Origin of the sequence: Pseudomonas sp. Irchel 3H7, from assembly GCF_900187605.1 — a bacterium.
Taxonomy (GTDB): domain Bacteria; phylum Pseudomonadota; class Gammaproteobacteria; order Pseudomonadales; family Pseudomonadaceae; genus Aquipseudomonas.
In genome coordinates this window covers 173,014-230,684 of the sequence record NZ_FYEA01000009.1, presented here as the reverse complement: position 1 = coordinate 230,684, position 57,671 = coordinate 173,014, and the positions used below count along the sequence as shown (strand labels likewise).

The window sequence follows — 57,671 nt, the reverse complement described above, 5'->3', positions numbered from 1 at the left end:
TCAAACCATTGAGCCGTGTAATACAGCTTTTGAAACTTGGGATGAGAATGGTCTGGCTGATTTCGTTGGAGGTAAGCGACTCATAATCGATGAAAAACAAGCGATCACGCAGGTAATAAGCAACACCCAGATATTGATACCGTTCAAAATCTTCCCTAGCCCCGGCTATCTGTAAGCGCTCGTTTCTCTCGTAGACGACGTCATCCCCCTCCCCCCGTACATGCACGAGCGAACACAGAATGGAGCCGGGGTCAGTCATTGCGTGGTAATACTCGTAGTAATAACCGATGTGGGCTTTCAGTTCCGCTGAAGACTTCTGACGCAGATGCTCATGCATTATCTGTGGCGCAGTTACCTCGCCCAAGGCTGGGTTCTTATGAGCTTTCACGCCAATCAGGTTGATGAATTGCTCCGTTGGAAGTCCAATCTCAAACTCCTCCACACCAAAGAAGTCGCAGATTCGTTTGAGATTAAAAGGTGTCGGAACGCTTTTCCCACAAAGGTACTTATTGAATTGCCCACGATTAATGCGAACTTTCCTACAAACCTCCGCGACAGATCGGTAGTGACTGCACAGCAGTCTCAAGTTTGCCGGAAGAAACTCACACATACAGTAATCCAACAAAAATCAAGAAGAGGCAACCATAGCAGCAAATCGCATCACTTTTAAGCAACTTGCGAAATTGCGCCGGATGAAATATGGCTGGATATTACGACACCTGAAAGCCTTCAGGACTGACGACACCATTAATTCGCCAGCACTCTATATAGCAAGGAGCTTTGAATGCTAGACGTCATCAACGATTTTTTGTCGGGCAAGGTATTAATACCTTTAGTTCTTGGATTGGGAAGCTATTTCACTATCCGATCGGGATTTGTCCAGATTAGATATTTCCGCCACATGTTCGGTGTTTTACACGGAAGTTGGCGCGCAGGCAGTCATCAATTGAGTTCATTTCAGGCACTCACACTCAGTCTTGCCGGACGCGTGGGCACCGGCAATATCGTTGGGGTCGGGATTGCCGTCAGCATGGGTGGGCCCGGCGCCGTATTCTGGATGTGGATGACCGCACTTTTGGGTATGTCAAGCAGCCTCTTCGAATGCACGCTGGGCCAGCTCTATAAACGCAACGACGAAAACGGTCTCTATCGAGGGGGTCCGTGTTGGTACATCCAGCACGGTCTGGGTAAACGCTGGCTCGGGATAATAGCGGCTGTATTAATGCTGGTGACCTTCGGCTTTGCAATCAATGGACTCGAGTCCCATGCAGTATCTCACTCGCTAAAGGATGCGTTTGGTCTGCCCCCCATGTGGTCAGGACTCGCACTTTCCTTGATGCTGGGAGTCGTCCTCATCGGCGGCATAAAGCGCATAGCAGCAGTAGCCGACCTTTTGGTTCCTATCAAGGTCCTCGCCTATATCGGCGTGACGGGCTACGTGTTGATTCTGCAGTTCGATCAAGTTCCGACAATGCTAGTGACCATTATCAAAAGCGCACTCGGTCTGGATCAGGCGCTTGGCGGTTTGATTGGAAGTGCAATTATCATGGGTGTCAGACGCGGGGTATTTTCCAACGAAGCAGGACTGGGTAGCGCTCCCAACGTTGCGTCAGTAGCGAAGGTCAGTCATCCGGTTGCACAGGGCGTCGTACAAGCACTGAGTGTTTTCATCGATACATTCGTAATCTGCACATGCACTGCACTAATGATTTTGCTGTCCGGTTTCTACACTCAGGGCCTTGAAGGTGACGGGATCGCTCTGGCACAAAACTCGTTGGCAGCCGTTGTAGGAGAATGGGGGCGGATGTTTATCAGCGTGGTACTTGCGTTGTTTGTATTCACGGCGATGCTTTACAACTACTACTTGGGAGAAAACAGTTTGCGCTTCATGTTTGACGAACCGCGTAAAGTGCTGATTCTCTATCGTGCGCTAGTGTTGACTCTAGTATTCTGGGGATCGATAGAAGATCTTTCCACTGTTTTGGCTTTTGCAGATATCACCATGACGTTACTGGCACTCGTCAACCTGATAACGATGGCCCTGCTTTTCAAGATATGCCTGCGCATCTTGCGTGATTACGATGACCAACGCCGCGCCGGAGTCGAGACACCCATTTTCGATTCAAAATTATTTCTTGATCTGGATCTTGATCCTGTGGCGTGGCCACCGTTAGCTTGCCGCTCAAGCACAATGAAACTTGGCGAGCCCTCTGCCCCCCCGGGAATCAGCAAACAGATTGCTCAGGCTTAGATAGAACAGATGCAGAGCCATTAAACCAAGTAATGGCTCTGCAGAAGGCAAACCAATAAATCCAACCATCGAACTAAAATAATATTAGGTTCCTCGACCTGTCACGTCTAAAACAATCTGAAAGAGCTTATCCCATGAATCGATTTCATCCGCTCAAAGCAAACGCAACCAACATTCCCACCTTCTTTATAGACTCGCATGCCGCACCTGATCAGTTATTTGAAGACGCCTGCTTCAGAATCCGCGCGGCCGCCAGTCTCCTGGAGACGTTCACCTCAGTCACTATTAAAGGAACCAACGACTCTGACTTCTATCGACTAATACTGCCTGCCTATGTATTACTTCAGGATGGTGTTGATACGCTGGAACAGATCTCCTTCAAGGGAAGCTTCATCCATGTATAAAATTGCAACCAACGAAATGATAAGAGCGGCCATGATTAAAGCAGTTGAAACCAAGCTGATACCAAGACACTCTCTGCTCGCCGAGTATATAAAGAGCTGGGACTGTCTTGAACAAGTGCTTCACGCCGCACTTGAGGTACAACCGAAAATGAACAATTTTTGCGGGCTAAGGTGTATGGCCTCAGCGGATCTTTCACCTGAAATCAAAAAAGCACTGGCAATCCCCACCGCTGATATGCGCCACTAGCGCCATTGTTTGAGACCGCGCACAGGCGCGGCGCACCTGGAGACCCCGTTATGAGCGAGAGCGTGTTTGCCGATCGCATCGTGCAGAACCTGCTCGACACCGACTTCTACAAACTGACGATGATGCAGGCGGTGCTGCACAACTACCCCAACGTCGAAGTCGAATGGGAGTTTCGTTGCCGTAATAGCGAAGATCTGCGCCCGTATCTGGCCGAGATCCGTTTTCAGATCGAGCGTCTGGCCGAACTGAGCCTGAGCGCCGATCAACTGAGTTTCCTTGAGCGGATCAGCTTCCTCAAACCGGATTTCCTGCGTTTTCTCGGATTGTTCCGCTTCAACCTGCGCTATCTGCACACCGGTATCGAGAACGGCGAACTGTTCATCCGTCTGCGCGGGCCGTGGCTGCATGTGATTCTCTACGAAGTGCCGTTGCTGGCGATCGTCAGCGAAGTGCGCAATCGCTATCGCTACCGCGAAACCGTGCTTGAACAAGCGCGCGAACAGCTCTATCGCAAGTTCGACTGGCTGACCGCCAACGCCTCGGCCGACGAGTTATCGCAGCTGCAGGTCGCCGACTTCGGCACCCGCCGGCGCTTTTCGTTCGGCGTGCAGGCAGAAGTGGTGAACGTGCTCAAGCACGACTTCCCCGGCCGTTTTGTCGGCACCAGTAACGTGCATCTGTCGCGAGAACTGGACATGAAACCGCTGGGCACCATGGCCCACGAATGGATCATGGCGCACCAGCAACTCGGCCCACGGCTGATCGACAGCCAGATCGCCGCGCTCGATTGCTGGGTCCGCGAATACCGTGGCCTGCTGGGGATCGCGCTCACCGATTGCATCACCACCGATGCATTTCTCGGCGACTTCGACCTGTTCTTCGCCAAGCTGTTTGACGGCCTGCGCCATGACTCCGGCGATCCTGTGGTGTGGGGCGAAAAATGCATTGCGCACTATCACAAGCTCGGCATCGACCCGATGAGCAAGACCCTGGTGTTCTCCGACAGCCTGACCCTGCCCAAGTCGCTGGAGATCTTCCGCGCCCTGCACGGCCGGATCAATGTCAGCTTCGGCATCGGCACCAACCTCACCTGTGACATTCCGGGTGTCGAACCGATGAGCATCGTGCTTAAAATGACCGCCTGCAACGGCCAACCGGTGGCGAAGATCTCCGACGAGCCAGGCAAGTCCCACTGCAAAGACCCGAATTTCGTCGCTTATTTGCGACACGTTTTCCAGGTTCCTGCCGATTCCAGTCTATCTAGCAAGGAGTGAATTCATGCAAGCCGTACAGCGTGAGATTGCTGAACAGCTCAAGGTGCAACCGCCGTTCGCCGACTACCAGGCCCTGCAGGCCGAAGTCGCCCGGCGCATTACCTTTATTCAGGATTGTCTGGTCAATTCCGGGCTCAAGACACTGGTGCTGGGCATCAGCGGCGGCGTCGACTCGCTGACCGCCGGCCTGTTGGCCCAGCGGGCGATGCGTGAGCTGCGCGACCAGACCGGCGACAACAGCTACAAATTCATCGCCGTGCGCCTGCCGTACGAAACCCAGTTCGACGAGCACGACGCCCAAGCCTCGGTGGATTTCATCGCCCCGGACGAACGTCACACGGTCAACATCGGCCCAGCGGTGAAATCGCTGGCCAGTGAAGTGGCGGCGTTTGAAGGCAAGCACGCGGTGTCGGTGGACTTCGTATTGGGCAACACCAAGGCGCGCATGCGCATGGTCGCGCAGTACACCATCGCCGGCGCGGCGCACGGGTTGGTAATCGGCACCGATCACGCGGCGGAAGCGGTGATGGGTTTCTTCACCAAGTTTGGTGACGGCGCCTGCGATCTGGCACCGCTCAGCGGTCTGGTGAAGAATCAGGTTCGCGCGATTGCCCGCAGCTTTGGCGCGCCGGAGTCGCTGGTCGAGAAAGTGCCAACGGCGGATCTGGAAGATCTGTCGCCAGGCAAACCGGATGAAGCATCGCACGGCGTGACCTATGCCGAGATCGATGCGTTCCTGCACGGTGAGCCGGTGCGTCAAGAAGCGTTCGACATCATCGTCGCGACCTACAACAAGACTCATCACAAACGCATGATGCCGTTTGCGCCTTAAGCGCTGACGGAATGAAAAAGCCCGCTGAGGAGTGATCCTCAGCGGGCTTTTCTTTGGCCATTGCTTTCATTGATGCGAATGGCCCCTTCGCGAGCAGGCTCGCTCCCACATTGATGGCGCAAACCTGTGGGAGCGAGCCTGCTCGCGAAGAACGATGACGCGGTTGACCGGCTTACTTGACAGTAATGGTGCCTTTCATCATCGAGATGTGGCCTGGGAACGAGCAGAAGAAGCCGTATTTATCAGTGCCGGCCAGCTTCGACACGTCGAAGGTTACCGAGTCAGTTTCCTTGGCACCGATGATTTTGGTGTGCGCGATCACGCGAGCATCGCCATCTTTCAGGTAGTTTTTGTCGATGCCAGCAGCCAGGCCATCAGTGGCGATTGGCTGCATGTCCGCTTCTTTGCTGATTACCAGGTTATGGCCCATGACGTTCTTCGGCAGGCTGCCGGAGTGAGTCAGTTCAACGGTGAAAGTCTTGCAGCTCTTGTCGATCACGATTTCCTTGGTGTTGAAGGACATCTGATCGGTGGAGTCAACGGTGGTTTTGCACTCGGCAGCCATCAATTGGCTGCTGGCCAGCGCCAGCAGGGATACCGCAACAACTTTGGAAAACATGGTGAATCTCCAAGGCAGGGTTAACAAAAACACGAATGGTGGAAAGACTGCCTGAAATCTTCGCAAGTTCCTATGACTTGAGTCAAAAATTGTATACAACTTTCAGGCTATGACACTCATCGAGACAATCTAACGGCCAGAATTCCGGGCCCGGCCTATGATCGGCGCATCTACTGAGACGGAGTGCCTGTCATGTTCTTTAACGGTCTGTTGTGCAGTTTGCTGGCCGCATACGCCTGTGGCGCCAGCGGTACCTTTGAATCACCGGAACGCGAAGTTTAGCCCTTGGATCGAGGCGTGCCAGCCATTACCCTGTGACGGATTGACCCAGGAGGAAGGCATGTCTCTGAAATCCGTTTGTGTATTTTGCGGTGCCAATGCGGGCACTGATCCGGCTTACACCGAAGCCGCCATCGCCCTTGGCCGGGCCTTGGCTGAACGCAAGTTGACCCTGGTCTACGGCGGTGGTGCTGTGGGTCTGATGGGCATTGTTGCCGATGCGGCGCTGGCCGCTGGCGGCGAAGTGATCGGCATCATCCCGCAGAGCCTGATGGACAAGGAAATCGGCCACAAAAGCCTGACACGCCTGGAAGTGGTCAACGGCATGCATGCGCGCAAGGCGCGCATGGCTGAACTCAGCGATGCGTTTATCGCCCTGCCCGGCGGTCTCGGCACGCTGGAAGAGCTGTTCGAAGTCTGGACCTGGGGTCAGCTCGGCTACCACGGCAAGCCGCTGGGCCTGCTGGAAGTGAACGGCTTTTACAGCAAACTCACCGCTTTTCTTGACCATATCGTCGGCGAAGGCTTCGTTCGCGCGCCACACCGTGACATGCTGCAAGTGAGCGAATCGCCGCAAACACTGCTCGATGCCCTGGATAACTGGAAGCCGACCATCACGCCCAAGTGGGTCGACCAAAAACCCGGCTAACCACGAGGCACCGATACAGGGCAGAATATGCGCCGCTCAACCTCACCTTCGACCCAAGAGGATCGCCCATGGCCAAACCCAATTACTCCTTCGCCAAACGTCAACGAGACCTGGCAAAGGAACAGAAGAAAGAGGAAAAGCTTCAGCGCAAGAAACAAACCGCTGAAGAAGCAGCACTGAACCCTGACGGTGAAGTGGCGACGCAAGATGATGTTGATGCAACCGATGCGACTGAAACACCGAAAGATCAGGCGCCCGACGCCTGAACCCCACCGGGTTTGATGATCGAATCAGGCCCTGCGGATTTGTGACGGGGCTGGCAGTTTCACTGCTGGCCCTCACAGCCCTCCCCCTTCCCAAGCACACCCAAATTCCCATGTGGGAGCGAGCAGGCTCACTCCTACAGTTTGATCGGCGTTAATCCAGAGGCATTACGGTGACGCGCACTTCCGGGTCGTGATTGCCGCCACCGAGGATCACCCCACGCAACGGCGACACATCAGAGAAATCCCGCCCCCACGCCAATGTGATGTGTTCCAGCGCCGGCTGCACATTGTTGGTCGGATCAAAGTCCACCCAGCCCAGCACCGGACAAAACACTGAAACCCAGGCATGCGATGCATCGGCGCCGATCAAACGTGGCTGCCCCGGTGGCGGCTGCGTCAGCAAATAACCACTGATGTAGCGCGCCGCCAGCCCTCGCGAGCGCACGCACGCCAGCATCAAGTGCGCGAAGTCCTGACACACCCCGCGTCGCCGCTCCAGCACTTCCACCAGCGGGGTCGCCACTTGGGTTGCTTCGGCATCGAAGGTGAACTCGCTGAAGATCTTCTGCATCAAGTCCTGCACGCCCAACAGCAACGGTCGGCCCGGCGGGAAACAACTCTGAGAGAACTCGACGAAGCTGCGCTTCAAATGCACGTACGGTGACTGGAAGCGGTAGCGACAGGCTTCGAGCAACTCAGCGGACAACGGCTGGCTGCTGTAGGTCAGCGCATCGCGGGTCAGCTCCCAGGCGGGCGACTGATTGAAATCCAGCACAGGCCGCGCCAGCACTTCCACCGTGAGTTGTGCATTGACCTGCAATTCGTCGTGCGGGCGTTCGAAGGCCAGTCGGGTCAACGGATTGCCAAACACATCCAGCTCATCGCGCCGCGCTGTCGGATCCGGGCTGATCAGCAATTGCTGATCGGTACAACGCTGCCAATCGCATTTCCGCGGCCACAAGTGCGCCAGTTGCTGCGCCAGGGAAACCGGGCTGTCGTAGTGATAACAGGTGTCGTGGAAAATCTGGTATCGAGCATTCATCAGACGGACACCGTGCGTTGGCTAACGTCATCGACATGAGCGAAATGACGCAGAGCCAAGCGATCCGAGACCTGCCCACTGGCCTCGGCAATCTCTTGCAGCAGATCCGCCAGACCGCTCAAAGCCGCTCGTACGCTGGACTCACCGAACAATGGATTCTCCAGACACCCCAGATCGAACCGTGCCAGCCGCTCGACCAGTCGCGGCAATCCCGCTTCCCGTGGCGCGCCAAAATCATCGTTCAAACGTTTCAACGTGCGCGTGACCAGTTTCAACTGGAACAACACCGCGTGCGGGTTCTGCTCGTCCAGCAGCAACAGGTCGAGCACCGGAATCAATTGCGCCACGGCCAGATAACGTGAGCGATAGGTGATGCTGCTGTTGCCCAACTCCAGCAACCACTCCAGGCCCGCCTGATCGAAAGCACCGGCGCCACGCAGAAACGCCGCGAGGCTACTGCTGAGAAACTGCAGTCGCTCGATACGCCGGCCAATCATCAGAAAGCGCCAGCCTTCGTCGCGGGTCATGTCGTCGAGGGCAAACCCGGACAACGCCGCCAGCGACATCACCAGCCGGTTGAGGAAATCCAGCAGTTCGCCGAAGTCAGGCTCGTCGGTGTCCAGTTCCATCGCTTCGCGCTGCAACTCCACCAGCGCCTGCCAGTTCTCCCGCGAAAGCTTGCCGCGCACCTGTGACGCCGCCCACTGCAAGCGTTGCAGGTTGGAACGCAGGCTGAACGACCAGTCTTCACCGAGCAATGCAGCGAGCAAGCGCTCGGGCAGCTCTCCTTCATCCGGCAACAATGTCAACCGCTCACCGAGATCGACCGCCGCCTGCAACGCTTGCGGGTCATCACCATCGACATAACGCGCAAGCATGATGCGCAGCAGCCGCGCACTGTCGTCGCAGCGCTCGCAGTAACGGCCGAACCAGAACAGGTTCTCCACCACTCGCGAGGGTAGATACGGATCGCGCCGCACCAGATCGTGCACGCCGACATTACGCTGGCTCTTCCATTGCTCGCCGCTGGGTGGACGATCGCCAATTACCCAAGTGTCCTTGCTCGCCCCGCCGCGCTGCATCGATACCACTTCGGCATCAGCCTCGGCGGCCACCCGGGTCAGACCACCGGGGAGCACACGATAACCATCACCACCCGCCACGGCGTACATGCGCATGCCGATCGCCCGCGGTTGCAGTTGACCGTTTTCGGCCTGCCAGATCGGCGCCTGGGACAGTTGAGCCAATTCTTGCGCCACATAAGCATAAGGGCGCGCCTGCATGCGCTCGGCAAGCGTGTGACGCTGTTTTTCACTCAGATCACGGCCAAATACAGGCGTGAAGCTTTGCGAGGGAAACGCCGGTTTGATCAACAGCTCAGGTAGTTTTTCCAAGGCCTGCGCCAGTACCGGTGGCTCGCCGCACCACCACGTCGCGATTGACGGCAAGATCAGCTCTTCGCCGAACAGGTATTGGTTGATCTTCGGCAGAAAACCCAGCAAACCCGGCGATTCCAGAACGCCGCTGCCCAACGCGTTGGCCACCAACACGCGGCCCTGACGCACCGCTTCGAGCAGGCCGGGAACACCCAGCGCGGAGTCCGTGCGCAGCTCCAGCGGATCGCAGAAATCATCATCGAGCCGGCGCATTATGGCGTGCACCCGACGCAGTCCGCTGAGGGTTTTGAGGTAGACCGTGGCATCGCGCACCGTCAGGTCACCACCCTCGACCAGCGGGTAACCGAGCTGGCGAGCCAGATACAAATGTTCAAAATAACTTTCGTTGAAACGCCCCGGAGTGAGCAGCACCACCAGCGGCGCCTCATCGTCACTCGGTGCCTGCCGCGCAAGGGTTTCCTGCAATGTGCGGAAGAACCCGGCCAGATGCTGCACCTTCAGATCCCGGTACAACTCAGGAAAGGCACGGGACACGATGGTGCGGTTTTCCAAAGCATAACCGGCGCCCGACGGTGCTTGTGTGCGATCCGCCGTGACCCACCAGCGCCCATCCGGCGTGCGCGCCAGATCCACGGCATACAGATGCAGGTACGCGTCTTCCGGCGGTGCAATGCCCTGACAAGGCCATAGGAAATTGTTGTGTCCAAACACCAGTTCAGCCGGCAACAGGCCTTCGCTGATCAATCGTTGCGGCCCGTACAAATCAGCCAACACCGCATTGAGCAGGCGTGCACGTTGAGCGATGCCCGCCGACAAATGCTGCCATTCATCTGCGGCAATCACGTGGGGCAACAGATCCAGCTCCCACGGCCGATCCGCGCCTTTGGGATCGGCATAGACGTTATAGGTGACACCGTTTTCCTGAATCTGCCGCGCCAGCAAAGACTGTCGCTGCATCAGTTGCGCCGGGGTGCTGCGCTGCAACTGATCGAACAGCCGCCGCCAGTGCGGGCGCACCGCGCCACTGCCGTCGAGCAGTTCGTGATAAGTGCCCGCCGTCAGCGGGTAGCGGTCTAGCAGGTCAGGCATGGAAAGCTCGGCAGACAGCAAAGAACGGTCAGACTAACGCAGGCACATGACATGCGGATATACGAAAAATCCGCATGTCGCGTGCGATCTAGAAACGTCGCAAATCGATTGTCATCGGTAGCTCGTCACTGATTTCCACGTTGGGTATAGGAAGTTTCCCCGGCGTGTGTCCGACGCGGAAGAATCGCGCCATGCGCCGGCTCTCCGCTTCGTTGGCATTGACCGGCAACGTCTCGTAATTACGCCCGCCCGGATGGGCAACGTGGTACTGGCAACCGCCCAGCGAACGGCCCATCCAGGTGTCGAGCAAATCGAACACCAGCGGTGCGTGCACGGGAATCGTCGGTTGCAGACAGTTGGCCGGTTGCCACGCACGGTAACGCACACCCGCGACGAACTCGCCCACGCGCCCGGTCGGGTGCAACGGCACCGCGATGCCATTACAGGTCAGCAAATAACGCTGCGGCGGCAGCCCTTTGAGCTTGACCTGCAGACGCTCCAGAGATGAGTCGACGTAGCGCACCGTACCGCCTGCCGCGCCCTCCTCGCCCAGCACATGCCAAGGCTCCAGCGCCTGACGCAGCTCCAGTTCGATGCCGTTGACGGCGTAATCGCCGACCTTGGGAAAACGAAACTCCAGATGCGCGGCAAACCATTCCGCGCGCAGCGGATAACCGGCGTTGTTCAGCTCCACGATGACGTCGGCGAAGTCCTGCTCGATAAAGTGCGGCAGCAAGAAACGGTCGTGCAGCTCGGTGCCCCAACGCGCCAGTTTCGGCGGCGCATAAGGCTCGCGCCAGAAACGTGCGACCAGCGCCCGCAGCAACAGCTGCTGGGCCAGGCTCATGCGCGCATGGGGCGGCATTTCAAAGGCGCGCAGTTCCAACAAGCCAAGACGTCCGGTGGCGCCATCCGGCGAATACAGTTTGTCGATACAGAACTCGGCACGGTGCGTGTTGCCGGTGACGTCGATCAGCAGGTTGCGCAGCAGACGATCCACCAGCCACGGCGCGCACTCCTCACCCGGCTCGGGCATCTGCGCGAAAGCGATTTCCAGTTCGTACAGTGCATCATTGCGCGCCTCGTCGACACGCGGCGCCTGCGACGTCGGGCCGATGAACAATCCGGAAAACAGATACGACAGCGACGGATGGTTTTGCCAGTAGCTGATCAGGCTGCGCAGCAGATCCGGGCGACGCAGAAACGGTGAGTCCGCCGGCGTCGCACCACCGAGCACAAAATGGTTACCGCCGCCGGTGCCAGTGTGGCGACCATCGATCATGAATTTCTCGGTGGTCAGTCGGGTTTGCCGTGCCTCTTCATAGAGAAACTCAGTGCGTTCGACCAATTCGTCCCAGGTCGCTGACGGCTGCACATTGACCTCGATCACACCGGGATCCGGGGTGATGCGGAAGTTGCTCAGGCGCGGATCGCTTGGCGGCTCGTAGCCTTCCAGCAACACCGGGCAATGCAGTTCTTCAGCCGTCGCTTCGATGGCGGCCACCAGTTCCAGGTAATCCTCGACCCGTTCCAGCGGCGGCATGAACAGGTACAAACGTCCCTCGCGCGCTTCGGCGCAGAACGCGGTGCGGGTCAGCCAGTCGGCGGACTCGTCGATTTTCGGCGCGCGTTCGTCAGGCGCCGCCGCTTCTCCCGGACTGTTGAGCTGCGCGGTGTCTGGCAACGCGGCGAAGTCCTGATTCGGATCCTGTGGATGAATAAACGGATACTCGGCCGCCTTCACCCACGGCTGCGAACCCAGCGGCAAGCGATAACCCAGCGGCGAATCGCCCGGCACCAAACGGCAATGTTCGTCGCGCAGATACCAGCGCCCGCTCTGCCATTGATCGCCCTTGGCTGTACGCGCCAGCGGCAACACCTGGCCGATCACCTTGTTCAGGCCCTGACTGAAGACCTTGCGCAGTCGCGCGCGCTCCAGCGGTTCCTCAAGACGTGAATCTTCGGCGCTGACATTGCTCGGCAACGTGCCCTCGCGCCAGAGGTAATAGAAATTGTCCTCGTAGGCCGGGAAGACAAAGCGTGTAGGCAATTTCAGGCGTTCGGCAACGCTGGCGAGAAAGCGCCCAGCCAATTCGCCATTGGCGCCGTAATCCTGCTGTTCGTCGGCGATCAGCGCGCCGTTGCGCCAGATCGGCACGCCGTCGCGGCGCCAATAGCAATTGAGCGACCAGCGCGGCAGTTGCTCGCCCGGGTACCACTTGCCCTGACCGAAATGCACCAGACCATTCGGCGCGTAGTGTTTGCGCATGCGCTGGAACAGTTCGGCGGAGAGCTGACGCTTGGCCGGCCCCAGCGCAGCGGTGTTCCACTCGGCGCCATCCGGGTCATCGATGGAAACGAAGGTCGGTTCGCCGCCCATGGTCAGGCGCACGTCATCCGCCAGCAGGTCGGCATCGATCTGCCGGCCCAGCGCCTGAATTGCCAGCCACTGCTCATCGGTGTAGGGCTTGGTGACGCGCGGCGCCTCCCAGATCCGTTCCACCGACATTTCATGGCTGAACACACATTCGCACGGCTCGACCAAGCCACTGATCGGTGCCGCCGAGGACGGATCGGGACTGCAGGCCAACGGGATATGCCCTTCACCAGCAAACAGCCCGGACGTGGCATCCAGGCCGATCCAGCCGGCACCCGGCAAATACACCTCGCACCAGGCGTGCAAATCGGTGAAGTCGACGTCCGTACCGGACGGGCCGTCGAGGCTCTTCACATCGGCGGTCAGTTGAATCAGGTAGCCGGAGACAAAACGTGCCGCCAACCCGAGGTTGCGCAACAACTGCACCAGCAACCACGCCGAATCCCGGCAGGAACCAGAGGCGTGCTCGAGAGTGTGTTCCGGGGTTTGCACGCCCGGCTCCATGCGAATCAGATAGCCGATGTCTTCGCTCAGGCGCTGGTTGAGCGCCACCAGAAAATCCACCGCCGGCAACGGCGTGCGGTCGATTCCGTCCAGATAGGCCTTGAATTTCGGCGTCAGCGGCAAGGTTTCGAGGTACGGCGCCAGCTCCTTGCGCTCATCGGCGGCGTAGGCGAAGGGGATTTTCTCGGCGTAGGGTTCGAGGAAGAAGTCGAACGGATTGAACACGGCCATTTCGGCGAGCAGATCGACTTCAATACGCAACTCATTGGTCTTCTCGGGGAACACCAATCGGGCGAGGTAGTTGCCCTGCGGATCCTGCTGCCAGTTGATGAAATGCTGCTCGGGCGAAACTTTCAGCGCATACGACAGAATCCGCGTGCGGCTGTGGGCGGCCGGGCGCAGGCGAACGATCTGCGGGCCGAGTTCGACAGCGCGGTCGTAGCGGTAATGCGTGACGTGATGCAATGCGACATGAATCGACACGGCGTGCCTCCTGCGAGCCTAAGCGTATTCGAAAGCGCGCAAGACTTATGCCATGCAGAGGCTTGGGCGCTTTCCCGGAATGCTTAGGGCAGTACAGCACCAAAATCGGGCGATGCGGGGAAATGGTTTGGGCTGATTGCACGTAAATGTTGCGAAGAGCCCCTCACCCTGGCCCTCCCGAAACGTCGGACCGCCCATAGGGAGAGGGGACTGACCGAGGTGGCTGTTGGAGATACGCCGACCTGCAAGTCCTGAGCCGAACTTCGATTTTGAAAAGCACAGCGATCGGCTCCCTTCCCCCTCGCCCCCCATGGGGGAGAGGGCTGGGGTGAGGGGGATGGATCTCCCGGACAACGCAATATCCAGCCCCAGAAATGCACAACGCCAACCCGAAGGTTGGCGTTCTGTTCAGCTTAAGCGATGTTTAGCGCGGTACGACCGGCTTGCGGGTTGGTTTCGGCCCTTTGCCTTTCGCAGCGTCTTTACGTTCCTTGGCTGCCTGCTGGTTGCGGGCAAACGCCGCCGCCTTGGCCTGTTCCCGCTTGTCCCAAGGATTACCGCCATCACTGGCACGCGGCGGCAGGCCGGTGTGCTGAGTGAGGATCTTGGTGGTCTTCTCTTTGCCTTCCTTCGCCACTTTATGGCTGCCGGCCGGCGTCGAGTTCTTGCGACGGGCGCTCTGGTAGCTGTCAGTCGCCGGCTGATGAGTCGGGATCAACTGATCCTTGCCCGAACCGATCAAGTCGCCACGGCCCATGCGGATCAGCGCTTCACGCAGCATCGGCCAGCCTTTCGGGTCGTGATAACGCAAGAACGCCTTGTGCAGACGACGCTGCTCTTCGCTCTTGACGATGGTCACGCCGTCGCTCTTGTAAGTGACCTTGCGCAGCGGGTTCTTGCCCGAGTGGTACATCGCGGTGGCGGTGGCCATCGGCGACGGGTAGAACGCTTGCACCTGGTCAGCGCGGAAGCCATTGCCCTTGAGCCACAGGGCCAGGTTCATCATGTCTTCGTCGGTGGTGCCCGGGTGGGCGGCGATGAAGTACGGAATCAGGTACTGCTCTTTGCCCGCTTCCTTGGTGTACTTCTCGAACATGCGCTTGAACTTGTCATAGCTGCCAATGCCCGGTTTCATCATCTGGTTGAGCGGACCTTCCTCGGTGTGTTCCGGGGCGATCTTCAGGTAACCACCAACGTGGTGGGTCACCAGCTCTTTGACGTACTCCGGCGACTCGACCGCGAGGTCGTAGCGCAGGCCGGAAGCAATCAGAATCTTCTTCACACCCGGCAATGCACGGGCGCTGCGGTACAGCTGAATCAGCGAAGAGTGGTCGGTGTTGAGGTTCGGGCAAATGCCCGGGAACACGCAGGACGGCTTGCGGCACGCGGATTCGATTTCCGGCGTTTTGCAGGCGATGCGGTACATGTTCGCGGTCGGGCCGCCGAGGTCGGAAATGACGCCGGTGAAGCCTGGAACCTTGTCGCGGATCTCTTCGATTTCGCGAATGATCGACTCTTCGGAACGGTTCTGGATGATCCGGCCTTCGTGCTCGGTGATCGAGCAGAAGGTGCAGCCACCGAAGCAGCCACGCATGATATTCACCGAGAAACGGATCATGTCGTAGGCCGGGATCTTCTCCTTGCCATACGCCGGGTGCGGAACGCGCGCGTAGGGCATGCCGAACACGTAGTCCATTTCTTCAGTGGTCATCGGAATCGGCGGCGGGTTGAACCAGACGTCGACTTCGCCATGCTTCTGCACCAGCGCACGGGCGTTGCCCGGGTTGGTTTCGAGGTGCAGCACGCGGTTGGCGTGGGCATACAGAACGGCGTCGCCACGGACCTTTTCAACCGATGGCAGACGAATCACGGTCTTGTCACGGGTCATGCGCGGGCTGGCCAGAATCTGTACGACCTTGGCTTCCTGCGGATCTTCAACCGGACCTTTTTCCTGCTCGATGGCGCAGGCCTGGGTGTCCTGGGTATTCACGTACGGGTTGATGATCTTGTCGACCTTGCCCGGACGGTCGATACGCGTCGAGTCGACTTCATACCAGTCTTTCGGCGTATCGCGACGAATGAACGCGGTGCCGCGCACGTCGGTGATGTCTTCGATCTTGTGCCCGTAGGACAGACGCTGAGCGACTTCGACAATTGCGCGTTCGGCGTTGCCGTACAGCAGAATGTCGGCGCTGGCGTCGATCAGGATCGAGTTACGCACACGATCCTGCCAGTAGTCGTAGTGGGCGATGCGGCGCAGCGAGGCTTCGATGCCGCCGAGGACGATCGGCACATGCTTGTAGGCTTCCTTGCAGCGCTGGCTATAAACCAGGCTCGCGCGGTCCGGACGCTTGCCGGCCATGCCGCCAGGCGTGTAAGCGTCGTCGGAACGGATTTTCTTGTCCGCGGTGTAGCGGTTGATCATCGAGTCCATGTTGCCCGCCGCAACGCCGAAGAACAGGTTCGGCTCGCCGAGCTTCATGAAGTCGTCTTTGGACTGCCAGTTCGGCTGCGCAATGATCCCGACGCGAAAGCCCTGAGACTCCAGCAGCCGGCCAATGATCGCCATGCCGAACGACGGGTGATCGACGTAGGCATCACCGGTAACAATGATGATGTCGCACGAATCCCAGCCAAGCTGATCCATCTCCTCCCTGCTCATCGGCAGGAATGGCGCTGGCCCGAAACATTCGGCCCAATATTTTGGATAGTCAAATAACGGCTTGGCTGCTTGCATGTCGACGACCGGTGTTGAAGTGAAAATTCGCGGGCGCGGAATATAGCACAAAAAATAACCAATTCCGACGGCAATGGTCGGTTTCTCTTACAACCGGCGTCGAGCCTGCCCGATAACCCGTAACCGGCAAAAAATCATCGTTCAAACTTAACATTCATCAGTCCGGTGCCTGCGCCAACTGATATGGCAACCCTTCAAGGATGAAGCAATGTCACCCAAACAGCCCGCCAAGGGCAGCATTAAAGTCAACACACCAACCAGCCCGGATGCGCCGCAGCAAGGCAATACCGGGCGAGCGCCACGGACGGGGCCTGAACCGTCCCTGTCTGTCCACCCGGCAACGCGGCCGGGTGGCACTCACGGCGCTCACGGCACTGACAGCCCTGAGGTAACAAGACCACCGCCCGTCGTCATCACGCACACGACAACCGCCTCGGTGAAAACAGGCGCAACGGGACCAAAATCGCTGGAGAGTTACCGTATCCTCGCACCTGACCGTTTGCCCCGGGCCAATACCGAGGGCTTGAGGATGTACAAGGGCCGCGAATACGTCGATGTCGCGCACGACAGCATCGTGATGGTCGGGGTCGATCCGCAGACCGGCCTCTACCGCGCCCAACTCGCGGCCGAGCGCGTGGCCTCTGGTCCGCTACTGCTGCGCGACAGCGACAGCGGTCTGTGGCATTCGCTCGAGGACGGTGACGCCGTTACCTTGATCGACACTCACCTGCAGACGTTGCACACCAATCTCGATCTCACACGTGCCAAGGCCGACAGCGACGGGTTGTTGCGCCACGAGGGTAGGCTGTACCTGCCCCTGCACAATCAGGTTTATCAGGTCATGCACGATGTGAGTGCATCCACGGCGACACACAAAGCGTGGCGCATCGTCAATCCGAAAGACCCCGTGGCAATCGACAGCGCAAATATCTTCCGGGCCAGCCGCAGCGGCGAAACGCGGTCGGTCAGGCGTGATGAGGGCAATCGCTGGGTCTATCATTTGCCAGACCTGAAGGGAGGTATTCAGGACGCGGAGATTGTCCGCCTGAGTAAAGACACGTTGATGCAGATGTATGAGCCTTTTCACAAGGCCCACACGGAGTTGACGAACTCGTCGGACCGGCATAACACCCTCTGGGCGCAAACCCAGAAACTGGCGGAAGGCAGCGCAGAGCGAATCGCAAAACTGCTGAGTCTCGAAGTGCATTTGCTCAAGCATGTGCAGAAACAGGCGGATTTCGTGGAGTCGCTGGTGCTCAACAGGAAATGGCTGGTCCTTGCGAAAGCCAGCGGGCTGTTCAAGCAGGAACTGCACACCTTCCGCATAGAGCGCGCCGAGTTCCTGAACCGCCTCATGGCAGCCATGGATCTGCGGGTGAAGCCAACGATCTCCAGTCTCGATGCCGACAGTTGCAAGCGAATCATCCCTCACCTGAACAAGAAGCTGAGGTTTATCGAAGAACGTGAAGTGGTGCTGGCAGAAATCAGAAAAGCCGACCCCGGAGCGGCGCCGATACTCGAAGAAATCAGGCAGCAAGTTCCGTCGGCCGAGCGCATCAACTTCAACAAGCTGACCCTCTATATACACCTGTTTGCGGGCACACCCGAGCATTCGCCCAATACCACCATGCCCTCGCTTTCAGCCGTCGACCTGGTCACCGCAGACCTGAAAAACATTCCGCAACATGAGCATCCGATGGCGCTGCTTTTGAGCCTTGATCAGATCAGGGCGGACAAGTCCCGATTTGAAATGCAACTGGCCGCCAACGCTGACACCGATGCTTTGAGGGCCGGGTATCTGAGGGAAATCCTCGATCTGATTGATCCATTCGAGAAGCGAATCGAAAACCGGCTGAGCGACATTCTGGAGTCGATCGGGCGCGATCGCGAGCTGCCCAACATCGACCACGATATCGATTTCGATTTCCTTCCAGCACTGCCTGACCCTTCCGAAAGCCCCCGCCCGTCAGCCCCCAGAAAGATTTTCCGGGTCCGCCAGCACGGCACGTACCGGGTTCTGGTCGGCGAAACGGAAACGGCGCTGGACGGTAACGTCATCGTCAAGGTGCCGGACCCGTTGCGTCCCGGTTCGCCATCCGCCCGCTACGAAAAAAGACAGGGCGAATGGTTGCCAGTGCGGCCACCCATCGTCAGTACACCCAGACCACAACTGGTCGCCGAGGCAAAACGGTTACTGGTCGACGTTGAACAACACGTCGCCAAGGCCAAGGTGGACGAAGCGAAAAAAACCAATCCGACCGAGATTCTTGAAGGCTTGGGCAAAGAGGCGGAAAGCCTCAACGAGCAGGCAAGACGCCTGGAAAGCCATGATGACGCGACCAATGACGCCGAGATCCTCGCCCTGGCTGCGCGATTGCGCAGCGCTGCCGACTCACTGGATGCGCATGGCCAAAGTGTTCTGGTGCGCATGTACAAGAACAGGGACGTGCTCGACATCATGCGTTTGAACTACCTGATGGATGCCAAAGAAGTCAGCGTGAGCAAAACCGTTGAGCGCAAGCAATCGGGCAAAGGCAGGGACAAGTCGTTTCTCGATGTTTATTCGATCACTGATCGCACCGACGGCACACCGTTATGGGAGGCACATTTCCACTATGACCAGCACAACGCCGCGCCGCTGAGTTTCACTACACGAGGCGGTCACCTCAAAACCCTCGAACAGAGCCGACGCGGCATCGACGCTCAGCGCCGCGATGAACAGGCTGGCTTGCCGCACGTGGCCATCTGGCGCCAGACCTTCGATGGCAAGACCGCGCGCAAAATATTTGCACTGGCCAGCCCGGCTGGCGTGCCTTCCAAGCCTGAGTAAAGAACTCAGGGCCATACGATCAATCAGGCAATGACGCCGCCCCTGCCATCAGCTCCCGCTCAGGCGAGCTGATGCGCAAACCTGCAAGGATAGAAAGACATGCCCGTTAAATCGCCTCCCAGAGGCAACAATTCCGGCAATCCCCCGGTTCGCCAAAACGCTGGGGCAGACGTGGACACCCCGCGCCTCGACTTGCCAGCGCGCGCAGATTTAGAGATCTCGATACCCGGTGGGCAAACGCCACGACCGGGCCGCTTACCAACGCCAGCCGATATCGATGCGATCGAGCCGGCTCCGAGCATCACGATTCATCGACCCGCGTTGCCGTTTGAAAATCCGCGTGCGCCTAGCCAGTCCCTGGAACATTACTGGGTGCCTGCGGCCACAGGTTTGTCGGATCGCAACGCTGACGGCTTGAGAACGCACAAGGGCCGCCAGTATGCCGATGTACCTGGCGGCATCGTGATGGTCAGCAAAGATGCGCAAACAGGACTGTATCGCGCCAGGCTGCCCAGCGAGTCCAGCCCCTCGGGCCCCGTGCTGCTGCGAGACTCCAGCGCGGGACTCTGGCATGAACTGGAACACTTCGAGCCCATCGGGGTGCCATTATCGAGCACCCGCCTGGAAGCTTTCCGTACGCCACTGGATTTCAGTGACGTTCAAAGGGGCAGCGATGGCCTCCACCGGCTCAACGGCAAGCTCTATGCGGTGATCGACAAGCACAGTTATCAGGTTCTGCACGACACCGATGCCTCTACCCCGTCGACACCGGTGATGCGTATCGTCCGCGCGCAAGATCCGGTTGCCGGCGACAGCACCAACACTTACATCGCCACACGTCCCGGGCGCTCGGAGCCGATCATTTTCGATGCTCGCGACGGCTGGCTGGGGACGCCGGTCGGCGGTGTCGGCGGCATGTTCCGCAGCGAGCCAGGCAGCCCCGCGCAGCCCGGCTTGCTGCAACGGTTTGCCACCGCGATCAATCATTTGCGCACGCCAGAGTCCCGCGCTCGAAAACTCTTCCCGGCCCTCAACAACGAGGAGATCACCCGGCTTCTGCATTCGCACGGGGATGACGTCCGCGGCTATCTGTCCCAACGCGAGGCCAGTTATAGGGCGCTCAAGGCGGATCTCGCTTCCTGGATCAGGAAGACATCCTCGCAGACCTCCACCGAAGCTGCACATCCCGCGGTGGAGCGTGCTGTCGAAGAAATAAAACGTTGCTGGAAGCGGCAGACGGGGACGACGCTGAAACTTGATTTGGCAGAGGCAATCCTTGCGCCACTGACGGCTGATTTCAGCCATGTACGAACTCTGGAGCTGAAAGCGGTCGCCTGGTCGGACACCGCCGATACCTTCCTTGGCAGTTTTCCCAACCTCGAGAAACTGTCGGTGACTCACTCCACTCTGGATAAGCTGCCGACCGATATCGCGCCGATGACCGTTCTCAAGGCTCTGGAGCTGAACTCGAACCGAATCCAGCTCGATGAGCAGACAGCAGTAAAACTGGGCGCACTCGAACAGCTTGAACACCTCGACCTGTCGAGCAACCCGCTTGGCAGAATCCCGGACTTTCGCGGCATGTCGCAACTTCGGTCATTGAACCTGAGCAACACTGGACTGGATCACTGGCCCAGCGGTTTACGCGATCAGGTGGCACTGGACGTGGTCGACTTGCGCAATAACCAACTGCGCGAAATTCCACAGGCGAACCTTGCCCCGTCAAGCAATGAACTACTGGCGATCGCCCGTATCAACTCGGTTACCCTGATTGAAGGCAATCCCTTCCCGGCCGGCTACTGGCGAACGCTTGAGGTCTATTGGCGCCGCGTAGTGGCCGACTATCCGGCGATGCGCACCGGCCCCCGCGCCGACGCGTTCAGACTGGATGGCGACATTCCCGAAGTGGCGATGGTGCGGCATATGTATCCAGACAAGGATCCGCAAGCCGCCAGGGAATATCTGCTCGCCCTGGGTGATGGCGCCGAAGAGCAGATCGCGCGACGCCTTGCCGGTTTCGCGTTACTGGAAACGCAACTGCAGGCCTACATCGCCGACAGTCAACCCGGCCCGGCCTATGCCAGGGGCCCGGAAAGAGTCAACGCCACCCGCCTGGCAAGGATCATCAGAGGCTGCTGGCTAGGCGAATCGGACGGCGTACTGAAACTGCCACCGCTGTACGGTCCATTACCCCTGCTGACCGTGGATTTCAGCCACATCAAATCCCTCAGTCTCGACTCGGTCATCTGGTCGGACACCGCCAATACGCTTCTGTCCAATTGCCCCAATCTGGAAAGCCTGAGCATCGTTAACTCCGGCATCGATAAACTGCCGCAAAAAATCGCCGAGATGGACAAACTCAACTATCTGGACCTGAGTTCAAACCAGATAAAACTGGATGAGCAAAGCGCTTTGGCACTCGGTGCACTGCACCAGTTGAAACAGATCGATCTGTCCAACAATCAACTGCGGGCAGTGCCCGACTTCAGCACCATGTCCGGGTTGCAAGCCTTGAACCTGAAAAACACAGGCCTCAGTCAGTGGCCTGCCGGGCTGCTCGACAAAACCGCTTTGAACCACCTGGACCTGCGCGACAATCGCTTGAGCGAGGTTCCCCAGGCCAACCTCAACCCGACACCCGAGACGCTGGCTGTCGTCGCGCGGATCAACAACGTCACGCGGCTTGAAGGCAACGACTTCCCCTCTGCGTACTGGCGAAAATTCGACGGCTACTGGCGACGCCTTAAAGAGTCTCACCCCGAGCCGATGGAGCCGGCCCATCCCGCCGTATTCGATAGCGAAGACTCCAGGGCGCAGCGTTATCGAAACCTGTTCCCGAGCAAAACCATCAAGGAGTGCAGAGGGTTCATCTGGAATCATGACAAAGGCACCGTTGCACCACGCTTGCTCGGGCTGGAACAAGAATTCGATCTTTTGAAAACCCAGCTCGACGACTGGGTCTTTTCCGGGGGCGGCAACCGCCTGCGTTACGTGCGTGCCAATCAACTGCAGATCAACGCCACCACCCGCAATGACCGCACCGCAGCGCGGGATCGGATCATCAGTTGCTGGCGCCGCGAAACAGCGCAAAAACATGCATTCGACGGCACGCCGATCGGTCTGGAACTGGACTTGAGCGGCCTGACCTTGCCGACCCTGCCGGATCTGAGCATCGACTTCAGCCATGTTGGTTCACTCAGATTGAGCGGCATGAACCTGACGGAGTCACCGGAAGGCTTCCTCACCCGTTTTCGTCATGTGCGCTGGCTGGACATGTCGAACAATCGCCTCAGGGACTTGCCCCCGGCGGTAGGAGAAATGCACGGGATGACGCGCCTGTTTCTGCAGCACAACCAACTTGAGCTCAATGCAGAAACGGCGCGGATACTGGCCGGACGCACAACACTCAGAGCACTCTGGATCGACAACAATCCCCAGCTCGGTATGATCCCGGACTTCAGCCTGATCACCGATATGCGCGAGGTCAGCCTGGCGAACACCGGCATCACGCATTGGCCAACCGGACTGTTTGATCAACCCCTGCTGACCCGGATCGATCTGAGCAATAACCAGATCACCACGATTCCCGACTTTGTCACTGCTCCGCCCCCGGAGCGCCTGGCGCATTCGGTCCAAGTGAACAGTGGCACGTTACTGACGAATAATCCGATTACTGATGAGACGCGGATACAAATGGGCGTCTATCGCATGCAACTGGACGAAGCGCAAACCGGGCTTCACAACAGATTCAACCTGTTCACAACGTCATTTCCTTTGGCTCAACGCCCCATTGCAAGGACCGCCGCAGAGCCCACCCCGATCTGGACCACCGGACTACCCACTGATCAAGCGTTCGCCAGAAACACTCAATGGCGCACGTTGCGCGAGCAGCCAGGCTCAGACGGCTTCTTCAACATCCTCGCAAGCCGTGCGCACCATGCCGATTTCCGGCGTCAGGTCTGGGATGTGATCGATGTCATCAGCCAAGACGATCCACAGTCGCGAACCTTGCGTCGAGAACTGTTCGATCGCGCGTGCGAAGCAGGTTGCACTGACCTTGCCGCAGCCACCTTCACCGACCTGCAAGTCCTGGCCATGACTTACAAGGCGCGCGTTCAGGCCAGGCTCGATTTGAATGGCGCCCCCTTGGTGGCGTTGTCCAAAGGATTGTTCCGGCTCAAACAGGTCGACGACATCGCCGCGGCAGAGATCGCTTCAAGCAGGGCAATCATTGACGATCCGGCAACCTCCCGGGAGCTGCGAAACAGCCACCACCTGCGCATACGCGATCCCCATGAAATGACCATGGCCTACCGCTTTGGTCTCAAGGATCGGCTGCAATTGCCGTTTCAGCCACAGGCACTCACGTTTATCGGCATGGCTGGCGTTACCCCGGCAATGCTGGATGCGGCGTATCGCAAAGTCTCGACGCTGAATGGTTCGCCTGAAGAGTTTCAGGCGTTGGTGTCGATGGATTTCTGGCAGGACTTCATCATTCACAAATACCAGGCGCAATTCGATGCGAGTCGCCAGCCGTTTCAGAATCGCCAGGAAATTCTCGACAGCCAGTCATCACAAGGCCTGCTGAGCGAGGCTCAATACAACATGCAAACCGATGATGTGACGGCGCAGTTGGCGATTGTCGAAGCGACATTGATCCAGACGCTGACGCGGCAGGAATTGCAGCCTCGAACAATGATCGAGGCGCCTCCTGCCGACGTCACGCCTGCGCAGGAAACCCCGGGAACGAGTGGTGCAATGCTGTAATCGATACGTCGCAGCAGGCCGATGGACTTCGGCCTGCTGTCACTCGTCGTCGTCGAAGTTGTAACTGCCTGGGGCAAGGTTTTCGAAACGGGTGTACTTGCCGATAAACGCCAGGCGGATAAAACCGATCGGGCCGTTACGCTGCTTGCCGATGATGATTTCGGCGATGCCCTTGTGTTCGGTTTCCGGGTGATACACCTCGTCGCGGTACACGAACATGATCACGTCGGCGTCCTGCTCGATCGCTCCGGATTCGCGCAAGTCGGAGTTTACCGGGCGCTTGTTGGGACGCTGTTCGAGGGAACGGTTGAGCTGCGACAGCGCCACCACCGGGCAGTTGAATTCCTTGGCCAGCGCTTTCAGGGATCGCGAGATCTCGGAAATTTCGTTGGTACGGTTGTCACCGCTGGAACCGGGGATCTGCATCAGTTGCAGGTAGTCGATCATGATCAGGCCGACGTCGCCGTGTTCACGCACCAGACGCCGGGTCCGCGCACGCATTTCCGACGGGCTGATACCGGCAGTGTCATCGATGAACAGTTTGCGATCGTTGAGCAGGTTGACCGCCGAGGTCAGGCGCGGCCAGTCATCGTCTTCGAGTTGACCGGAACGCACTTTGGTCTGGTCGATGCGCCCCAGCGAGGAGAGCATACGCATGATCAGCGATTCGCCTGGCATCTCGAGGGAGTACACCAGAACCGCCTTCTCGCTGCGCAACACGGCGTTTTCCACCAGGTTCATCGCAAAGGTGGTTTTACCCATCGACGGACGGCCGGCGACGATGATCAAGTCGGACGGCTGCAGGCCGCTGGTCTTCTCGTCGAGGTCGGTGTAGCCGGTAGACAGGCCGGTAATGGCGTTGTCGGTGTTGAACAAGGTGTCGATCCGGTCGATGGCCTTGGTCAGCAAATCGTTCACACCCACCGGGCCGCCGGTTTTAGGCCGGGCCTCGGCAATCTGGAAGATCTGCCGTTCGGCTTCGTCAAGAATCTCGGCGGCAGTACGACCTTCAGGGTTGAAGGCGCTATCAGCGATCTCGGTACTGATGCCGATCAACTGGCGCAAGGTCGCTCGTTCGCGAACGATCTGCGCATAGGCCTTGATGTTGGCGACGGATGGCGTGTTTTTCGCCAGCTCGCCGAGGTAACCGAGGCCGCCGACTTGCGAGGTCTGACCTTCCTTGTCCAGTTGCTCGGACAGGGTCACGACGTCGATCGGCATGTTCTGATCGGCCAGTTTGGCGATCGCGCGGAAGATCAGACGGTGGTCATGTCGATAGAAATCGCCGTCGGAGACTTGATCGAGCACGCGTTCCCAGGCGTTGTTGTCCAGCATCAGACCACCGAGTACAGCCTGTTCGGCTTCGATGGAATGCGGCGGCACCTTCAGGGCAGCGGTTTGCAGATCGTATTGCTCGGGAGCGGAGATATCGTTCATGGCCACTTGTGTTGTTTGGAAAAACAGGGAATTCAGAAAGACAAAGGGCACGACCTGTATAACAGGATCGTGCCCGATGTTAACCGTCTGACGGACAAGCCGCCAGCCGATCAGTGTTGCTTAAGCTGCTACCACGACAACGCGTACGGTGGCTTCAACTTCGGCGTGCAGGTGCACAGCCACGTCGAATTCACCCACGTTGCGGATGGTGCCGTTCGGCAGACGAACTTCGCTTTTCGCAACTTCAACGCCGGAGGCGGTCAGTGCGTCAGCGATGTCGTGAGTACCGATCGAACCGAACAGCTTGCCTTCGTCGCCAGCGGTGGCAGTGATGGTCACTTCCAGCTCGGCCAGTTGGGCAGCACGGCTTTCAGCCGATGCTTTACGGTCTGCGGCAGCTTTTTCCAGCTCAGCACGACGCTCTTCGAACGCAGCCAGGTTGGCAGCGGTCGCAGCGGTAGCTTTGCCGAAAGGCAGCAGGTAGTTACGGCCGTAACCGGCCTTAACGTTTACTTTGTCGCCCAGGTTGCCCAGGTTGGCGATTTTTTCCAGAAGGATCAGTTGCATGTGAAAATCCTCTAACTTTTAACCTTCACCGTTCGCGCTGTCGGTGTCTTTCGACACGTGACGACCGCGAAAATCAATCAGGCTGTCGACAATGGCCAGGACCACGAGCAACGGATAGATCAGCTGCATGAACAACAGCAGCGTGACGTACAACCCCACCAGCCAGAAACCGGCCAGTCGCTTCTGCCCGACCAGCCCATGAATCAGGGCAAGTCCGGCGAACACCAGCGGTACACTGCACAACGGCGTCAACATGGCCATCTGTGCACCGAGATTCGGGCCCAGAAGCATCAACGCCAGCAGCAACATCGCCGGCCCCTGCGGGATCCGGATGGCGCGAAACTCGCGACCAAAACCACCCGGGTTGTACAACAACGCCTGCCAATGCCGCCCGACAATCAGGCTCAGCACGCTGACGATTTGCAACAGCGCCGCAATCAGTCCGGTCAGGACTGGTGCAATCAGGGACGCGAAACGCGCTTGCTCATCGACCGACAATTGCTTGTAGGTCTCACCGAGAAGCGCCGGCATGACCTTTATCAAGGCCTGCGCGAGCATCTCGATCTGGGCCGCAAACGCGGCCCCGAGCACCACCGAAAACACCACTCCAATCACTACGCTGACCAGCAGCGTGCGAACCCAGGACTCACTTGCGCGCAAAACCAACGCAAGTCCCGAAGACCCCAGCAGCACCAGAAGTGCGCGTGGATCATCGGCATACAGCCACCAGATCAATGCCGGCAGCAGCCCCAGAGACAGAACACCCAGGGCGTCCGTCAGTCCGCGCCGCAGCAGCACAAGGCTCCCGGCGGCAGCGCCCAACCAATACAACAACGGCAATGTTGCACATCCGGCCACCACGAGAGTGGCCTGCATACGGCCTCGCATGATGAACTCAGCTAAGGCACGCATGCATTCAATCCTTTGCTACTTGTCGACTGCCCGGTCTCAGCGGCCGTGGCTGTCGGTGTAGGCCAGCAGGGCCAGGAAGCGGGCGCGCTTGATAGCGGTGGCCAGCTGACGCTGATAACGAGCTTTGGTACCGGTGATGCGGCTTGGAACGATTTTGCCGGTCTCGGATACGTAGGCTTTCAGAGTGTTGAGATCTTTGTAATCGATCTCTTTCACGTCTTCAGCGGTGAAACGGCAGAATTTACGACGACGGAAGAAACGTGCCATTTGATAGGCTCCTTAATAAGGTCCGTGGATTACTCGTCAGCGTTATCGCTGTCGTTCTCTTCGCCTTCAGCGCTTTCAGCGCCTTCGTGCTCAGGACGATCGCGACGCTCACGGCGCTCACTGCGGTTTTCTTCAGCCTTGAGCATCTCGGACTGGCCGGTAACGGCTTCGTCGCGACGGATGACCAGGTTACGGATCACTGCATCGTTGTAGCGGAAGTTGTCTTCCAGCTCGGCCAGGGCCTTGCCAGTGCACTCAACGTTCAGCATCACGTAGTGAGCCTTGTGAACATTGTTGATTGCGTAGGCCAGTTGACGACGGCCCCAATCTTCCAGACGGTGGATTTTGCCGCCGTCTTCTTCGATCAGCTTGGTGTAACGCTCAACCATGCCGCCGACTTGCTCGCTTTGATCCGGGTGGACCAAAAAGATGATTTCGTAATGACGCATGAATGCTCCTTACGGGTTGTAGCCTGCCGCTCAAAAACGGTCAGACAAGGAGTGAATGACACTTATGGACTTGCTGGCGCGGGGCACATGCGTGCCTGCCGTCACAGCAAGGGGCGCAATTGTAGAGAAGGGACAGAAGAGGTGCAAGGCAATTGGTGATTATTTGAACAACCAACGATCTTCGCCTTCCCACAAAACAATGTAGGAGTGAGCCTGCTCGCGATGAGGGGGTAACATTCAACTTTGATGCTGAATGTTGCACCGCTATCGCGAGCAGGCTCACTCCTACAGGGGATTTGCAGCAGATCAGGATTTCTTGGTGGCAGCCTTGGCTTTGGCACCGCGCTGACGCTGCGCTTCGAACAGGCACACGCCAGTTGCCACGGACACGTTCAGACTGCTGACACTACCGGCCATCGGTAGCTTCACCAGATAGTCGCAGTGTTCGCGAGTCAAGCGACGCATGCCTTTGCCTTCGGCGCCCATGATCAGGATGGTCGGGCCGGTCAGGTCCTGGTCATAAATGCTGACCTCAGCCTCACCCGCCGTACCGACAATCCACAGACCGCGCTGCTGGAGCTTTTCCAGAGTGCGCGCGAGGTTGGTCACCGCAACCAGCGGAATCACTTCCGCCGCGCCGCAAGCGACTTTACGCACGACCGGCGTCAAAGTTGCCGATTTGTCTTTCGGCACGATCACCGCCAGCGCGCCGGCCGCATCGGCCGAGCGCAGGCAGGCGCCGAGGTTGTGCGGATCGGTCACGCCGTCGAGCACCAGCAACAGTGGCGCGCCTTCGGTGCGGTCGAGCAGCTCGTCGAGCATCGCTTCACCCCAGACCTGGCTCGGGCTGACTTCCGCGACTACGCCTTGGTGAACACCTTCAACCCAGGCGTCCATTTCGCGGCGCTCGGCCTGACCGACCTGGACGCGATTTTCATTGGCCAGTTCAACCAGGTTCTGCACGCGCGGATCGTTGCGGCTTTCCGCCAGCCAGATCTGCTTGACGCGTTTCGGGTGGTGACGCAGCAACGCTTCTACCGCGTGAACGCCGTAGATTTTTTCCAACTGACTCATGACTTCGCCTTCGGTTTACGTGCCCCGCCACTTTTGGCTGGAGCAGAACCCGCTTTTGGCGGGCCTTTACGGTGTTTGCTCGGTTTTGCTGGCTTGCCGCCGGAGGCCTTTTCAGGCGCCGACCGTCCGGTCTTTCCCCCGGACGCCGCTTTACCACCGTTTTTGGCATCGGAAAGCAGAGCTTTCTTCATTTCACGGCTTTTGCGCAGCTCGGCGTTCTTCGCTACGGCGTCGCTTGGGCGATAGGCTTCGGCAGCTTTCTCTTTGGCTGGACGACGACCAGCGCTTTTCGCAGGAGCTGCTTCGGCTTTTTCCTTGGCGGCTGGCGCGGCAGTTTCAGCACCACGCTTTTTGCGACCGATCGGCGCGCTGATGGTTTTCTCCGCCATCTCGAAGTCGATCTTGCGCTCGTCGAGGTCGACACGCATGACGCGCACCTCAACGGTATCGCCCAGACGGAAGCTACGACCGGTGCGCTCGCCCGCCAGGCGGTGATGCACAGGATCGAAGTGGTAGTAATCGCCCGGCAGCGCGGTGACGTGCACCAGGCCTTCGACGTAGATATCGGTCAGCTCGACGAACAGACCAAAACCGGTCACTGCGGTGATCACGCCCGGGAACGATTCGCCCACGCGATCCTTCATGAACTCGCACTTGAGCCAGTTCACGACGTCGCGGGTCGCTTCGTCGGCACGGCGTTCGCTCATCGAGCATTGCTCGCCGAGCTGCTCCAGCGCTGCTTCGTCGTACGGATAGATGCGCGCCTTCGGAATGGTCATCGCACCGGCACGGCGAACGTGCGGGGTGTCCTGTTTCGAATGGATCACGCTGCGGATCGCGCGGTGCGTGAGCAAATCCGGGTAACGACGGATCGGCGAAGTGAAGTGGGTATAGGCTTCGTAATTCAGGCCGAAGTGGCCCTGGTTGTCAGCGCTGTACACCGCCTGGCTCAGCGAACGCAACATCACGGTCTGGATCAGGTGGAAATCCGGACGATCCTTGATGCTTGCCAGCAATGCCTGATAGTCCTTCGGCGATGGACCGTCCTTGCCTTTGTGCAGGGACAAACCGAGTTCGCCAAGGAACGCGCGCAGTTTTTCCAGACGCTCCGGTGGCGGACCGTCGTGGACGCGGTACAGCGCAGGAATTTCGTGCTTCTTGAGGAATTCGGCGGTGGCCACGTTAGCCGCCAGCATGCATTCCTCGATCAGCTTGTGCGCATCGTTACGGGTGGTCGGACGAATTTCGGCAATCTTGCGCTCGGTACCGAAGATGATTCGGGTTTCCTGCGTTTCGAAATCGATCGCGCCACGGACGTGACGGGCAGCCAGCAGAACCTTGTACAGCGCATAAAGCTGCTTGAGGTGCGGCAGAACATCGTTGTACTCACCGCGAAGCTGACGCGCCTCGGTGATTTTCGGCGTTTCAAGCATCGCACTGACTTTGTTGTACGTCAGACGAGCATGGGAATGGATCACCGCTTCATAGAAGCAGTAGTCGGTCATTTCGCCGGACTTGGAGATGGTCATCTCGCAAACCATGGCCAGACGATCGACGTGCGGGTTCAGCGAGCACAGACCGTTGGACAGTTGCTCAGGCAGCATCGGCACTACACGCTCGGGGAAGTACACCGAGTTGCCGCGCACTTGTGCTTCGTTGTCCAGCGCCGAGCCGATCTTCACGTAGCTGGAAACGTCGGCAATCGCCACGTACAACTTCCAGCCGCCGGAGAACAGGCGCAGCTTGCCCGGTTTGGCTTCACAATAAACAGCATCGTCGAAGTCGCGGGCATCTTCACCGTCGATGGTGACGAACGGCAGATGGCGCAGGTCGACGCGCTTCTCTTTGTCTTTTTCTTCGACTTCCGGCTTGAGCTTGGCCGCTTCTTTCAGAACGGCTTCAGGCCAGACATGCGGAATGTCGTAGGTGCGCAGGGCGACATCGATCTCCATGCCCGGCGCCATGTAGTTGCCGACCACTTCGACCACGTCACCTTGCGGCTGGAAGCGCGGCGTTGGCCAGTGGGTGATTTTCACCTCAACGAACTGACCGATCTGCGCGTTGGCGTTACGGCCCGGCGTGACCAGCACTTCTTGCTGGATCTTCGGATTGTCTGCGACGACAAAACCGATGCCGCCTTCTTCGAAGTAGCGACCAACGATGGTTTCGTGAGCACGCGACACCACTTCGACGATCACGCCTTCGCGGCGACCGCGACGGTCAAGACCGGAAACACGCGCCAGTGCACGGTCGCCATCGAACACCAGACGCATCTGCGCCGGGCTCATGAACAGATCGTCGCTGCCATCGTCCGGCACCAGGAAGCCGAAACCGTCACGGTGACCGCTGATGCGACCAAGGATCAGGTCAAGCTTGTCGACCGGCGCGTACGTGCCACGACGGGTATAGATCAGTTGAGCGTCGCGCTCCATGGCGCGCAGGCGACGGCGCAGGGCTTCGATCTGGTCTTCTGTGGTCAGACCAAACTCTTCGACCAGTTGCTCGCGGGCAGCAGGCGAACCCCGATCGGCGAGGTGCGCCAGGATCAGTTCGCGGCTAGGAATAGGGTTTTCATATTTTTCCGCTTCACGAGCGGCCTCGGGATCGAGGGACTGCCAATCGGCCATTAGAGAGTTTTCACCTTGTCTATATGCGGGTTAGTTTGGCATAGGCGCCATGAAACGGGAAATTTCCGACTCTATAAGGCCCTTATCAAGGGCTGTAGCGTCACTTGAAAGCCGTTTTGCACACCGCCGGTAAAAAAAATCATATTTTTTGCTGAGAGGGGTTTACAGTTAAAAAGACGCTCCGTATAGTGCGCGCCATCGACGACGCACAAGCGTTGCCGATACTGCCCAGATGGTGAAATTGGTAGACACGCCAGCTTCAGGTGCTGGTGACCTTACGGTCGTGGAAGTTCGAGTCTTCTTCTGGGCACCAATTTCGAGCTTGAGACTAGATCAGTTTCAAGGCTCACACAAAACCCGCGAAAGCGGGTTTTTTGCATTCTAAGCCCATGTTTTCTTAAAACTGATTTATTAAAATTAAATCAGGGGTTTACAGATCAAAAGTCACTCCGTATAGTGCGCCACATCAACAGCGGCAACGCTAGCGATGATTGCCCAGATGGTGAAATTGGTAGACACGCCAGCTTCAGGTGCTGGTGACCTTACGGTCGTGGAAGTTCGAGTCTTCTTCTGGGCACCAATTCAAATTCAAGGTCACGACCTTGGATTTCACAGAAACCCGCGAAAGCGGGTTTTTGCGTTTCTGGCTTCCAGAAATCCAGAATCCCCCCTGCAGGAGTTGCCGAAGGCTGCGATCCTTTGATCCTGTTTTTAAAGCAAGATCAAAAGATCGCAGCCTTCGGCAGCTCCTACAGTTCAACGTGAGGCCGTACCAGAGCTGGCAGCCTCTCGCAAGGCGCACTTGAGAAACAATATCGTTTATCATTGTTGCAAGTTTTTGCAATGCGACAGTGAGGAACCCTGCGAATGATGTTTCGAAATACCCTGCGCCGAGGCCTGACCTTCACCCTCCTCGGCCTGGCGCTCGCCACTCCCCTCACCCAGGCTGCCGATGCGGTTTCCCTGACTCTCTATAACGGCCAGCATAAAGAAGTCGGCGACGCGATCGCCAAAGCCTTCGAAGCCAAGACCGGCATTCACGTCAACGTGCGCAAAGGCAGCAGCAATCAACTCGCCAGCCAGATCATCGAAGAAGGCGACCGCTCCCCCGCCGACGTGATCTACACCGAAGAATCGCCACCGCTGAACAATCTCGGCGAACTGGGCCTGCTGGCCAAGACCGATGACGCCACGCTGGCCGTGCTTCCGGAAAAATACGTGGCTGGCAACGGCACCTGGATCGGCGTGACGGCGCGCGTTCGTGTGGTCGCCTACAACCCGAAACTGGTCGACGAAAAAGATCTGCCGAAATCGGTAATGGAATTCTCCGACCCACAGTGGCAAGGCAAAGTCGGTTTCGTACCGACCAGCGGCGCCTTTCAGGAACAAGCCGTCGCCATCATCAAAATGCACGGTCGCGATGCCGCCGAGGAATGGCTGACCGGCCTGCGCGCGTTCGGCAAGACCTACAGCAACAACATGGTCGCCCTCAAAGCTGTGGAAAACGGCGAAGTCGCTACCGTACTGGTGAACAACTACTACTGGTTCGCACTGCAACGCGAGAAAGGCAAACTGGATTCGAAACTGCATTACTTCACCGGTGGCGACGCCGGTGGCTTGATTACCGTGTCCAGTGCTGCCGTACTGAAATCCAGCAAACATCCAAAAGAAGCCCAGCAATTCCTTGCCTATATGGCCAGCGAAGAAGGCCAGCGCGTGATCACCCAAACCACCGCCGAATACCCGCTGCACAAAGGCATGGAATCGGATCGCGGGCTCAAGCCGTTCAGCGAACTGGAAGCGCCGAACGTAACCCCGGCCGATCTGGGCAATGCCGAAGAAGCCTTGGAACTGGAACGTGAAGTTGGCTTGAACTGATGGCCGCATCGTTATCCGCCCCCGCCGCGCGCGGGGGTTACGTGCCAAAACGCAAGCGGCCTTCAATCTGGCTGGTATTGCCAGTTTTGTTGCTGGTGATACTGAGTCTGTTGCCGCTCGCCTATGTCGGGCTCAAAGCCTGGCAGGCCGGTTGGGCCGAAGCGCTGCACTTGTTGTGGCGCCCATATGTGTTCGGCCTGCTGCGCAACACCTTGGCGTTAATGGTTGGCGTAACCCTTACGTGCGGCGTGATCGGTCTGTCGCTGGCCTGGCTGCTGGAGCGCAGCAATCTGCCGGGACGACGCCTGTGGGGTGTGATTCTGTGCCTGCCGTTCGCAGTGCCGGCGTTTGTCAGCAGCTTCACCTGGGTGTCGTTGAGCGCGCAGTTCGAAGGCCTTGGCGGGGCGATTCTGGTCATGAGCCTGTCGAAGTATCCACTGATCTTCCTGCCCGTGGCGGCAACCCTGCGCAATCTTGATCCATCCCTTGAAGAATCGGCCCGCACCCTTGGGCAGAATCGCTGGGGCGTGTTTTTCCGTGTCACCCTACCGCTGCTCTGGCCTTCACTGCTAGCGGGTTCGTTGCTGATCGCCCTGCACATGCTGGTGGAATTCGGCGCGTTGTCGATCATCGGCCTGCAAACCTTCACCACAGCGATCTATCAGCAATTCGAACTGGAATTCAGCAACGCCAACGCGGCGATGCTGTCGGCCGTATTGCTGGCGCTGTGCTTGGTGTTGCTGTGGCTGGAACTGCGCGTACGCGGCAAAGGCCGGCATGTGCGCACCGGGCAAGGCGCGGCGCGTCAGGCTGAGCAGGTTCGGCTAGGACCATGGGCAGCGGTCGGTCAGTTGTATTGCCTGATGCTGGCGATTGTTGGCAGCGGAATTCCGCTGGGGATGTTGGCGTATTGGCTGGCGGTCGGTTCGTCGGCGGCTTTTCCGGTGGCCGCGATTACTGAAGCCCTGCTCTCGTCTTTGGCGCTTTCTCTTGGCGGGGCGGCATTGTGCCTGGTGCTGGCAGTGCCAGTCGGATTGCTGGTAGTGCGCTACAAAGGCCAACTGGCGATCTGGGCCGAACGCTTGCCGTATCTGCTGCATGCACTGCCAGGATTGGTGATTGCGTTGACGCTGGTGTATTTCGCTCTGCATTACGTGCCGGCGCTGTACCAGACGTCGGGGCTGCTGCTGATCGCTTATGCGCTGCTGTTTCTGCCACTGGCGCAGGCGCCGATCCGCACGGCCCTGAACAAGGCTGCGCCACAGCTGGAAGAAGCTGCGCGGACGCTGGGCGCTTCGTCGTTCACCGCGTTTTGCCGGGTGACGTTGCCGATTATCTTCCCGGCATTGGGCGCGGCGTTTGCGCTGGTGTTTCTGGATGCGATGAAGGAATTGACGGCGACGCTGCTGTTGAGTCCGACCGGGCTCAATACGCTGGCGACCGAAGTGTGGGCGCATACCGCGAATGTCGAATTTGCGGCGGCGGCGCCTTATGCGGCGTTGTTGATTTTGGTATCGGGGTTGCCGGTTTATTTACTGACGACTCGAATGTATCTGAGTCGCTGATACCGCTATCGCGAGCAGGCTCACTCCCACATGTTGACCGAGCTCCATCAGAGAAACGCGATCTAATGTGGGAGCGAGCCTGCTCGCGAAGAGGCCCGCCCAGACGACCTCAAGCCCTGAACTGCCCCAGACTCGCCTTCAACTGCGCAGCCAAGCTATCCAGCACCTTGCCACTCGCCGTGGTCTCCACCACCGCCTGCGCCGCTTTCTCGGCCTGCGCATGAATCGTCTCGACGCGCCCACGCACCGCCTGCGCACCTTGCGCCTGATGCGCCGCTGCCTGGGTTGCCAGACCAATCGCCGCGTGCACCTGCTCGACAGACGTTTGTACCGACTGCTGCAACCGCGCGCTGTCACGCAACACCAGCAAACCTTCGCTGGCCTGACGCCCGGCCTGGCCGATTGCCTCGACCGCCTCACGTGCGCCCTGTTGCAACGCGACGATATGCGCCTGAATGTCGCCGGTAGAACTTTGTGTCTTGCTGGCCAGCGCCCGAACTTCGTCCGCTACCACCGCAAAACCACGCCCGGTCTCGCCAGCGCGCGCAGCTTCAATGGCAGCGTTTAGCGCCAGCAGGTTGGTCTGCTCGGCGATCCCGTGAATTACCGTCAGCACCACTTCAATCTGCTCGCTCTGCTGCGCCAGTCGCTCGATCACTTTTGCACCGGTATCGACTTGTCCGGCCAGCGCCTCGATCAGGCTGCCGACCTTGGCGGAGGTGCGGGTGTTTTCATCAGTGGCCTGGCGAATATCCACAACCTGCTTCAACGCCGCTTGCATCGCATGGCTTTCCGATTGCGCTTCATCCGCCATTTGCGAGAGTGCGCGCAAACTCTCCGCCACTTCATCACGCTGCATGCCCGCCGCCGCATCTGCACCGGCATTGCGCAGGGTCATCGCACCAATCTCGACGCCGGTACGCTGCGCCACATCACCCGCCTCACGCACGATCGGTTGCAACTTATCCACAAAGCGATTGACCGCCGAGGCCATGTCGCCAATTTCATCGTTGCTGTTGATCTGCACACGCTTGGTCAGGTCGCCCTCACCCGCCGCCAGATCATCCATCGCGGCGTTGAGCATCTTCAGGCGATTGACGACGCGATGGCCGAGCACGACTGCCAGCAACAGCAACACGCCGCAACCGACCAACGCCAGGCCCATGCCGATCCGCCAGCGCAGGGTCGCAGCCGCCTCTTGAACAGTATTGGCGGTATTGGCTTTCATCTCGACGGCCGTTGACTGCGCCGATTGCAGACGCGCCTGCATGGCTTTGGCACTGTCGGCAGCGGCGCCTTTGAGGCTATCGCCGACCAGTTGATCACTGCTCGCGATCAGCGCGGAGAAGCGCTTGTCCAGTGCCGCCAGATCGGTTTCCACCGACGCAGTGGAAACGCCCATCAGCACCTTGCCGATTTCCACGCCATTGGGATTGATCGAGGCCTCGAGGTAATAAACCGACGGATCGTTTTTCGCCGCATCCAGCACTTTATCCAGTGCACGCTCGCCCTGGCCTTTTTCCAGCAAAGCCTTGTTGATCGGATTTTCGCGATTAAGATAACGGGTCAAATGCTGGCCGGTAGCGTCGTCGTAGACCACGAACAGCACGTTGGGATTGCGCTGGGCGCGACGGGCGAACTCGGACAGGGTCGGAACGTCGCTGTCCCACATGGCACGCGGCGCAACGGAGGCGAGCAATTGCGCCATGTCATTGGCCGAATCCTTTAGATCCTTTTCCAACGTCGCACGCAACTGCGCCTGCTCGTCTTTCAGTCGTAAAGACAGACCGGCAGTCAGCCGCTGGCGGGTGCTGGCAGACAAGGCATCGAGGCTCGACGTGACTTCACGCCCGGCCTGCTCCAGCTCAGCGGAGAGTTTCTGGCTGTCGGCGCCCAAGCGCACCGCCAAATCAGCTTCCAGCGCGGTGACGGTGCTCCGCGTCAGGGCAACCGCCACCAACACCTGCACCAAAAGGGCGATACCAAGGGTAACGAACACGGGCCGCAACAAACGGCTTTGTAACAGTGAGAGAACGGCCGACACTGTGAATCCCTCTACTTCTGACGCCATTAATTTGATGGCACTCTTGTAGACAGATTCACAGCAAAGGTCATGCCGTCCAACAGGCATAAACGACAAAGGCCCCGATGAAGGGGCCTTTGTGTTTTTACATCAACGACTTATCAAGCAAACGGATGACGCAGAACGATGGTTTCGTTGCGGTCCGGGCCCGTCGAAATAATGTCGATCGGCGCGCCGATCAGCTCTTCAACGCGTTTGATGTAGGCACGAGCGTTAGCTGGCAGCTCTTCCAGGGTCTTGGCGCCCACGGTCGATTCGGTCCAGCCCGGCACTTCTTCGTACACAGGCTGCAGGCCTACGTAGCTGTCAGCGTCGGTCGGCGCAACAGCATTGCCTTCGGCATCTTTGTAGCCAACGCAGATGTTGATGGTTTCCAGACCGTCGAGCACGTCCAGCTTGGTCAGGCAGATGCCCGAGATGCTGTTCACATCGATCGCGCGACGCAGGATAACCGCATCGAACCAGCCGCAACGACGGGCACGGCCGGTGGTCGCACCGAACTCGTGACCTTGTTTGGCCAGATGCGCGCCGACGTCGTCGAACAGCTCAGTCGGGAATGGACCCGAACCAACGCGAGTGGTGTAAGCCTTGGTGATGCCCAGAATGTAATCCAAGAACATCGGGCCAACGCCGGAACCGGTCGCCACGCCACCAGCGGTGGTGTTGGAGCTAGTCACGTACGGGTAGGTACCGTGGTCGATGTCGAGCAACGAACCCTGAGCACCTTCGAACATGATGTCTTTGCCGGCGCGACGCAGGTCGTGCAGCTCGGCGGTGACGTCGAGCATCAGCGGCTTCAGCAGCTCAGCGTATTCCTTGCACTCGGCCAGGGTCTTTTCGAACTCGATGGCCGGCTCTTTGTAGTAACCGACCAGCATGAAGTTGTGGTAATCCACCAGTTCACGCAGCTTGTCTTCGAAGCGCGGCATGTTCAGCAGGTCGCCAACACGCAGGCCACGACGAGCGACCTTGTCTTCGTACGCCGGGCCGATGCCGCGACCGGTGGTACCGATCTTCAACTCGCCACGGGCCTTTTCACGGGCCTGGTCCAGCGCCACGTGGAAAGACAGGATCAGCGGGCAGGACGGGCTGATACGCAGGCGCTCGCGCACCGGTACGCCTTTCTCTTCCAGCTTGGTGATCTCGCGCAGCAGGGCGTCAGGTGCAACCACCACGCCGTTGCCGATCAGGCACTGCACGCCTTCGCGCAGCACGCCCGACGGAATCAGGTGCAGGACGGTTTTTTCGCCGTCGATCACCAGTGTGTGGCCAGCGTTGTGGCCACCTTGGTAGCGCACTACGGCTGCAGCATGTTCGGTCAGCAGATCAACGATCTTGCCTTTGCCCTCATCACCCCATTGGGTGCCCAGGACTACGACATTCTTACCCATAACACTTGTCCTCATTCGCGCAAACTTGGTGCCGGCGATGGCCGGCAGGAAAACTCAAGAAGCCAGTGGCGATACTTGCCAAAGCCCGTTCTGCTGAATCAATTGCCGGTCGCAGTCCGCATCACGGGCGGCGGCCAAAGGTTGTCCAGGCAACGCCTGAACGACACGCTGACCCTCACTGCGCAACTGGCAAACCTGCTGCCAGAGTGCCGCATCCGTACTGTCAGGCATCCAGATACCGCCAGACGGTAGCTCGATCTCAGCACGCCCCAGGGTCACCAGGGTTTTCAAATCGGTGGAGAAGCCTGTCGCTGGACGGGCGCGGCCAAAATCTGCGCCGATGTCATCGTAACGACCGCCCTGAGCGATGGACTGGCCAACGCCCGGTACGAACACCGCGAACACCACACCAGTGTGGTAGTGGTAGCCACGCAGCTCGCCCAGATCGAAGTACAACGGCAGCTCCGGGAAGCGCGCCGACAGACGCTCAGCGATCGCCAGCAAATCTTCCAGTGCTGCCAGAACCGGCGCCGGCGCATTGGCCAGACGCTCACGGGCAGCGCTTAACACTTCACGGCCGCCGCACAGATCAACCAGCGCACGCAGCATGCCGGACAGGTCGGCCGGCAGGCCTTCGGTCAAGGTAATGACCTCGTCGATGGCTTTGCGTTGCAGCGCGTCGAACAACTGCTGCTCGACTTCACCGGACAGACCGGCGGCACGCGCCAGGCCACGGTAGATGCCGACATGACCAAGATCCATGTGCACATCCGGCACGTCGGCCAGTTGCAGCATGGCCAGCATCAGGCTGATCACTTCAACGTCGCTGCTCGGGCTGGCGTCGCCGTACAACTCGGCGCCCAACTGGATCGGGCTGCGCGAGGACGACAATGCCCGCGGCTGCGCATGCAGCACGCTACCGGCGTAGCACAGACGGCTCGGGCCTTCGCGACGCAGGGTGTGCGCATCGATGCGCGCCACTTGCGGCGTGATGTCGGCACGGAAACCCATCTGCCGGCCCGACTGCGGGTCGATGACCTTGAAGGTACGCAGATCCAGGTCCTGGCCCGCGCCGGTCAGCAGGGATTCCAGGTACTCGATATGGGGAGTCACGACAAACTCGTAACCCCAGCTCTGGAACAGATCCAACACCTGACGACGCGCGACTTCAATGCGCGCCGCTTCCGGTGGCAGTACTTCTTCGATGCCATCTGGCAGCAGCCAGCGGTCTACCGTTGCCATTACGCCATTCCCCTTTGATCCGGGCGGCCAGCCTGCGGGCGAGCCTTGAGTGAAGCAGAAAATGACCGGTCCGTTCAAAACGCACGCGCATGAACGACGCGGCGAAAGGCCTGTTACCGGCTTCGCCCATCACTTTCCTCGAAATACTCTCGGGCCATTCAACCCGATGCCTGCAACAAAAAACAGCAATCAAACGTGCAGACGCAAAAAAGCCGGGAATTTCCCGGCTGCCGCATCATACACACGTTTTCCCAAAGGATCACCCCGCCCGAGGTATTAGCCGCCGGGCGGAATGATTCAGGTCAACGGCGCATCAAGGCTTGGCCTTTTCCAGGTAGTGGAAAAAGTCGCTGCTTGGGTCGAGGACCAATACGTCGGATTTGTTCGCGAAGCTTTCACGGTAGGCGCGCAGGCTACGGTAGAAACTGTAGAACTCCTGATCCTGGCCGTAGGCCTTGGAGTAGATCGCAGCGGCCTGGGCATCACCGTCACCGCGAACCTCTTCGGATTCACGATAGGCTTCAGCCAGCAGCACGCGGCGTTGACGATCGGCGTCAGCACGGATGCCTTCAGCCAGTTCGTTACCCTTGGCGCGGTGCTCGCGAGCTTCACGCTCACGCTCGGTGCTCATACGTTCGAACACGCTGCGGTTCACTTCTTTAGGCAGATCGATGGTCTTGACCCGGACATCGACCACTTCGATACCCAGCTCTTTTTCCGCCATTTTGTTCAGCGATGCGGTGATGTCAGCCATCAGTGCATCACGCTCACCCGACACCACTTCGTGCAGGGTGCGCTTACCGAACTGGTCACGCAGACCGGACTCCAGACGACGGGACAGACGCTCGTCGGCGATTTGCTTCAGACCGGAAGTCGCGGTGTAGAAGCGCTCGGCATCTTTCACGCGCCACTTGGCATAAGCGTCGACCATCACGGCTTTCTTTTCCAGGGTCAGGAAACGCTGTGTCGGTGCATCCAGCGTCATCAGACGTGCGTCGAATTTACGCACCTGGTTAACGTAAGGCACTTTCACATGCAGGCCTGGCTGAACATCCGCCTGAACCACACGACCGAATTGCAGCAGCACCGCACGCTCGGTCTGAGCGACGATGTAGAAGCAGTTCCAGCCCACCAGCACGACAACGACGCCAACAATAAGGGCGATCAGCGATTTATTGCTCATCAGCGGGTCTCCCTTGTGCGCGATTGCGGCAGGTCAGTGACATGCGGCGTGACGTCCGTGTTGTTACTGGCGGCAGCCGAACCGGTGACCGGTGCATTGCTGCCCGAACTGTTCTGAATCATTTTGTCCAACGGCAGGTAAAGCAGGTTGCTCTGGCCGTTCTTGTTGCCGGTCACGAGTACCTTGCTGGTGTTGCTGAAGACTTCCTGCATGGTGTCCAGGTACAGACGCTGGCGGGTCACCTCAGGTGCCTTGCGATACTCGGCGACCAGTTTGGTAAAGCGGTCGGCTTCACCCTTGGCGCGCGAGACCGTCTCGTCACGGTAACCGTTGGCATCCTCAAGGATACGCTGGGCCTGACCACGGGCTTCCGGCACGACGCCGTTGGCGTAGGTTTCAGCCTGGTTGCGCGAACGCTGCTCGTCTTCACGGGCGCGGATCACGTCATCGAAGGCTTCCTGCACTTCACGCGGTGCCGCTGCGCTCTGTACGTTGACCTGAGTGACGGTGATACCGGTGCGATAGGTATCGAGGAAGCGTTGCAGACGCTCCTTGATTTCGCTGGCCATCAATTCACGACCTTCGGTCAGCACCTGGTCCATGGCGGTGGAACCCACCACGTGGCGCAGGGCACTGTCGGTCGCATGCTGCAGGCTGATTTCCGGCTGATCGACGTTCAGCACGAAGTCCTGCAGGTTGCTGATCTTGTACTGCACGGTCAGCGGCACTTCGACGATGTTCTCGTCTTCGGTCAGCATCTGGCCCTGCTTGGTGTAGGCACGCTCACGCGTGACGTTTTCCATGTACTTTTTATCGATCGGCGGGAAATAGATGTTCAGGCCCGGGCCGACAGTCTCGTAGTACTTGCCGAAGCGCAGCACCACGGCTTGCTCCTGCTCGTCGACCACGTAGACCGCGCTGTACAGCCAGACAGCCGCCAGCACAACGAGGCCGATGCCGAGCAGACCGCCGAAGCCGCCACTGCTCTTGCCCGAACCACCGCCGTCATCACCACGTTTCTTACCACCACCGAACAACCCGTTCAGGCTTTCCTGCAGCTTTCGGAAGGCCTCGTCGAGATCCGGTGGCCCCTTGCGGTCGCCATTATTGCGGCGTTTGCCACCCCAAGGATCCTGATTATTCGAGTTGCCACCCGGCTCATTCCAAGCCATAGCGCTCTCCATCTGATAAAGCAAAGACGCACCCACGGCGCGCCGACCAATGCTACAGAATGCCTGCCGTTGCGGCACAACCGCTTTGTCAGGCTTTTATTGCAAAGTGTGTTGCTCGATGAATTCCATCGGCTGCAATCCTTCGCGGCTTACCAGTCGATTCAACTCGACACGGGGCAAACGAACGGCCAGCAAACTGATGCCTTCTTCGTCGTGCTCTTCTTTCTGCACCGCACCGAGTTCGAAAAACTGCGCACGCAGTCGCGCGAATCGTTGCGGCAAGCGCAAGGTACCGATAAACAAATCACTGCCAAGTAATTCGGCAATGGCTTGTTCAAGCAACTCCAGACCACTGCCATCTCGCGCCGACAGCCAGACCCGCTGGGGCTTGCCGTTTTCGTCGCGCTGGATTTGTGGCTCAACGCCTTCAAGCAAATCGAGTTTGTTATAGACCTCGAGGATCGGCAAGTCCTGGGCACCAATCTCGCCCAGTACCACCATCACCTGCTCGATCTGCAACATGCGATCCGGTTCGGCCGCATCGATCACGTGCAACAACAGATCGGAATTGCTCGACTCTTCGAGGGTAGACCGAAATGCCTCGACCAGCTTGTGCGGCAAGTGACGAATGAAGCCCACCGTGTCTGCCAGAACAATCGGCCCCAGATCGTCCAGTTCCAGACGACGCAGGGTCGGGTCCAGCGTGGCGAACAATTGGTCGGCCGCGTAGACATCGGATTTCGTCACGTTGTTGAAGAGCGTGGACTTACCGGCGTTGGTATATCCCACCAGAGACACGGTCGGAATATCGGCACGGGAACGACCACGTCGCGATTGCTCGCGCTGGCTGCGCACCTTCTCCAGCCGCCCCTTGATCTGACGCAGGCGAACCCGCAGCAAACGGCGGTCGGTTTCCAGCTGGGTTTCACCTGGGCCGCGCATACCGATGCCGCCACCCTGACGCTCAAGGTGAGTCCAGCCGCGAACCAGGCGGGTGCTCATGTGGTCAAGCTGAGCCAGTTCGACCTGGAGCTTGCCTTCATGGGTACGGGCGCGCTGGGCGAAAATATCGAGAATCAGGCCGGTACGGTCGATCACGCGACACTCGAAAACACGTTCGAGGTTACGTTCCTGACTCGGCGTGAGGATGTGATTGAAAATCACCAGATCAGCTTCTTCAGCCTTGACCAGGTCGCGCAGTTCCTCGACCTTGCCGCTGCCGATCAGGTATTTGGCGGTTGGCCGATGACGCGGCACGTTAAAAAACGCAACGGTCTCGGCGCCGGCCGAATTAGCCAATTCCTGAAACTCCTGCGGATCTTCGCGCGCCTCAGGGTCCTGTCCATCCAAGTGAACGAGGATGACTCGTTCACCACCACCGTGGCGCTCAAAGAACAAAGGAGACTCCTATCAGGCGTTACCTGGCTCAGCGTCACCTGCTTCGGATTCGGTTGCGCTAGGCAGACGAATTGGACGAACCGGCACTACTGTCGAGATAGCGTGTTTGTAAACCATTTGGCTCACGGTGTTTTTCAGCAGGATCACGAACTGGTCGAACGACTCGATCGTGCCTTGCAGTTTGATACCGTTGACCAGATAGATGGAAACCCCAACTTTCTCTTTACGTAAAGTATTCAAGTAAGGGTCTTGTAGCGAATGCCCTTTTGACATGTGCCGCACTCCTTTAAGGATTCAATAATAAAAAATAGGTAATTCAGATGGCTTTGGCCGTCACACCCCCAAGGATAGACGGCAATTGCAAGGACTCAGCTCAATATGGAGATGGTCCCAAGGTATTTCAAGGCGCGTGGCAGATTGTCGCAATCAAGACTGTCCAGCCAGTGTATATCTTCCCAGCTGCGCAGCCAGGTGAACTGGCGTTTAGCCAATTGGCGCGTGGCGATGATGCCGCGCTCCTGCATTTCGGCCAACGTCAGCTTGCCATCCAGGTAGTCCCAGACTTGGCGGTAGCCTACCGCACGTATAGACGGCAACCCCGAATGCAGGTCACTTCTTTTACGCAGGGCTACGACCTCGTCGATGAACCCCTGTTCCAACATAATTGTGAATCTTTGTTTAATGCGCTCGTGCAGTACCTGACGATTCGCCGGGGCAATGGCCAAGTTCGCGACAGTATAGGGCAATTGTTGCAGTCCCGAAGCGGCTGCTTCAGTACTTTGCGCAGATTGTTGCTGGCGCAGCTCGGTCATGCTCTGACCGCTGACTCGATAAACTTCCAGCGCGCGACTCAGGCGCTGCGGATCGTTCGGGTGAATCCGCGCTGCGGATACCGGATCGATGGTCGCTAATTGGTCGTGCAGGGCTTGCCAGCCAAGGCGTGCAGCCTCTTCTTCGATCTGCGCACGGACCTCGGGATCGGCGGCCGGCATGTCTGCCAGGCCTTCGACCAAAGCCTTGTAATAGAGCATCGTGCCGCCGACCAGCAGCGGAATTTTTCCGCGCGCGGTGATCTCGGCCATGGCTTGCAGGGCATCACGACGGAAATCCGCAGCGGAATAGGCTTCGGCCGGATCGAGAATATCGATCAAACGGTGCGGATATTCGGCCAGCAGTTCTTTCGAAGGCTTGGCGGTGCCAATGTCCATGCCGCGGTAGACCAACGCCGAATCAACGCTGATCAGCTCGCACGGCAGCACCTTGGTCAGCTCGATGGCCAGATCGGTTTTGCCCGCAGCGGTCGGGCCCATCAGAAAAATCGCTGGAGGGAGTTGGCTCATCAACGACCGCGCAAGAACAGTTTGTCCAGATCGTCCAGGCCCAGTTGGGTCCAGGTCGGTCGGCCATGGTTGCATTGACCGCTGCGTTCGGTGTTTTCCATGTCACGCAGCAGGCCGTTCATTTCCGGCAGGGCCAGGCGCCGATTGGCGCGAATCGCGCCGTGGCAGGCCATGGTGCCGAGCAATTCGTTGAGGTGTGCCTGAATCCGGTCGCTGGTGCCGTATTCCATCAAATCCGACAGCACGTCGCCGACCAGACGGTTGGCTTCAGCCTGCTTCAACAACGCCGGAATCTGGCGGATCGCCAAGGTTTCCGGGCCCAGACGCTGCAATTCAAAGCCCAAACGCTGAAACCATGCCGCGTGCTCTTCAGCACAATCGGCCTCGCGCTGGCTCACGGCCAGGGATTCCGGCACCAGCAGCGGCTGGCCGCTGAGGCCTTCGCTGGCCATGGCGATTTTCAGACGCTCATACATGATCCGTTCGTGGGCGGCGTGCATATCCACCAACACCAGACCTTGGGCGTTCTCGGACAGAATATAAATGCCTTTGAGCTGCGCCAGCGCGTAACCGAGCGGCGGAATGTCTTCCCGACCGGCCGGCAATGCGTTGGCATTGGCTTCCGGCAGCGGTGCGAAAAACTCTCGATAAGCAGCTTGCGCCTCGGCAGCCGGCGGCACTGCCGATTGCGGACGTGGCGTGTATTGATACTGATAAGCCCCGCCAGCACTGGCACCGGACGAAGTATTGAACGCCGGTTGCGCCTGCGGTTGCTCCAGCAAGGCATTGGCCGCCAGACGCATTTCACCCTGTGGGCCGAACTCACCGGCATCGAGGCCCGTTGGCCGCACGACGGCTGTGGTCACGGAACCGGCAAGCTGATCTTCCGGACGCACATCGCCCAACGCTCGGTGCAAGGTGCCATAAAGGAAGTCATGCACCATGCGCCCGTCACGGAAGCGCACTTCGTGTTTGGTTGGGTGCACGTTGACGTCGACCGCCGCCGGATCGACTTCGAAAAACAGTGCAAAGGTCGGGTGCCGGCCGTTGAACAGCACGTCGCGATAGGCCTGACGCACAGCGTGGGCGACCAGTTTGTCGCGCACCGCTCGGCCATTCACGAAGAAATACTGCAAATCCGCCTGACTACGGTTGAAGGTCGGCAAACCGACCCAGCCCCACAGGTGCAAGCCGTTGCGCTCAATCTCGATCGGCAACGCCTGCTCAAGGAACCCCGAGCCACAGATCGCCGCCACACGCCGGGCGCGGGCCGCATCATCGTGGGCTTCATGCAGGCTGAGGATGGTCTTGCCGTTGTGGCGCAGATGAAACGCGACGTCGAAACGCGCCAGCGCGAGACGCTTTATCACTTCTTGCAGGTGATCGAATTCGGTTTTTTCGGTCTTGAGAAATTTGCGTCGCGCCGGGGTGTTGAAGAACAGGTCGCGGACTTCCACCGAGGTGCCGACCGGATGCGCAGCTGGCTGAACCCGAGGCGCCATGTCGCGGCCTTCGGTTTCCACCTGCCAGGCCTGATCGGCATCGCGGGTGCGCGAGGTCAGGGTCAAGCGTGCCACGGAGCTGATCGACGCCAGTGCCTCACCACGGAAACCGAGACTCATCACCTGCTCAAGGTCTTCCAGGTTACGGATTTTACTGGTGGCGTGACGAGCCAGGGCCAGCGGCAGATCATCGGCGGAAATACCGCTACCGTCGTCGCGCACGCGCAGCAGCTTGACGCCACCCTGCTCGACGTCGACATCAATGCGTCTGGCGCCGGAGTCGAGGCTGTTTTCCAACAGTTCCTTGATCACCGAAGCCGGGCGTTCAACCACTTCACCGGCGGCAATCTGGTTCGCCAGCCGTGGGCTGAGCAGTTCGATGCGGGCAGCAGCGTTCAACACTTCGTTCATTCTTTGGACGCCAGTTCGGTGCCTGGAATGGTCAAGTGTTGACCGACTTTCAGCTCATCACTTTTCAGGTCGTTGGCGGCGCGGAGCGTGGCCGGCGATACCTGATAGCGCACGCCGATCATCGCCAGCGTTTCGCCCGGACCGACGCGATGATCGCGCGGGCCTTGGACAATTTTGCCGGAATCACGCAACCAGGCGATGTAGGTGCCCGGTGGCGGGTTCTGCTGGAAGAACTGACGCACGCCGCTGCTGATCGAACGCGCCAGCGCTTGCTGGTGGCTCGACGCCGAGAGCTTGTTCGCTTCGTTGGCGTTGGAGATAAATCCGGTTTCGACCAGGATCGACGGAATATCTGGCGACTTCAACACCATGAACCCGGCCTGCTCCACCCGCTGTTTGTGCAGCGGCGTGACGCGACCGATATTGGTCAGGACTTTCTGGCCGACGTTTAGGCTGGAGGTCAGCGAGGCCGTCATCGACAGGTCGAGCAATACGCCGGCGAGCATGCGGTCCTTATCATCGAGGCTGACGTTACCGGCCCCCCCGATCAAGTCAGAACGGTTTTCGCTGTCGGCCAGCCAACGCGCGGTCTCCGACGTTGCACCACGATCAGACAGGGCAAACACCGACGCACCAAACGCTGCGGCAGATGGCGCGGCGTCGGCGTGGATCGAGACAAACAGGTCGGCGCCTTTCTTGCGGGCGATTTCGGTACGGCCGCGCAACGGGATGAAGTAGTCGCCGGTACGGGTCAGCTCGGCGCGGAAGCCTTTCATGCCGTTGACCTGACGCTGCAGTTCGCGGGCGATCTGCAATACCACGTCTTTCTCACGCTGACCGCGCGAACCGGACGCACCCGGGTCTTCGCCACCGTGGCCGGCGTCGATCACCACAATAATGTCGCGCTTGCCGGCCGGGGCTGGCGGCAACTTGATTGCAGGCTCGGTCGGGGTTACCGGCACCGCTGGCACGGTCGCCACCTGCGGCGTTGGCGCCGGCGGCGGTGCGGCGTCGGCCGGGTTGTCGAACAGGTCGACCACCAGACGGTTGCCGTACTGCGCGTTCGGCGCCAGCGAGAAGCTTTTCGGGGTGACGGCTTTCTTCAGGTCGATGACCACGCGCAGGTCGGTCGGCGTGCGCTGGGCCGAGCGCATCGCGGTGATCGGCGTGTTTGCGGTCTGCACATTCAACGGAGCACCGAGGGTGGCACCGTTGATGTCGATCACCAGCCGGTCTGGTGAGGTCAAGGTGAAGACGCTGTGCTGCACCGGGCCACTCAGGTCGAAGACCAGTCGCGTGTTGTCCGGCGCCCGCCACAGGCGCACGCTGTTGACCTTTGAATCGGCCACAGCGTTGACGGTTACTGCCATCAACAACAGTCCAGCGGCAGCCACCAACGCGCGAAAGCGCATACCTAACCCCATCATTTAATTGGATTCCAATGCCAAAGCGGCACACCAGGCCTCGCCACGCGAACCCTGGGATAAAATTTTCAGCGAACGCCCGCTGTCTTGCGGGCTAATGGTAATGGTCAGGTCAGGCTTTGGCAAAAAGCCTGCACCTTTATCGGGCCATTCGATCAGGCACATCGCATCGTCTTCGAAGTAGTCGCGGATGCCGAGAAACTCCAGTTCTTCCGGATCGACCAGGCGATACAGGTCAAAGTGGAAGGCGCGGATGTCACCGATTTCGTAAGGTTCGACCAAAGTGAAGGTCGGACTTTTTACCGCGCCGACATGGCCCAGCCCGCGAATGATGCCTCGCGACAGGGTGGTTTTGCCCATGCCCAGATTGCCTTCGAGAAAAATCAGGCCATGGCCTTGAGTCACGCGGGCGATCCGTGCGCCAAAGTCGCTCATGGCCTGTTCATCGGCCAGGTACAGGGTTACTTCAGACACGGTGCTTGCTCCTCCAACAACTGACGAATGGCTGGAATCAGATCACTGGCCGCCAGCCCACGGCCGAATTTTCCTTGTTGCCTACCGGCATTGGCGTGCAGCCAGACGGCCAGACACGCGGCCTCGAAACCGTCCAGGCCTTGCGCAAGCAGCGCACCGGTCAAGCCCGCCAGCACGTCGCCGAGTCCAGCGGTGGCCATGGCCGGGTGGCCTTCGTGACACAACGCCAGACGGCCATCGGGATGCGCGATCAGACTGCCCGCGCCCTTCAACACGACCACAGCTGTATATTTTTTGCTCAATGCCAGCGCCGCCGCCGGACGATCCGCCTGCACTTCGGCCGTACTGATGCCCAGCAATCGCGCCGCCTCTCCCGGATGCGGGGTGATCACGCAATCCTTGGGCAGCTCAACGAAACCGCTTGCCAGCAGATTCAGCGCATCGGCGTCCCACACTTGCGGCAATGCCGCGTTGGCCGCCGCCGACAACAGTGCGCGCCCCCAACTGGCCTGCCCCAATCCCGGACCGACCACCAGCACAGAAACTTTCTCCAGCAAACCCATCAACTGATTGGCCGATGAGGTGCCAAGCGCCATGGCTTCTGGCACACGAGTCAGTGCTGCCGCGACATGCTCTGGGCGAGTCGCCAGCGAAACCATACCCGCGCCGCTGCGCAAGGCCGTTTCGGTGCTGAGCAGAATCGCCCCGCCAAAGCCGTGATCGCCACCGATCAGCAGCACATGACCAAAGCGGCCCTTGTGCGAAGTCGGTGCACGCGCCGCCAACCCCGGAAGATTAGCCGTGTTGAGCCGTTGGGCGATGATCGGAATGTCACGATAGATGTCGGCGCTGGCCTGTAAATCGTTAAACACCAATTGGCCGACATGATCCGCCGCGTCGCCGGTGAACAGGCCGATTTTCAGCCCGATAAAGGTCACCGTAAGATCAGCCTGCACAGCGGCGCCCAGAACATGCCCGGAGTCGGCGCTTAGACCTGAAGGGATATCGACGGCAGTCACCGGCAAACCACTGGCGTTAATTGCCTTGATCGCCGAGACATAAGGCTCGCGCACATCCCCGCTCAGCCCCGTGCCGAGCAAGGCATCGAGAATGATCCCGCGCATTTCGCTTTCAGCCTGCCAGCCCTGCACCACAACACCTTCAGCCAACGCCTCGGCACGGGCCTGCGCGGCATCGCCCTGTAAACGCTGCGGATCGCCGACCGCCAACACGCGCACCGACCACCCGGCTCGCTGCGCCATGGCCGCGACCAGATAACCGTCACCGGCATTGTTGCCATGCCCGGCCAGCACCGTCAGTTCAGTTGCCGACGGCCATTGCCGCACCAACGCTCGCCACGTCGCATGGGCCGCGCGCTGCATCAATTCGAAGCCCGGCGTACCGGCGGCAATCAGCCGTGCATCGAGTTCGCGCACCTGTGCGGCGCCATACAGCGCGTCGGGTAATTGATCTTTCGTGTGCGGCATGCGTCTTCGGGCTCCGATGTCTGGCAGAATTATACGCACCTCAGCTCCGGTTTCTCTCGCCTCATGTCCGCCATCACCACAGACCTGCCCGCCCTCGCCCAATCGATCAAGGATTGGGGCCGCGAGCTGGGCTTTCAGCAAGTCGGCATCAGCGGTCTGGATCTGGCCGAGCATGAGCAGCACCTCGCACGCTGGCTCGAGGCCGGCTACCACGGCGAAATGGACTACATGGCCGCCCATGGCAGCAAACGCTCGCACCCGGAAGAACTGGTGCCGGGCACATTGCGCGTGGTCTCGCTGCGCATGGATTACCTGCCCGGCGACACACAAATGGCGCAAATGCTGGCGCAACCGGAAAAAGCCTACGTGTCGCGTTATGCCTTGGGCCGCGATTACCACAAATTGATCCGTAAACGTGTGCAGCAATTGGCCGACAAGATTCAGGCGCAGATCGGCCCGTTCGGTTTCCGCGCGTTTGTCGACAGCGCCCCAGTGCTGGAAAAAGCCATCGCCGAACAGGCCGGGCTGGGCTGGATTGGCAAAAACACCTTGGTATTGAATCGCAAGGCCGGCAGTTATTTCTTTCTCAGCGAATTGTTCGTTGATCTGCCATTGCCAGTCGACGAGCCGCACAGCAGCGAACATTGCGGCCGCTGCACCGCGTGTCTCGATATCTGTCCGACCAACGCTTTCGTCGGCCCCTATGTGCTGGACGCGCGGCGCTGCATTTCCTATCTGACCATCGAACTGAAAAGCGCCATCCCTGAAGACCTGCGTCCGTTGATCGGCAATCGCGTGTTCGGCTGTGATGACTGCCAGATCGTTTGCCCGTGGAACCGCTTCGCCAAGCCTTCCGGGGAAAGCGATTTCAAGCCACGGCACAACCTGGACAATGCTGAACTGGCCGAGCTGTTTTTGTGGGATGAAGAGAAGTTCTTGAGCAGTACTGAAGGCTCGCCGTTGCGGCGGGCGGGGTATGAGCGCTGGTTGCGGAATCTGGCGGTGGGGCTGGGCAATGCGCCCTCAACGATTCCGGTGCTGGAAGCGTTGAAGGCGCGACGGGATTATCCGTCAGAGTTGGTTAAAGAGCATGTGGAGTGGGCGTTGCGTCAGCATCTTCCTGACACGCTGTAAAAGATTTTCGATCCACTTTCACGGTGTGCCCCATCGCCGCCACAATCAGCTGCCCCCAACAGGTTGCCAGCGAATGGATCAGCCCTCATCGGCGCTTTCCAGTCCACTATCCACGCCGTCAGACACTATATTCTGTTGGGGCACCCAGACATCGCCATCCACTTGAATCAGGATTCTTCTGTCTAAACCGGCGCCGTCGAAATAGGCAGTGATTCGTTGCAGAGTGTCGTCATCCAGCGGATTGTTTCGAAAATCATAATTGACCTCGCGAACGTCGGGCACATCGAACAGTTCTCGTGGCAGGCTCGTGAATCCGTTATGCCGAAAATCCACATAGGCCAGACTCTCGATGTCAAATATCCCGACTGGCACTTCGGTCAGGCCCGTTTTCGACAGATAAAGGCTGTCCAGGCGCCGCATGTAACTGACATCAGGTGGGAGACCCAGTGGGTTGTTGCTTAAGTCCAGCAGCGTCAATCCTTCAATGTGGGCGAGACCTTCGACAGTCGCTTCGGAGAGTCGAATGTCGCAATTGTCGAGGGTTAACGTCGTCAGCTCTCTCATTTGAAAAATTTCAACAGGAAACGCTTTCAACGCTAAACCAGTGAGCGTCAGGTGCTGCACGCCCGGAAAAGCTGCAAGAAAGGCGCTGCCACTCAACACATAGGTACCGGAGAGACTCAGTTCACGGACATGACTGAAGTCAGCCGACAAACGCGGCAGAGTGCCCGTCATATCCAGAACGTAGTCAAGCTTTTCGGGGGTGTACGGATTTGCGGTGGTTAACTGGCGCGACCAATTGGCCTGTAGTTCCTGCGCGAAAAGCGCGCGGTGCGATCGCAGCCTTTCAATCTCAGTTATTGTCAGTGCCTGCCCCGTGACCGGGTGCAGCGATGGCACCTCTACTGCCCACGCGCCAAGATCTTTCACCAGCGTGAGGTGTTCCACCTCCAGCCGAGCCAGTGCCTGCCCCGTATCTGCGCTCAATCGCTCGCGGTGCAAGTCAGCTCGCGCCTCTTCGGTCAATGTCGGATACAACACGGCCAGGCGTTCGTCTATCGTACGAAGCGGTTCCACCTGAAAATTCCCATCACCGGACCACGCACCGCTATGCTCCTGTGCTAGCTGCCCGGGTAGACCATCGCTGTCCGCCGGACGCCAGAACTTGCCCTCGGCACCCGGTTTCATCAGCGGACCGGAAGCGTTGAGCTCGCTGGCGACGGTAGCGCGAAACTGGCCGCTTTCGGCGTCCTGAACCACTTGCACGAAGTAATCATCAGCGACGGCTACAAACAGACGCTGTTTATACAGCCGTATGCCGGACGCGTCGGCGTCACCGAGATTTTTCCAGTCTTGTATCCAGTAGTCTCGAAATGAAGATGCAGACACAGCCATCTCCACTTCACTGACGTAGGCAGCCATTGGACTTACGCTGACCGACTGTGCGGCGGCGCCAATATCCGACCTGCGAAGGGGAAAGGGCGCGTCCAGATGCGCGAGGCTCGATGGGGTGTGCTGACTGCTCCGTGGCAGTCCTTGGGAGCCGCCAGCGCTGAAATCATCAGTTCTACTTAGGGCAGGTTTAATCTTTGGTGGTTTACCAGCCATAAACTTTCATCCTTGGTTTAGTTGCGCCGATGCCGCAGCGCTGCACCGGCAGCGCCGGCCATCAATGCAAGTAGTCCTCCTGGACCACTTGGCGATTGGATGGACCAGTTTATCGGGATGACTGCTGCGTGAAGATATAAATAGATCTTCACGCAGCCTTATTTACTCAAGTGTAAGAACGAACTACACCACCACGAACCCTTGCCCGTGACGAGCCGTCAGTATGGGAACACTGACGCTGCACGATTGCGAATAACTTCGCTCACAGACATATCAGCCGCCCCTCTGCGTGTGACCTATCTTATGCGCCGTCACCGTTCGAGTGTCCTTGTTCGCGTAAAAAAACAAACGCTTGCCGCCACTAAGCCTGATTTCGGTGTAACCCGTCTTGTTGAAAAATCCAGGCTCTCCTAGTTCCAATTCAGTAGCGCTGCGAAACGCGACCATTTCATTGTATTTAACGCTTGATCCCAAGCGCTTTGCCGCTTTGGAAGGCGTCAATCCCTGTTCGACAATTCCATTTTTGAACAAGTAATAGTCGGCTACTTCAGCATTCCCGAGCGCCTCAAAACCATCAACTGCGCCCATTCCGGTTTTTTTTCCCGCCACCTTCCCTTTGAAATTGTAAGTCTTGAAAGTCCAGGGTTCTGTTGCAGCCGCCGCTCTCTGAGAGCTTCCTTCGCCCCGCGGGCTGAAGAATGTGGTGTATTCTTTTTCGACGATTTTGACCGGCGGCTCATCCGCGACTGTCGCGATGTAAGCGCGCGCTCTCGTGTGCTGCGTGAAGATCTTCTGCACCGCCAGGGCGCCTGCTGCTATCGACACGATGCCCAGCCCCAGACTCACCCAGCCAAGTATTGCCCCTGCCTGGGATTCCGAGTCGAGGGCATTCGCCACCTCACTGCCTATGCCCGTAGCTCCCGAAGCGACGCCCAACCCCATCGCCAACAGGCTCAGTGGCGTGGTAGTCCCCATGGTCACGATACTCAAGGCAATCCCGATGACTCCCAATGCGATTCCGGCAATTGACTGCCAGGAGATATGACCCGTGGGGTCAATCCGATTGACCGGGTCACCCAAGCAATACGCGTACGCATTCACGCCACCCGCCCCAAACGGGCTCATGCTGTCGGGGCTATTGAAACGCATGAGCGTCGGGCTGTAGGCACGGTAACCATGACCCAGAAGGTACAATCCCGTGACCGCATCGAGTTGCTCGCCATTGAATCCCGCCAAACTGAAGAGACCGCCTTCAGCAACGCGATGGCCGTAAGGGTTGTAAGGGTTGTCTTCCCATTGGTCCCCGTGCAACTGAGTCAGCACACTTTGCTGTTGATCCGTCCCGAAGATCCGGCTGCCAGCGTCCGCCCCGAGTTGTTGTTGTCCCAATAACACTGCGCCGTTGCGCACCACACTGCGCGAGTCGTCACCACGGATTTCGCAACTGACGGTTGAGTTGTGGTAATAGCGCTGAGCATCCGCCATGCGCGGTTGCGACAACTCGACGATTCGATCAAAGCCGTCGTAATGAAAACCACGCACCACCTCCCCTCTGGCGTCACTCACCTGGGTCAGGCGACCGAAGGCGTCATATGCCAGAGTGCGAGCCTGATCGTCCTTGACCATCCGGCCATCGGCGTCGTACTCCAGCGTAACCGACGCAGGATAGTCGGCATGCGAGTGCGATACCCCAATAAGCTGCGCCGGATCGCTTTCGCTAAAGCTGAAAGTCGTTAGATTGACGCCTTCGGGAAACGTGGTTTGCAGTGTCAGGATGTTATCCAGTGCGTCGAAGGTAAATGCCTGCTGGACGATCTCCTTGCCGTAGGGGTCCCGCGGCCGCTGGCTGCCCTCGCAGTCGTACTGCGTAAGGCGCCCGCGCACGTCGTAGGTGAAGCGCTCATCACGCAGCACGAAAGCGCCGCGCTTCAAGACCTTTTGCGCCAGTTTGCCGGCCACGGTGTAGGTGGAGCTCAGCGTCTGGGTGGGCAAACCGTTGACCTCAAAGCTTCGGGTCGCTTCACGGCCGATATCGTCGTAGGTCAGGCGCGTCGTCAGCAGGCGCTTGGTCGACGTATCGCGCGTTTCGATCTTCGTCAACAAACCGCGCTTGTCGTAGGAAAAATCCGCCTGCACAGCACCTTGCTTGAACGAGGACCTACGCCCCCATCTGTCATACCCGGTCTGATGCTTTGTACCCAGTACATCCATGTAGATCAGGGGCAAACCGGCAAAAGAATAGGTATGGGAAACCGTCTTGCGCTGTTCGCCATATCGGCTGGTTTCCGACTTTAGGCGTCCGGAAGGGAAATACTCGAAATGACGCTCGCGACCTTGTTCGATGCAGCTCTTGATTTTACCGGTCAGGGGATCGTAGGTGAATCGGCTGGTCAAGCCATCCTTCCCCTCAGTCACGGCTTTGCGCTCAGTCAACAATCCGCCCAGCTCGGACGCATGGATGAACTCGACCTTCTGCCCCCTGGCATCGGTGGAAGACTTGGGCAGGCTGCGACCGGCCTCATAACTGGCCAACGTCTTACGCCCTCCCACAGTTATCTCGGTCACACGGTTCAAGCCATCGAACGTCTGCTGCCCCAGTAGCGAACCGGCCACTTTGATTTCAACGGGCAGCTCGGCGGCGCTATGGGCTGCAAACGTGGTTTCCACGGCATGGCCGTCCGGCAGAACACTGCGAGTCATCCGGTCGAACACATCATATTCATAGCGTGTCGTGTTGCCTGCCGGGTCGGTCTGACTGAGGGTTCGGCCCAAGCCGTCATATTTATAAACGGATTCGCCCAGGCTCTGGTTTTTGAGATCAAACACTTCAATGCTGTCCGGCTTGCCGAACGCATTGAAGGCGGTAATTGTCTTGCCCATGCCGTCCTGCCAACTCTGCTGCTGGCGGCTGATCGGGTCAAACTGACTGTGAACGACTCGCCCATCGCCGTGCCGGGTTTCTGTGACCTGACCCCAGTCGTCGTAAGAAAATTCCGTCTTGACCTCTCGCACGAGGCCGTCCCACCAGTCACTGTGGATGACCTGCACTTGGCGGCCGCTCTGGTCATGGAGGGCGCTGTAAGCATTGCGCATCGGGAAGTTGCCTTGCGGATCAGGGTTGTCGCAATCCTTTTCCTGAATCGCACAGATGCGTCCCAGCGCGTCAAACGTGGCTATTTGCATGCCACCTGCCGAGTCTTTCGTGATCATCGTTGCGGGCTGGTTACCCTTGGCCGCCTGATAGCTCCAATGGGTAGTGGAGGCGAACGCCGTAGCGGGTGCGAGTGTCCTGCGCAGGCGTCGGCCCAATTTGTCGTATTCGTACTCGATCACGGTGTCTTCAGCATCGCGCTCGCACATTACCAGTCCGCTCAGGATCGAGAGCGTTTGTTCGCTGGAACTGGTTTTGCCGTCAAAACCCTGCACCGTTTTCTTCAGCACCAACTTGGTACCGTCGAGCACATAAGAGCAATCGAGACGAGTAGTCGTCGCATTGCGCGTGACGCTTTGCTGTTGCAGCAACCCGTGTCTGGCGGGGTCCTTGGGCGAATTGAGATAAGTCAGATCGACCTGGGATCGAAGCGTCTCACTGCCGTCGATCCACTCGAAAAAGCTCTCTTGGATGGGCACAACATTGGCCTGCGACGCACCTTCGATGGCGGAATGCAATGCATATCGGTAGCGTGTCACGGTAGTTGCGCCGCCGCCAGCCGCGGGAGTCACGGCCCTCTGCTTCAGAAAGCGGATGAATCCTAAAGGATCTTTCGGGCAATCCTTTGATTCGGTGCCTGGATAGTATTCGAACTGCGTGACCACCCCATCGCCCCCTACCTGCCTAAGCAGATTGCCAGCGGCATCGAATTCAGTGGTGGATGTCTCGGTGCGTTTGTTCTTGGTTTTGCTGTTTTCGTAAGTGCGGGTCTGAGACTTGGGCAACCTGAATTGAGCGACCTGCTCTGTAAACGGCTTGGCGACGTTACAGTGGTACTCGGTAGTCGTCGAAACGATAGCGTCATTGCAGGTGGTCACTTCTGAGACCAACAGATGAAATTTGTTGTACGTGCGCTTGGTGTGAGTATGAAGCTTGTGCCCCACGATCAGCTTCTCAGTGGAGTTGTACTGATACGTCCCCGGTGCCCGGTAGAGAGGGTCGCCGTCATCAGTGGAATCGGGCGGCACACCATGCCCCAGGTAATTGCGATCCGAATAGGTGTACGTTTTGATGACCTTCGGCTGGCCTTGCTTGGCGAAAATGTCATGGGCTATCACGTACGGCAGACCTTGCACTGCCCCCAGCACAGGTTGCAGGTGCCCGAGCCTTTTGTAGCGAATGTTTTCCACGGCGCCGAGTGGCGACTCCACGCGTTTCACATAGCTGATGCCGTCAATCACTTCGTACTGAATATCCCACCCCCTGCCCACCGGTAAGCCGATGGCGGTGACGCGATCATTCTTGAAGGTCATCGAGAATTCAGCGCTGTCTGGCGTATCGGGATTCTGGGTCAATGTCAGCCGGCCAGCGGTACGGCTGACTGTGAGCAACTGTCTTTTTGCGTCGCTGATTTCCACGAGCATCGGCTGCTCATTGAACAGGGCATATTTCAAGGCAATGCTTGCCCCGTTCGCCGCGATGATCTTCATGGGTACGGCAATGTGCGTGGCGCCAAAAACTTCAAGTTCTTCGCGCCGGCCATCCTTGTAGCGCACTTCATATCGCCCGATGCCTGTTTTCAGAACCTTGGCGCTCTCCAGTTTCATTTCCTTGAAGAACAGCGCTTTGGCTGTTTCAGCGGCTTTATAGGTCTCACCGCTGGCCAACGTGATGACTTTACTGCGCAAGTCATAACGACTGGTCGACAGCGACCACCCTGTGCCATAGCCGGCGTTGCGCGTATTAAGCGGATTGAAGCCAAGGGCAAGATTAAATGAGGGTCCGTTGAGATCGGCAGAGCGAATGGCACCGAGTGTCAATGCCAGGGTATATATACCTGTACGGGGA

Annotated in this window: 39 protein-coding genes and 2 tRNA genes (2 of these 41 only partly in view); 14 read left to right on the top strand and 27 right to left on the bottom strand. The window is 58.7% G+C overall.

From position 1 onward, the window contains the following. Positions 1-610, bottom strand: the 5' portion of a protein-coding gene (locus CKW38_RS18645) for a helix-turn-helix transcriptional regulator (RefSeq protein WP_095113514.1). 200 nt of this gene lie to the left of the window's left edge; the window shows 610 of its 810 coding nt (coding positions 1-610); it begins with the start codon at positions 608-610; the stop codon falls past the left edge of the window. Positions 611-784: 174 nt separating this feature from the next. Between CKW38_RS18645 and CKW38_RS18640 the strand changes: the two genes are divergently transcribed. The 5 genes from CKW38_RS18640 (at position 785) to nadE (ending at position 5,008) form a co-directional block, all read left to right on the top strand. Continuing rightward, a complete protein-coding gene (locus CKW38_RS18640; protein ID WP_095113513.1) occupies positions 785-2,251 on the top strand; it encodes a sodium:alanine symporter family protein in 1,467 nt (488 codons plus the stop codon). Between the two features lie 134 nt (positions 2,252-2,385). Next, the gene (locus CKW38_RS18635; protein ID WP_038360420.1) at positions 2,386-2,655 is read left to right on the top strand and encodes a hypothetical protein; all 270 of its coding nucleotides are present in this window, start codon (positions 2,386-2,388) and stop codon (positions 2,653-2,655) included. Then, on the top strand, positions 2,648-2,902 hold the full coding sequence (locus CKW38_RS18630) for a hypothetical protein (protein WP_038360419.1): 255 nt from the start codon (positions 2,648-2,650) through the stop codon (positions 2,900-2,902). Before CKW38_RS18635 ends, CKW38_RS18630 begins: the two co-directional genes overlap by 8 nt. 50 nt (positions 2,903-2,952) lie before the next feature. Beyond that, positions 2,953-4,176 (top strand): nicotinate phosphoribosyltransferase, encoded by a 1,224-nt coding sequence (gene pncB / locus CKW38_RS18625; protein ID WP_095113512.1) that lies wholly within the window; start codon positions 2,953-2,955, stop codon positions 4,174-4,176. A gap of 4 nt (positions 4,177-4,180) precedes the next feature. Then, positions 4,181-5,008, top strand: coding sequence for an ammonia-dependent NAD(+) synthetase (nadE, locus tag CKW38_RS18620; protein WP_095113511.1), 828 nt, complete (start codon positions 4,181-4,183; stop codon positions 5,006-5,008). Positions 5,009-5,180: 172 nt separating this feature from the next. On the opposite strand, the gene azu is transcribed toward nadE, so the two are convergent. Further along, positions 5,181-5,627: an azurin gene (gene azu, locus CKW38_RS18615; protein ID WP_007915878.1), complete on the bottom strand. Its 447-nt coding sequence runs from the start codon at positions 5,625-5,627 to the stop codon at positions 5,181-5,183. Positions 5,628-5,967: 340 nt separating this feature from the next. On the opposite strand from azu, the gene CKW38_RS18610 reads away from it, so the two are divergent. After that, complete coding sequence (locus CKW38_RS18610) at positions 5,968-6,555, top strand: TIGR00730 family Rossman fold protein (RefSeq protein WP_095113510.1); 588 nt, start codon at positions 5,968-5,970, stop codon at positions 6,553-6,555. A 68-nt stretch (positions 6,556-6,623) separates the two neighbouring features. Continuing rightward, positions 6,624-6,821 (top strand): hypothetical protein, encoded by a 198-nt coding sequence (locus tag CKW38_RS18605; RefSeq protein WP_095113509.1) that lies wholly within the window; start codon positions 6,624-6,626, stop codon positions 6,819-6,821. A gap of 151 nt (positions 6,822-6,972) precedes the next feature. On the opposite strand, the gene CKW38_RS18600 is transcribed toward CKW38_RS18605, so the two are convergent. From CKW38_RS18600 to CKW38_RS18585, 4 genes are all read right to left on the bottom strand, one after another. Then, on the bottom strand, positions 6,973-7,863 hold the full coding sequence (locus CKW38_RS18600) for a transglutaminase family protein (RefSeq protein WP_095113508.1): 891 nt from the start codon (positions 7,861-7,863) through the stop codon (positions 6,973-6,975). After that, entirely contained in the window at positions 7,863-10,349 is a 2,487-nt protein-coding gene (locus tag CKW38_RS18595; protein WP_095113507.1) for a circularly permuted type 2 ATP-grasp protein, read from the bottom strand. The genes CKW38_RS18600 and CKW38_RS18595 overlap by 1 nt, the downstream gene beginning before the upstream one ends. A gap of 88 nt (positions 10,350-10,437) precedes the next feature. Further along, on the bottom strand, positions 10,438-13,713 hold the full coding sequence (locus CKW38_RS18590) for a DUF2126 domain-containing protein (protein ID WP_095113506.1): 3,276 nt from the start codon (positions 13,711-13,713) through the stop codon (positions 10,438-10,440). A 424-nt stretch (positions 13,714-14,137) separates the two neighbouring features. Next, positions 14,138-16,450: a YgiQ family radical SAM protein gene (locus tag CKW38_RS18585; RefSeq protein WP_007915855.1), complete on the bottom strand. Its 2,313-nt coding sequence runs from the start codon at positions 16,448-16,450 to the stop codon at positions 14,138-14,140. Positions 16,451-16,658: 208 nt separating this feature from the next. Here CKW38_RS18585 and CKW38_RS18580 point away from each other — a divergent pair, with 208 nt between their 5' ends. Then, complete coding sequence (locus CKW38_RS18580) at positions 16,659-19,280, top strand: hypothetical protein (RefSeq protein ID WP_256588409.1); 2,622 nt, start codon at positions 16,659-16,661, stop codon at positions 19,278-19,280. A 372-nt stretch (positions 19,281-19,652) separates the two neighbouring features. Beyond that, the gene (locus tag CKW38_RS18575; protein WP_256588408.1) at positions 19,653-24,047 is read left to right on the top strand and encodes an NEL-type E3 ubiquitin ligase domain-containing protein; all 4,395 of its coding nucleotides are present in this window, start codon (positions 19,653-19,655) and stop codon (positions 24,045-24,047) included. 39 nt (positions 24,048-24,086) lie between these two features. Here CKW38_RS18575 and dnaB read toward each other — a convergent pair whose 3' ends face one another. The 7 genes from dnaB to rnr form a co-directional block, all read right to left on the bottom strand. Then, positions 24,087-25,484 carry a replicative DNA helicase gene (gene dnaB / locus CKW38_RS18570; protein WP_007915846.1) on the bottom strand — a complete coding sequence of 466 codons (1,398 nt, stop codon included), beginning with the start codon at positions 25,482-25,484 and terminating at the stop codon, positions 24,087-24,089. A 120-nt stretch (positions 25,485-25,604) separates the two neighbouring features. After that, the gene (gene rplI, locus CKW38_RS18565) at positions 25,605-26,051 is read right to left on the bottom strand and encodes a 50S ribosomal protein L9 (protein ID WP_003186385.1); all 447 of its coding nucleotides are present in this window, start codon (positions 26,049-26,051) and stop codon (positions 25,605-25,607) included. An 18-nt stretch (positions 26,052-26,069) separates the two neighbouring features. After that, a complete protein-coding gene (locus CKW38_RS18560) occupies positions 26,070-26,963 on the bottom strand; it encodes a hypothetical protein (protein WP_095113503.1) in 894 nt (297 codons plus the stop codon). Positions 26,964-26,999: 36 nt separating this feature from the next. Further along, positions 27,000-27,230, bottom strand: coding sequence for a 30S ribosomal protein S18 (gene rpsR, locus CKW38_RS18555; protein WP_002551829.1), 231 nt, complete (start codon positions 27,228-27,230; stop codon positions 27,000-27,002). Positions 27,231-27,259: 29 nt separating this feature from the next. Next, positions 27,260-27,679, bottom strand: coding sequence for a 30S ribosomal protein S6 (gene rpsF, locus CKW38_RS18550; RefSeq protein WP_007915844.1), 420 nt, complete (start codon positions 27,677-27,679; stop codon positions 27,260-27,262). Between the two features lie 306 nt (positions 27,680-27,985). Then, a complete protein-coding gene (gene rlmB / locus CKW38_RS18545) occupies positions 27,986-28,753 on the bottom strand; it encodes a 23S rRNA (guanosine(2251)-2'-O)-methyltransferase RlmB (protein WP_095113502.1) in 768 nt (255 codons plus the stop codon). After that, complete coding sequence (rnr, locus tag CKW38_RS18540) at positions 28,750-31,380, bottom strand: ribonuclease R (protein WP_095113501.1); 2,631 nt, start codon at positions 31,378-31,380, stop codon at positions 28,750-28,752. The genes rlmB and rnr overlap by 4 nt, the downstream gene beginning before the upstream one ends. 226 nt (positions 31,381-31,606) lie before the next feature. On the opposite strand from rnr, the gene CKW38_RS18535 reads away from it, so the two are divergent. The 4 genes from CKW38_RS18535 to CKW38_RS18520 all read left to right on the top strand — a co-directional run bounded on the left by CKW38_RS18535 (position 31,607) and on the right by CKW38_RS18520 (position 34,823). Beyond that, positions 31,607-31,693: transfer RNA gene (locus CKW38_RS18535), tRNA-Leu, on the top strand. Positions 31,694-31,873: 180 nt separating this feature from the next. Further along, positions 31,874-31,960 (top strand) — tRNA-Leu (locus CKW38_RS18530). A 287-nt stretch (positions 31,961-32,247) separates the two neighbouring features. After that, the gene (locus tag CKW38_RS18525; protein WP_095113500.1) at positions 32,248-33,258 is read left to right on the top strand and encodes an extracellular solute-binding protein; all 1,011 of its coding nucleotides are present in this window, start codon (positions 32,248-32,250) and stop codon (positions 33,256-33,258) included. Then, on the top strand, positions 33,258-34,823 hold the full coding sequence (locus CKW38_RS18520) for an iron ABC transporter permease (protein WP_095113499.1): 1,566 nt from the start codon (positions 33,258-33,260) through the stop codon (positions 34,821-34,823). Before CKW38_RS18525 ends, CKW38_RS18520 begins: the two co-directional genes overlap by 1 nt. Before the next feature lie 109 nt (positions 34,824-34,932). On the opposite strand, the gene CKW38_RS18515 is transcribed toward CKW38_RS18520, so the two are convergent. The 12 genes from CKW38_RS18515 to CKW38_RS18460 all read right to left on the bottom strand — a co-directional run bounded on the left by CKW38_RS18515 (position 34,933) and on the right by CKW38_RS18460 (position 49,930). Then, positions 34,933-36,867: a methyl-accepting chemotaxis protein gene (locus CKW38_RS18515; protein ID WP_095113498.1), complete on the bottom strand. Its 1,935-nt coding sequence runs from the start codon at positions 36,865-36,867 to the stop codon at positions 34,933-34,935. A gap of 140 nt (positions 36,868-37,007) precedes the next feature. After that, positions 37,008-38,297, bottom strand: a complete 1,290-nt coding sequence (locus CKW38_RS18510) for an adenylosuccinate synthase (protein ID WP_007915835.1) — start codon at positions 38,295-38,297, stop codon at positions 37,008-37,010. Between the two features lie 54 nt (positions 38,298-38,351). Then, on the bottom strand, positions 38,352-39,539 hold the full coding sequence (locus CKW38_RS18505; RefSeq protein ID WP_007915833.1) for an ATP phosphoribosyltransferase regulatory subunit: 1,188 nt from the start codon (positions 39,537-39,539) through the stop codon (positions 38,352-38,354). A 313-nt stretch (positions 39,540-39,852) separates the two neighbouring features. Beyond that, positions 39,853-40,722 (bottom strand): protease modulator HflC, encoded by an 870-nt coding sequence (hflC, locus tag CKW38_RS18500; RefSeq protein WP_007915830.1) that lies wholly within the window; start codon positions 40,720-40,722, stop codon positions 39,853-39,855. Beyond that, complete coding sequence (gene hflK, locus CKW38_RS18495) at positions 40,722-41,894, bottom strand: FtsH protease activity modulator HflK (RefSeq protein WP_007915828.1); 1,173 nt, start codon at positions 41,892-41,894, stop codon at positions 40,722-40,724. Before hflK ends, hflC begins: the two co-directional genes overlap by 1 nt. Positions 41,895-41,990: 96 nt before the next feature. Next, on the bottom strand, positions 41,991-43,292 hold the full coding sequence (hflX, locus tag CKW38_RS18490) for a ribosome rescue GTPase HflX (protein WP_007915827.1): 1,302 nt from the start codon (positions 43,290-43,292) through the stop codon (positions 41,991-41,993). A gap of 12 nt (positions 43,293-43,304) precedes the next feature. Then, a complete protein-coding gene (gene hfq / locus CKW38_RS18485; RefSeq protein ID WP_007902656.1) occupies positions 43,305-43,565 on the bottom strand; it encodes an RNA chaperone Hfq in 261 nt (86 codons plus the stop codon). A gap of 95 nt (positions 43,566-43,660) precedes the next feature. Next, positions 43,661-44,632: a tRNA (adenosine(37)-N6)-dimethylallyltransferase MiaA gene (gene miaA, locus CKW38_RS18480; protein ID WP_095113497.1), complete on the bottom strand. Its 972-nt coding sequence runs from the start codon at positions 44,630-44,632 to the stop codon at positions 43,661-43,663. Then, a complete protein-coding gene (mutL, locus tag CKW38_RS18475; protein WP_176472352.1) occupies positions 44,632-46,533 on the bottom strand; it encodes a DNA mismatch repair endonuclease MutL in 1,902 nt (633 codons plus the stop codon). Before mutL ends, miaA begins: the two co-directional genes overlap by 1 nt. Positions 46,534-46,541: 8 nt before the next feature. Next, positions 46,542-47,915 (bottom strand): N-acetylmuramoyl-L-alanine amidase, encoded by a 1,374-nt coding sequence (locus CKW38_RS18470; protein ID WP_371857971.1) that lies wholly within the window; start codon positions 47,913-47,915, stop codon positions 46,542-46,544. Between the two features lie 57 nt (positions 47,916-47,972). After that, positions 47,973-48,443, bottom strand: coding sequence for a tRNA (adenosine(37)-N6)-threonylcarbamoyltransferase complex ATPase subunit type 1 TsaE (gene tsaE / locus CKW38_RS18465; RefSeq protein WP_007915806.1), 471 nt, complete (start codon positions 48,441-48,443; stop codon positions 47,973-47,975). Next, positions 48,431-49,930, bottom strand: coding sequence for an NAD(P)H-hydrate dehydratase (locus CKW38_RS18460; RefSeq protein WP_095113494.1), 1,500 nt, complete (start codon positions 49,928-49,930; stop codon positions 48,431-48,433). The genes tsaE and CKW38_RS18460 overlap by 13 nt, the downstream gene beginning before the upstream one ends. Positions 49,931-49,993: 63 nt before the next feature. Here CKW38_RS18460 and queG point away from each other — a divergent pair, with 63 nt between their 5' ends. After that, positions 49,994-51,064 carry a tRNA epoxyqueuosine(34) reductase QueG gene (gene queG, locus CKW38_RS18455; RefSeq protein ID WP_095113556.1) on the top strand — a complete coding sequence of 357 codons (1,071 nt, stop codon included), beginning with the start codon at positions 49,994-49,996 and terminating at the stop codon, positions 51,062-51,064. Positions 51,065-51,142: 78 nt separating this feature from the next. Here the strand turns inward: queG and CKW38_RS18450 are convergent, their stop codons facing one another. Further along, entirely contained in the window at positions 51,143-52,672 is a 1,530-nt protein-coding gene (locus tag CKW38_RS18450; RefSeq protein ID WP_095113493.1) for a leucine-rich repeat domain-containing protein, read from the bottom strand. Between the two features lie 273 nt (positions 52,673-52,945). Beyond that, on the bottom strand, positions 52,946-57,671 hold the 3' portion of the coding sequence (locus CKW38_RS18445) for an RHS repeat-associated core domain-containing protein (RefSeq protein ID WP_256588407.1). Its footprint extends 74 nt past the window's final position; the window shows 4,726 of its 4,800 coding nt (coding positions 75-4,800); its start codon lies beyond the right edge, outside the window — the gene reads right to left on this strand; its stop codon occupies positions 52,946-52,948.

Coding starts and splice junctions, on each gene's coding strand:
- hflK (WP_007915828.1), bottom strand. CDS start 41,894: ATGGCTTGGAATGAGCCGGGTGGCAACTCGAATAATCAGGATCCTTGG.
- CKW38_RS18520 (WP_095113499.1), top strand. CDS start 33,258: ATGGCCGCATCGTTATCCGCCCCCGCCGCGCGCGGGGGTTACGTGCCA.
- rplI (WP_003186385.1), bottom strand. CDS start 26,051: ATGCAACTGATCCTTCTGGAAAAAATCGCCAACCTGGGCAACCTGGGC.
- CKW38_RS18580 (WP_256588409.1), top strand. CDS start 16,659: ATGTCACCCAAACAGCCCGCCAAGGGCAGCATTAAAGTCAACACACCA.
- CKW38_RS18640 (WP_095113513.1), top strand. CDS start 785: ATGCTAGACGTCATCAACGATTTTTTGTCGGGCAAGGTATTAATACCT.
- hfq (WP_007902656.1), bottom strand. CDS start 43,565: ATGTCAAAAGGGCATTCGCTACAAGACCCTTACTTGAATACTTTACGT.
- CKW38_RS18505 (WP_007915833.1), bottom strand. CDS start 39,539: ATGGCAACGGTAGACCGCTGGCTGCTGCCAGATGGCATCGAAGAAGTA.
- pncB (WP_095113512.1), top strand. CDS start 2,953: ATGAGCGAGAGCGTGTTTGCCGATCGCATCGTGCAGAACCTGCTCGAC.
- CKW38_RS18630 (WP_038360419.1), top strand. CDS start 2,648: ATGTATAAAATTGCAACCAACGAAATGATAAGAGCGGCCATGATTAAA.
- CKW38_RS18635 (WP_038360420.1), top strand. CDS start 2,386: ATGAATCGATTTCATCCGCTCAAAGCAAACGCAACCAACATTCCCACC.
- queG (WP_095113556.1), top strand. CDS start 49,994: ATGTCCGCCATCACCACAGACCTGCCCGCCCTCGCCCAATCGATCAAG.
- hflC (WP_007915830.1), bottom strand. CDS start 40,722: ATGAGCAATAAATCGCTGATCGCCCTTATTGTTGGCGTCGTTGTCGTG.
- CKW38_RS18605 (WP_095113509.1), top strand. CDS start 6,624: ATGGCCAAACCCAATTACTCCTTCGCCAAACGTCAACGAGACCTGGCA.
- miaA (WP_095113497.1), bottom strand. CDS start 44,632: ATGAGCCAACTCCCTCCAGCGATTTTTCTGATGGGCCCGACCGCTGCG.
- rlmB (WP_095113502.1), bottom strand. CDS start 28,753: ATGAGTCAGTTGGAAAAAATCTACGGCGTTCACGCGGTAGAAGCGTTG.
- dnaB (WP_007915846.1), bottom strand. CDS start 25,484: ATGAACGATATCTCCGCTCCCGAGCAATACGATCTGCAAACCGCTGCC.
- rpsF (WP_007915844.1), bottom strand. CDS start 27,679: ATGCGTCATTACGAAATCATCTTTTTGGTCCACCCGGATCAAAGCGAG.
- CKW38_RS18600 (WP_095113508.1), bottom strand. CDS start 7,863: ATGAATGCTCGATACCAGATTTTCCACGACACCTGTTATCACTACGAC.
- azu (WP_007915878.1), bottom strand. CDS start 5,627: ATGTTTTCCAAAGTTGTTGCGGTATCCCTGCTGGCGCTGGCCAGCAGC.
- CKW38_RS18470 (WP_371857971.1), bottom strand. CDS start 47,915: ATGGCAGTAACCGTCAACGCTGTGGCCGATTCAAAGGTCAACAGCGTG.
- CKW38_RS18510 (WP_007915835.1), bottom strand. CDS start 38,297: ATGGGTAAGAATGTCGTAGTCCTGGGCACCCAATGGGGTGATGAGGGC.
- CKW38_RS18610 (WP_095113510.1), top strand. CDS start 5,968: ATGTCTCTGAAATCCGTTTGTGTATTTTGCGGTGCCAATGCGGGCACT.
- rnr (WP_095113501.1), bottom strand. CDS start 31,380: ATGGCCGATTGGCAGTCCCTCGATCCCGAGGCCGCTCGTGAAGCGGAA.
- CKW38_RS18560 (WP_095113503.1), bottom strand. CDS start 26,963: ATGCGTGCCTTAGCTGAGTTCATCATGCGAGGCCGTATGCAGGCCACT.
- rpsR (WP_002551829.1), bottom strand. CDS start 27,230: ATGGCACGTTTCTTCCGTCGTCGTAAATTCTGCCGTTTCACCGCTGAA.
- CKW38_RS18450 (WP_095113493.1), bottom strand. CDS start 52,672: ATGGCTGGTAAACCACCAAAGATTAAACCTGCCCTAAGTAGAACTGAT.
- nadE (WP_095113511.1), top strand. CDS start 4,181: ATGCAAGCCGTACAGCGTGAGATTGCTGAACAGCTCAAGGTGCAACCG.
- CKW38_RS18595 (WP_095113507.1), bottom strand. CDS start 10,349: ATGCCTGACCTGCTAGACCGCTACCCGCTGACGGCGGGCACTTATCAC.
- CKW38_RS18525 (WP_095113500.1), top strand. CDS start 32,248: ATGATGTTTCGAAATACCCTGCGCCGAGGCCTGACCTTCACCCTCCTC.
- CKW38_RS18585 (WP_007915855.1), bottom strand. CDS start 16,450: ATGCAAGCAGCCAAGCCGTTATTTGACTATCCAAAATATTGGGCCGAA.
- CKW38_RS18460 (WP_095113494.1), bottom strand. CDS start 49,930: ATGCCGCACACGAAAGATCAATTACCCGACGCGCTGTATGGCGCCGCA.